This window comes from Tatumella terrea, assembly GCF_039523755.1.
In the GTDB taxonomy this organism is placed as follows: Bacteria; Pseudomonadota; Gammaproteobacteria; order Enterobacterales; family Enterobacteriaceae; genus Tatumella; species Tatumella terrea.
On sequence record NZ_BAAAFX010000018.1, the window covers coordinates 230,687 to 286,654 of the forward strand.

Below are 55,968 nucleotides of genomic sequence, written 5' to 3' on the forward strand. Positions count from 1 at the left end.
CTGATTACCCAAACCCCGTTCCTTAGCCGAAGAAATTTTCTCTACAACATACGTCTTCGTGCTTAGAGGACACCACTAATAAAAATTGCAGAGCAATATCGCTCTGCACATTAAGCACAGACGCTTTGTCAACAACCGGATGAAACAGGGGCGACCGGGCGATTTATCGCCTGAAATGCCGGTAATATCCACGGGTAAACGCCACCACGCAAAATTAGCGTTGACACCCGCTCGTGTCTCACTGTTATGCATCCAGGCAACGTATTGTGCTGTCGTTCAGTCAGCAGAAAAACGGACGGTTACTCCGTGTGTCACAGGTTCAGAAGCACTCATTACATGCTCCGATCATGCGGGCAAAGAAGTCATTCCCCGGCAGGAAGACCTGTCATGGTGGCAGAACTGTTACCCTTAACTCCGGTTATTCGCCTGATGAGCAGGGAGCAGATGCCCGCCATTGACTGTGCAATCTGCGGGGTTTTAACCTCTCCGGGCACTGAGTCGTAGGGCCGGGGTTTCAGGTATCCCCGGTGCCGGGACTACTTTTTCTTATTCAGCATCGACTTTAAATCGGCAAACGGGTTAAAGGTCGCCACACCCATATCTTTCTGTGCATCTTCGCCCGCAACAACGCGGGTGCCATAGATATCGGCTTCGGTATATTTCGAATGTTCATGGTCGTGACAATACAGACATAGCAATTCCCAGTTGCTGCCGTCTTCCGGGTTATTGGTGTGATCGTGATCGATATGGTGAACCGTTAATTCCCGCAGATTGGAATAAACAAACTCCCGGGAACAACGCCCGCAGACCCACGGATAAATTTTAAGTGCTTTTTCACGATAGCCACTTTCCAGCCGCGCGTAGTTTTTTGGAATAAAAGCCATTGCCATTGTTACCTGTTATCAAAAAAGACGATGTGGGATTTTGCTGAAGCCAGCCGGTGCTCTTTTCAGCTGAGAAGCAGCCCCCTCTCTGAATGTGGCTATTCTACACGGGTAAACGATAACCTGACCACAGAGCCGTTAACAAACTCAGGATTGTCTTCTCTTTTTATCACCGCAACCGTGCTGATCCCGCCGACCTGCCGGTGACCATAGGAATCCGACCTACCGCCGAACCTTATACACCGGCAGTCATGCCCCCTGCGCCGGGAGAGGTTAAATCACCGGGCCTCCGGGCTCTGATCGCGGGAATTCCATTCATCACGGGTGATTTCCCATAATTCAGACATCAGCCAGCCGCTGACATAGTGCTTCTCTTCCGTCCGGATAAGCCGCATGCCACTGTTTTCTGAGATTACCCGGGAACGGTGGTTATCCGCGGCTTTCGGTGCCCGTAAAACGTCCCGTTTCAGGGTGTTGAACCAGTAATCGGTTACCGCAATACTGGCTTCACGCATATAGCCCTGCCCCTGATATTCAGGCACCAGCCAGAAACCGCGGTTATTATCGGGTATATCATATAAACAGATATGCCCGATAAGTTCTTCCGGGGTGCTCTTTCGGCGTACCGTCCAGCACCATGCCTGTCCCTTTTCCATCTGCGGCAGCGCAATAGAATTCACATAAAACTCTGCACCGTCCTCCGGATAGGGCCAGGGGACAGTCCCTGTCAGATAACGGACGATCTCCCAGCGCGGAAAGCATTGCTGGATCTGCGGCGCATCTTCACTGACCAGAGGGGTTAACCATAATCGGGATGTTTCCAGTACGGGTATCGGCATAGCAGGCTCCTGTCTCAGGTGATGATTCTGTATCGGGTATAACCTTTTCTACGGCAGCGCTTCCGAAAGCAATCCTGCCCGGGGTGCTGTATAAAATTCCCGCCGGGTCGTTATGCACTTTGGCCAACAGCCCCCCCGGCAACACAACAGGAGACGCCCGGCGGTCCGGTTTATATCGCGACAACGGGCGGAAGTGTTCCCGTCATCTTATCCGCCACGCCGGAGATCACCTGCGATGACGGCAGCCGGAAAGCCGCCTCAGGGATTGTCATCGCGGTTCCCTGAACCGTACCAGGAAATCAGCCGGCAGCAAAGTCACGGAACCACTCAGAGTCACCTGCGAGGGGCTGCCGAATATAAATTAATAACATCATGTTTTAAAAAAGGAAAATATTGTGAGTGATTCTTCGGTCGGGCTGAGTACGAAGTTCCCCCATCGCCGCTATCCTAAAACCGGTTGCAATTCACCGATTCGCAGGTTAAATCAATAGTAATTCCCCTTCAGATATCAGATTACTCACGTAAATGAAGAAAAAAACACTCAACCAGGTGACCGATTTTGACCTCAGGCTGTTAAGAATTTTTAAAGCGGTCGCTGAATGTGGCAGTTTTTCTGCAGCAGAAGGATTATTAGGGATCACCCGTTCCGCGATCAGCTTACATATGGGTGACCTTGAACAGCGATTAGGGATGCGTCTGTGTCAGCGCGGACGGGCTGGATTCTCTCTGACCGATGAAGGAAGAGAGATACTGCGTCTCAGTGAAACCATGATGACCTCAGTAGAGTTTTTTCGCCAGCAGGTCAATCAGATGCATGAGCAGATCCGTGGTGAATTCAAGCTCGGCATTATAAATAATCTGGTGACACAGCCGATGATGCGGATAACCGAAGCGTTACAGGAACTGCGTACCCGTGGCCCGGAAATCCGCATCAATCTGAGTATGTGTACACCGGCGGAGATCGAAAGAGGCCTGATGGACGGTCGCCTTCATGCCGGCGCACTGCCGATGATCACCCCGCTCTCGACACTCAACTACTATCCGCTCTATGAAGAGAAATCCAGCCTCTACTGCAGTCACGACCACCCGCTGTTCGGGACGGCCGGGAATGTTGACAGCGCCCGTCTCAGCAGCGTGGATGCCGTCGCTCCCGGTTACCGGATGACCGCAGAAACTATCGGTTTGCACCAGCGACTCAACTGCAATGCCACCGCGACTGACCGGGAAGGGATAGCTTTCCTGATCCTCACCGGTAAGTTTGTCGGGTTCCTGCCCGATCATTATGCGAATGCCTGGCTGGAGAAGGATATGATGCGGGCTATCCATCCGGAGGAGATGTTTTTTACCACCACCATCGCGGCTGCTACCCGTAAAGGCCACCGTGCCAACGCCATCCTCGACCTTTTTTTACGTTCCCTCGGGCTCTGATATCAGGCCGGTATGATCCACTCTAACGCCACCGGCCGAATTCCCGCCGGTACGGCTTCCCTTCAGGGATACGGTTTGCGGCCCGAAATCCCTCTGCCGCCCTGCCGATCGTCAAATCGTTCGTCACCCGCACACCCGTTTCCGCGAGCTGACCGGCTGGCCGCCCGTATCCTTGTCAGTTCAGGGGAAGCTGCAGGCCAGATTCAGGCCTGACCCAAAGGAGAGAATATCTTGTCGGGGATCTGCTAACGTCTTTCGGCCCGGAGACCCGCCGCAGAATATGATGCCTGATGACCGTTTCCCCCTCCATGGCGGTCCGTCGCCGGTTCTCTGCCAAAGCAAGTGAGCCTGCCCTCCTCAACCAGATCTCAGGTGTCAGATCCGGAAAGAGCTCAGGAAACCGATAAAAGTCTTCACCGCCCGTGACTGCGTTTTTGTATCGCGATACACAAGTCCGATATCCCGGCCGGTCAGTGGTTCGGTTTCACGTGTCGTTATCCGATAGGGGATATTCTGCAGCGTCAGTTGCGGTAACAGACTGATCCCCAGATTTTTTTCAACCATCGCCATCACAGCATAGTCATCCCACAGGGTATATCTGACCTGCAGATCCAGCTGATGCTGAGCAAAGATCCCTGATATCTCATTATTGTTGCCCTTCTCCAGCAGCAGGAAGGGATAATCGCATAATGCCGGTAGCGGAACGGTCTGCAATCCTGCGAGCGGATGGTCGTCCGGCATCACGACCCGATAGGGGTCATGATGCAGAAACAGGCTTTCCAGCGAGGAATGGACAGGCAGGCGGGTAAATCCACAGTCCACCTGGCCCTCCAGTACTCTGCGCTCCGTTTCCCGATAGTCTCCCGGCACTAATTCGAAGATGATATCCGGGTAGTGCTGACGGAACTCACTCAGGAGGGCAGGAAGCCAGTGAACGGCAACACTGGAAAACGTCCCTACCCTGATCGTCCCTGACTGCAACCCGTTCAGCGCATCCACTTCGCTTTGCAGACGACCATAACTTTCATAAACACCACGGGCAAAGGGTAACAGGCGACGGCCTTCCGGGGTGAGTCTGGCTCCCTGCCTGCTGCGTTCGAATAACGACACTCCCCATTCGGTTTCCAGGTCATTGATCATCCTGCTGATCCCCGACTGGGAGTAAAAGATACGTTCGGCGGCGCGGGTAAAACTTCCGCACTCGACCACGCTGATAAATGCCTTGTATTTCTGAATATTGAGGTCCATGGCCGGCACCATCCGGTTTTGTGATGATATCCATGCTAAACACTCGCTTTTGTAATCACAAGCCCTGTGCAAGAATGCCTTATCCCCGCAGAAGTGCCGCAATGATGGCACAGACAGCGGAGATAATCTCCGCGATATCATCGACTGATGCTGATCGTCAAAGCACTTCAGCCCGTCGCGGATGCCCGGCATTTACACTCAAGGGATCAGGCGGGTTCGCCGGGGTTCTCCGGCCTGCCTCGCAGGAGAGTGCAGCATCGGAGGCTTAGAGGAACAGGCCCGCGGGTGAACAGCACCTGCCGGCCGGCAGCGAGTACTTTATTCTCATACAGAGGAGCGTTTCCAGTGAGTGTCTTACCCATGACTGACGGCTTAGCCGCGCCGGAATTTCCGGGCATTTACGGATGTCCCGGTTCCGGCACGGAAGATCAGCAGCCTGCCCCTCCCGCCGGAACATCTCTATCGGGTATCAGCTTGCTGGCAGACTCTGCTAAGGCGGAACGATGACCACGCATCAGCACAGCCTTTCGTTCAGCCGCGGGGTGAAAGATGCTATTCCGTTACTGCTGGCGGTGGCTCCGTATGGCGTGATCCTCGGTATTCAGGCCGCCAGTCAGGGGATCCCTCCCTGGCAACTGGGGTTGATGACATCGATGAACTTTGCCGGAGGTTCTGAATTTGCCGCCATCAGTCTGTGGCACGCGCCGCTACCAGTGCTGACGATTGTGATGCTGACGTTTCTGATCAACAGCCGGCACATCATTATGGGGGCTGCGATTGCCCCCTACCTGAAACATTTGCCACTGAGAAAAATACTACCGGCACTGTTCCTGATGGGCGACGAAGGCTGGGCTGTCAGCTATGCCAGTGCGGTGAGAAACGCATCCGGAATGCCCGACGCAAAAGCACTGCCGCTGGCCTATTATCTCGGGGTCTGTTTTCCGTTCTATCCGGTCTGGGTGCTGTTTTCGCTGGCGGGCTATCTTTTACCCTCGGTGCAGGACCATATTCAGTCACTGGGTCTGGCGATGGCCTTCCCGGCAATATTTATCGTACTGCTGAAAGGAATGTGGCGGGGAAATCAGACGATACTGCCCTGGTGTACCAGTCTGCTGGTGTCCGCGGCTACCTTTATCCTGGTGCCGGGTCACAGCTATGTGCTGGCCGGCGCCTTTAGCGGCATGCTGGTGGCCTGGCTGCAGGCACGGAGGGGAGTATGACCTGGCAGGCAATACTCACCATTACCGGCATGGCACTGGCCACCTATCTGACCCGGGTGCTGGGATTTCTGTTACTGCGTAAACGCCACCTTAGTGCCGGTGCAAAGCATGTACTGGAAATCGCCCCCGGGTGTGTGATGGTGTCGGCGATTGCGCCCGGATTTTTTTCAAACGGCCCGGCCCGGACCATTGCGATGCTGATAGCCATTGCCTGCGCCCAACGCTTTCCGATGCTGGTGACGCTGGTAATTTCGATGGCCAGCCTGGCGCTGCTGCAGTACCTGCTGCCGTGACGCGGGGGCAGGTGTCCTGCCCCGTGGCTGAGCGCAGGCACCGCCAGGCCAGCACGCAGCCCGCGAAATGAGTTCACAGAGCCACCCGGGGTAAACACCGGCAGCGCTTAGCGACAATCCCTAAAACCCTGAGACGACAGACTGGCCGGGTGAAGATAAACATCCCGGCAGGGGACGCCACACAGTATAAAAAAGGACGACATTAAGATACCACTCTGCATACTATCATCGGTGTGCAGGGCACTGCGGATAAATAGCAATGTAGTAGTCACCGGGTTTTTACAGTGATTCGCTACAGTATTATACGCATTTTTTGCCTGACTCTTCCGTTTCATTTTTATCTAACAAACTGATTTATAGATTAATTATATATTGTCCGTGTAAATATCGTTATATCACCTCTTTACCGGCCTGTGACATGATAACCCTATATTTTTCTTGACTACTACATAGCAGCCACGCAAAATTGCAGGGAGAATGATACTTATTACTATTTGCGTTCCGATGACCGGCGTTATGTTCCGGGTCTGACGCAGGAGTTAACATGCCACAGCAGGCTCCCTACCATGGATAAACGAGGTTTACAGGTCGAGAACCTGCGTGCCGGTTACCAGAAAAAGATAATTATTGATGATATCAGCCTGAGCCTTCCGCCAGGCAAGATGACCATACTGGCCGGTGCTAATGGGTCAGGAAAATCCACATTACTCAACAGCATCGCGCGGATGATCACACCGCATGCCGGACAGGTCATCCTGGATGGCAAGGCGATTCATCAGCAACCTGCCCGTCAGGTGGCACGTCAGTTGGGAATTCTGCCACAAACCCCGCTGCTGCCAGAGGGACTGACCGTCGCAGAACTGATCTCCCGGGGCCGGTTCCCGTGGCAGGGATTCCTGCGCCAATGGTCAGAAGCCGATGAGCAGGCGGTGACCGAAGCGATGCGTCTGACCGGGACGGAGTCTCTGGCAGATCAGCAGGTAGAGAACCTTTCCGGCGGCCAGCGCCAGCGATGCTGGATAGCCATGACCCTCGCCCAGCAGACCCCGACAATTTTGCTGGATGAGCCGACGACCTTTCTCGATCTGCGTTATCAGGTTGAGATCCTTGAATTGCTGCGTGACCTGACCCTGTATCATCACCGGACGGTGATCATGGTGCTGCACGATCTGAATTTTGCCGTTAACTATGCAGATACTCTGGTATTTATGAAACAGGGCAGATTGTGTGCCGTCACCGACGACCCAGCCGCCTGTACCCCGGCGCTGATCCAATCCGTGTTTGATCTGGATGTCCAGATGTCGGTCAACCCACACACCGGCAAACCCTTCTTTATGCCCTTTCCTGCGATGAAGAGTTCACAAGAATGACCGGGACCGTCCCTTTGTTCCGCCCTCGTCAGTCCCGTTACCTGCTAAGTCTGCTGCTGACGGGCTTGCTGGTGGCCGTCTGTTCAGTCATTGCTCTGGCGATCGGCGCCCGGTATATCGCACCGGAAACGGTCGTCCGGGCGCTGTTCGCGTATGATCCCCGCAATTTCAATCATCATGTGGTGGTTGAACTCCGGCTGTTACGTCTGGTTGCCGCACTACTGATTGGCAGTGCATTAGGCGTTGCCGGATTGCTGTTACAGTCAGTGATCCGCAATCCCTTAGGGGAGCCTCATATTCTGGGCTTAAATGCCGGGGCGGCACTGGCCGTGGTGATGAGTATGGCTTGTGGCGCGAGCTGGCTCACCTTGCCGGGTATCCGGCCACTGGTCGCGGCGGCCGGTGCTGCCTTGCTGTTCGGCCTGGTGATCCTCTTCTCTTCCGCCGGACGCAGCGGGCTGACGGTGATGAAGGTCACACTTTGCGGGGTGGCATTGTCCGCTTTCGCGTCTTCACTGACCGCCACGGTACTGTTACTGGATGAGCAGACCATGATGGATATGCGCACCTGGCTGGCCGGTGATCTGGCCGGACTTAGCTGGCCGGGAATACAGGCAGCGGCTATTCCGATAGCCCTGGCGGTCCTGCTGGCGGGATGGCTGGCCCCTTCGCTGAACGCCCTGGCGCTGGGGGATCACCTGGCCCGCGGGTTAGGGGTCAATCTGCGGCGTACCCGGATGTTGTCCATTTTCGCGATTGCCTTACTGAGTGGTGCGGCTGTCTCTCTGGCCGGGCCGATAGGCTTCGTCGGGCTGATTGTCCCGAATGTGGTACGACGGCTGATAACTGAAGATGTACGTAAGGCCATCCCGTGCTGTGCTTTGTGCGGCGCGCTGGTTCTGCTGGTTGCCGATATTGCCGCGCGCACGCTGATAGCTCCTCAGGAGCTGGCGACCGGCGTAATGACCGCCCTCGCCGGAGCTCCGGTGTTTATCTTTATTGCCTCGAGGTTTTTTAAATGAGCCACCTGTTGCGCGCCGTCGGCTGGAGAGTACTCCGTCAGGGCCGGTGGTCTGTTCTGCTGCGGCCCGCCCTCCTTGCCCGGCTGGCATTTTTTCTGCTGCTGATTTTTCTGTTACTGATCGTTGGTATTACTCATGGCAGCCTGCGGATACCGGTATCCGGTGTCGCCAGAGCGCTGTTTTACCCGCAGGAGGTGCATGACCCTTCTCTGTTTATCGTCACAGGCGTCCGGCTTCCCCGGTTATTGATGGCTGTGGCGGTCGGCGCAATGCTGGGAATGGCCGGGGCGGCGATGCAGTCCATTACCCGTAACGGACTGGCGGACCCGGGACTGCTGGGGGTAAAGGAAGGCGCCAGTATTGTGGTTCTGACGCAGATCCTGTTCTTCCCGGCCGCAGGTATGCTCTGGCAACCGGTCACCGGGATGACCGGTGGCTTGCTGGTCTCGGCGCTGGTGGTTGTGCTGGGCAGAGATTTTTCCCGGCCCCGTTTTATTCTGATAGGCATCGGAATTTCGTGGATATTTGCGGCCGCCATCGGTGTTTTTATGACTACCGCCGATGTCCGTCAGGTTCAGACCGTCATGTTATGGATGGCGGGCAGCCTGAATGCGGTCAGCTGGCCACTGTTAGTCATCTCCCTCTGCTGGGGGATACCGGCCATATTACTGTTGTTTCTCACCGCCCGTGCTTCAGATATTGCCTTACTGGGAAATACCGCCGCGACCGGGTTGGGTGTCAGGTTATCTCAGTTAACCCTGCTGAGGTTTATCGCGCCGGTCATTCTGACCGCCACCTGTATTTCCTGTGTCGGCAGTATCGGTTTTGTCGGTCTGATGGCCCCGCACCTGTCACGTATGTTGTTCCGGGGCGGACAATCCGCACTGCTCAGTGGCAGTGCCGTCTGTGGTGGCGTGCTGGTCTTACTGGCCGATAATGTGGGAAGACTGGCTTTTGCCCCATTACAGTTACCTGCCGGTATCGTCATTTCGTTACTCGGCGGTCCGTTTTTCCTGCTACTGCTCTGGCAACGCCGGGATAAATTCTGATTTGTAAGGATGATTATGCGTATTCTTTCTGTTTTGCTGTTATTTATCAGCACGTTTGTCATTGCTGCGCCGCAAACTCAGCAGTTCACCGACGATAGCGGACGTACGGTAACGGTACCGCTGCATCCGAAGCGGATCATCTCACTGCATGATCTGGACATTACTATTCCGCTCATTGAGCTGGGGGTTTTCCCGGTCGGCAGTCACGGACGAACATTACCGGACGGCACTCATACACTGCGATCAGCGCGACTATTAACCGGTGTTGATTACACTGACTCCGGTATCCGCTTTATCGGTACCTCGGACATTAATATCGAGGCAATTGCTGCACTGAAACCGGACCTGATCATTACCGAACCAGGCCGTAATACCCCGGTCGATCAGCTTGAAAAGATTGCCCCGACCGTCAGTATTGATCATCTGAAAGGCGGCGCACCACGGATTTACAGTAAGCTGGCACAGCTGACCGGCACACAGGTTCAACTGTCACGACTGGAAGCACGGTATCAGGATGAAATCAGTCAACTGAAACAGACCATCGGCGGTCGTAAAATTACCGTCTCCGTCCTGCAGGCCAATAACGGTAAAATTACCGTAATGCACAGCTACCATTCGCTGGGGAAAGTACTGCGTGATGCCGGCCTGACCTTCCCTGCCCTGATCAATAATATTCCTGAAGATGGCCGCATGAATGTCAGTGCCGAGCGACTGCCGGACCTGGATGCGGATCTGGTGTTCGATACCTGGCGGGGTGATACCGGCGGTTCGCCGGCCGATGAAATCGCGGCGATGAATGCCGTGATGCCGGGCTGGTGTAACTTCCTGACAGCCTGCCAGAAGGGCCACTATGTGATGGTCTCCCGCGAAGAAGCCATTTCGAATTCGTTTGCCGCGCTCAGCCTGATGGCTGCCGTGGTTCAGTCTCAGATCGCAGGGCTGGCTGTCTCTGGCGCGAAATAAGCGGAATGAACGATGAAAGAACAGAAGAAGAATAAACACAGGGTGGATGTCTACGGGGAACGTTTACGTCACCGGGCCCCCCAACTGTCTGCCGGCCTGCAGAGTGTTCTTTATTATATTAATGAAAACCGTGCCACGGTACTGGAAGCGACTGCACTGGAAATTGCGGCAGCCACCGGCACCTCCGATGCCACGGTGGTCCGTGCGGTGCAGGCGCTGGGGTTCGCCGGTTTACGTGATCTGAAAAAAACCCTGGAGTTATGGTTTGAACCGGTGATGAATTCCACCGATAAAATGAGCTCTACCGTGAGTGAGTTCACCTGTGATATTCAGTCGGGTATTGATTTCGTTCTTGAAGGCCATAAACATACCTGCGAAGTGCTTGGTTCTCCGGAAAACCGCATTGCACTGTCGCGTGCGGTTTCACTGTTACTGGACGCCCGGCAGGCCGCCATTTTCGGTATTAATGCCTCGGGGATCCTCGCCGAATATGCCGCCCGCTTATTTAACCGCATCGGTCTGCCCTGTGTGGCGCTTAACCGTTCGGGAATAGGCCTTGCTGAACAGCTACTGACTCTGCAACGGGGCGATGTGCTGATCATGATGGCCCAGAAGTCAGCGCACCGGGAAGGTATGACTACACTGCGGGAAGCGCGGCGGCTGGCGAATCCGGTGATCCTGCTGACTAACGCGATGGACTCACGGTTTGCACAGGAAGCAGATGTAGTGATCCAGGTTCCGCGTGGCGGGGAAAACGGTAAAATCCCGTTACACGGTACGGTGCTGGTCTGCCTGGAGATGCTGGTATTATCCGTCGCATCCTCAGCCTCTCAGCGCACGATAAAATCGATGAAACGTATGCAGGAATTACATCGCGGCCTGAAACCCGGCAGCCATAAACGCTGACCCCGGGAGGGGTTAACCCGGGCCGTTCCGGCCGGCATAACGTCAGTGAGTGAACGACAGCCAGTGATGGCAAAAAGCTTATCGGGGACGGAGCAAAATTGACGGATACGGGCAAAAGAGGAAAGCCTGAAATAGCGGTTAAAGAACAGACAAGCTGCCCTCAAAGGCACCCGGCCGGTGCGCTGTAGTGCGCTTTGTCACCCCCGGGCTAACAACAGACGCAAACTGAAAACGGGGACGGAGTCAGCGGCTCAACGTTCCGGCGAGCCTTTTGTCAGTGTGTCAGCCAGTGATAAACCGGCCGAAAGAGATGAGTATTTTAACGGATCAGGGGTCGGCGGTTTCTGCAGAGCCACGGTTGTGAGGAGTCGGAATATTGACTGCACCTACCCCCCTGAGTGATATACCGTCAGGAACCACGAAAATGCCGGAACAGTCAGTCAGTCAGTTAGTCAGTTAGTCAGTTAGTCAGTTAGTCAGTTAGTCAGTTAGTCAGTTAGTCAGTTAGTCAGTCAGTTAGTCAGTTAGTTAGTTAGTCAGTTAGTCAGTCAGTCAGTCAGTCAGTCAGTCAGTCACTTAGTCAGTCAGTCAGTCACTTAGTCACTTAGTCACTTAGTCACTTAGTCACTTAGTCACTTAGTCACTTAGTCTGGATAAGCGAAAACAGGCTGAGGCAAAAAATATCCGCCGCCCGGTTCAGGGTCAGCGGATACAGGTCATAGGAGTTTCAGAAAATATCTTCCACCTTCCTGGCCACCAGAGAAGTCCCCGGCGACGGAGTGCAGAAATCAGCCTTTCATCCGGTGCGCAATCGTATTAGCAGTCACCATCGCGCTATAGACATCATCGACCGTCAGTTCCATCGGCATATTGTTCATCGTATCGCCAGGCGCACAGGCAATACGCGCCACTTCACGCCATTGTGATTCGACAAAGGTTTTCAGGCCCATATCTTCCAGTGTCAACGGAAGTTTTGCCGCTTTCACAATACGTACTACATTCTCCCATTCTTCCCGCGGGGCATTTTCCAGCACCAGCTGGGTCAGCAGGCCAAAAACGACTTTCTCACCGTGCTGCGCTTTATGCAGATCCGGGATCACTGACATACCGTTATTGACCGCATGAGCCGCGGCCAGGCCACCAGCCTCTGCACCGACACCACTCAGATAAATCGTCGCCTCGATGGTCTGCTCCAGTGCCGGGGTGGTCAGGTGGTTCACCACAGCATCCATAGCCGCATCAATGTTTTCGCTCAGCAAACGGTAGCAGAGTTCTGCCAGCCCCAGTCCGGTCCTCGACGGTTTGTGCAGCACCAGATTGATACCATCGGCAGCATAGCAGGCACGTGCCTCAAAATAGGTCGCTAACGCATCGCCGACCCCGGCGGAGAAGAAACGCAGCGGTGCGGCCGCGATAATCGAGGTATCGGCCACCACCACATCCGGGTTCTGCGGTAAATACAGATACTCGTCAAACTCTCCGCTTTCGGTATAGATGACCGCCAGCGCAGTACAGGGAGCATCGGTGGAAGCGATTGTCGGGAACAGCACCACCGGCAGCTTCAGATAAAAGGCAACCGCTTTCGCGGTGTCCAGCGTTTTGCCCCCGCCGACCCCGGCAATAACATTGGCTCCGCTGGCACGGACACATTCCTGAAGACGGTCGATCTCTTTCCGGCAGCATTCATAGCGGAATTTTTCAGCACATCCTTTCAGTCCGGCGGCCTGCAGGGCAGGTAATGCCTGTTCTTCCACTTTTGGAAGAATAAATTCATCGGTAATGATCAGGATGTTATCGCCAAAATCTTTCACGAAGTCATCGATTTTCGACAACATATCGGTGCCAATAAAGAATTTTTTCGGTGATGTTACCGTTCTTGGTAATTTAGTTTCTTTAATCATTTTAGTTTCCCGTCAGGTGAACTTTGATAAATTTATGATGGTGAAATTCTCTCCACCTCACATTGATCATGATCATAAGCGGGTCTGTTTATTTGTCTTAATTACCGGTTATCCTGGCGGATAACTGTCCAAGGAACAGCTAAAGAAAGCGTTACCCTGCCTGATACAAAGTGAAAGAAACCTACTTAATAGGTTGATTATTATATCTATTTTTCAAATGATCTTTTCTGTGCGCGGTGATGGCGAAGAATGTTATGCCGGTTGTCACCCCCCGGAAGAAAAAGAATTCTCCCGGGGTTCTTACCGCCCGATTTGCCGGCGCCTCTGCTTAGCCTTATAAAAATAACCCAGGTAATAAATTAACCACCTTAATCTGACCCCACCTCAGTGGTGGGCTTGCCGGGAAATCGGGTTCGCAAAAGCGCCGGAAATGCGCCCGATAGGATCATCAGGCGCTCTTCTGGTGCAGAAATCGCATCCCTCTGCGAAAGACTTTCACCTGATCTTTATAAAAATCAGGCAGTAAAAAGAATGGCATCGATATTGCGTGGCATTCAGTCATGCCATAATAAGGAGCACCGCGATGAAACCGACTTCTGCCCGCTATACCATCTTCCTGCTCATGTTCCTCATTGCTCTGATTAACTATATTGACCGGGGGGCGTTATCCTTTTCCGCCAATGCCATTGCCACGGAATACCATCTGAATAAAACCCAGCTGGGTGCCGTTCTCGGTTATTTTGGTATAGGGTACCTGCTGGGGTCGTTATGTGGCGGTTTTCTGGCCGACCGTTTCGGTACTCGTAAAGTCTGGTTATGGGCAGGTCTCTGCTGGTCTGTGCTGGAAATTGCAACTGCCTGGGCGGGGGAGGCGGGGATGGCGCTGTTTGGCGGTTCCGCGCTGATGGGGTTCGCCACCCTACGTATATTATTTGGTTTTTCCGAAGGTCCGGCGTACGCGCTGATGAACAAAACCATCTCGGCGTGGGCACCGGATAACGAACGCGGCTTTGCGCTCAGTATCGGCCTGGTCAGTACCCAGGCCGGTGCAATGCTGACCGCGCCGATAGCCGTCGGGCTGATCCTGCTGACCGGTGACTGGCGGATCATGTTTATTATTCTGGGCGTATTTTCACTGCTGGCGATGCTGCTGTTTTCCCGCCTGTATACCGACAGCCCCGCGCAGCATCCAAAGGTGAATACCGCCGAGCATGCCCTGATCACGCGGGGGCAGAGCGCATCCGTCGCCGAAGGTACCGCCCTGCCCTGGTGGAAATTCTTCACCAGCCGGACGCTGGTCTGTAATGCACTGGGCTATTTTACCTTTTTATATATCACCTTTACGCTGGCAACCTGGCTGCCAAAATATCTGCAGGATAATTTCCATTATGATCTGCACACGCTTTGGTATGTGGCGATGATCCCCTGGAGTGGCGCCTGTTTTACCGTCTTACTGGGTGGCAGAATTTCTGACGCGCTGATGAAACGATTCAATAATCTGCGGATTGCCCGCAATGCCTTCGCGGTCGTCGCCCTGTTACTGACCGCGCTCTGTTTTATGGCGATCCCGCTGGCGGGCTCCGCTGCGGCGGTGATTGGACTGATGGCCGCCGGCAATGCGATTAATGCGATGGTTAATAACGTGTACTGGTCGGTGGTCATTGATGTGACGCCGAAGGCGTCGGTGGGGACATTTAGCGGGATAACACTGGCCATTGCGAATATTTCGTCGGTCCTGTCCCCGATGCTCTCCGGCTGGCTGGCCCAGCACTCTGGCTATAACGCCATGTTTATCGTGACCGGCTGTATTGCCCTGGGCAGTATGCTGGCGATGATGGCGCTGCAACCTGAAAAAAAGCATGGTCTGTCGGTACGGCCACAGGCCGGTTATCCCCATGCGCTTCCGCGTTCTATGACCGAATGATCACCAGGCGGGCCGCCAGGTCCGCCCTTCTCATTCGCCCTGCCGCAACCGGGTGGCGGTCTCCAGTGCCCCGATCATCTGGCCTGCCAGCGCACCGATAACGTTCATGCAGACAGAATTACCAAACTGTTTATACATCTGACCATGGGAAACGGCATCCACAATAAAATCATCGGGGAATCCCTGTAAACGGGCACACTCTTTCGGCGTCAGTTTTCGCGGATTTTTCCCTTCACCGTGCTGTTCGATCAGTATCTCTGAACCGTCTTTATAGTATCTGGCGCTGAGGGTATTGGTGTATTCACTGCTGGCGTTAAACAGACTGTAACCGAAGCCGTTTCCGCGCTGCTTATGTGACGCGCGTCGTTTTTGATGACCGAGCCACAGTTTATCGGACAGGGTATAGACATCTTTGCCTTTTCTGGCAATCAGTGCCGCCAGCTGGTGTGGTTGCAACAAAATGTCCCCTACCCGGGTCGGTGTACAGGGAGGGGCCGGCCACTGATACACCTGGTCGAAATCCACACCGCTGAAATAGTCTTTATCAAAACCGACAATATAGACCCGCTCACGGTTCTGCGGTGCCCCGAAATCCCTGGCCCGCAACACCCGGAAGTCGACCCAGTAGTTCAGCTTTTCAGACAATGCCCGCCGGGCATCTTCACTCATCGGGACATCATCAGGGATCGCCTGTGCATGCTTACCCTGCAGAATATCGATAATGGTCTTCAGGGTACGGCCTTTGTCATGGCCCTGCAGCTGTTTGACGTTCTCCAGCAGGAACGCTTTGGGCTTTTTAGCGGCCAGGATGCGCTGGATCTCAAAAAACATGGTTCCGCGGGTATCACTGAAGCCCTGCTTACGCCCTGCCAGAGAAAAGGCCTGGCAGGGAAACCCGCCCAGCAGCACATCGTGGTCGGCAATATCCGTGGACCTGACCCGGGTGATATCACCGACCGGCATTTCTCCGTAATTTGCGAGATAGGTTTTCTGGGCGTATTTATCCCATTCCGAGGTGAACACACAATGGCCGCCCAGACGCTGAAAAGGCAAGCGGATCCCACCGACACCGGCAAACAGATCGATAAACGTGAACCGGCTTTCTGACTGCGGTTGCTGACGGAACGGGGCTTCCTGCGCATGTTTCCGGAGTTTTTTATCCATATTCAGGATGGCCTTACGCTTGGCCACGGAAGGCATCATCCTGCCGGCTTCCCATTCACTGACGGTCTGTTCGCCGTGAGCTGGCATCCCGAGGACACTGGCAAACTCGGCACGCCCCAGGCCGAGCCCTTCCCTGATACTCTTTATTTCTTCTGGTGTTGGATGTGCTAAGTGGGACATTGTTCGGTTACTTATGCGGTTTTAGTCCCGGAAGACTAACATTGCCCTTAAAAGCCCGCAATCAGTTATTCCGGCGTGCACAGCAGGACATTCTTCACTCATTCAGACCGGCCGCTTTTATGATAATTACAACCGGATTAACGGCGCTTCACTGAACGACAAAGAGAAGACCCTGTTAACATTCTATTATTTAATGTTTATCGATATCCCATCTGATGACTAATGCCGGTACTAATCCTTGAAATGATGATCAGGGTGAATGGGGACACACTTTCGGACTTAACGACCGACTACCGGAATCACTCGTCCGCGACAGGACTGTCAGCCGGAGAAATATGGCTCACCGTAACCCTGTTAGTGGTAAGCACCGTCAGGGCCAGAATATTCTGTGACTGAGCTGGCACTCTTCGCTACTGTCATCAAAGGACAGCGTTCCGGGAGGAAGGAAACCCTCGCCCCCCGGGATGTTTTTACTGTGTGCTGATTAACATTAGCGCGGGGATTTAATCACCAGCTGGTGACGGTCATTATAAAACCGGCGATAGGCCAGATAACCGGCAATAATGGTCGACAGACTGGCCGTAGACAACAGCATAAAGGTCACCATGATCTGATATTTAATCGCCTTAACCGGGTCAATTCCGGCAAAGATTAATCCGGACATCATCCCGGGAAGGCTCACCAGTCCGACGGTCTTAGCGGAGTCAACGGTCGGGATCATCGCGGCGCGGATGCTTTCCCGCAACAGACCGGCAGAGGACTGTTTCGGGGTCGCCCCCAGACTGAGCATCTCCTGGATTTGCTGCTGCCCGCTGGCAAACCGTTGCCCCAGATTATTGTAACAAAGCCCGACCGCCACCATCCCGTTACCGGCAATCATTCCTGCTATCGGGATCACCTGCATCGGCAGAAACTCAATCGAGCCGGTCAGTACCAGTACCAGTAACGTCAGTACGGCCCCGGTAGTGATGGCAATAAATGACATCAGGAAAGCATTATCAATATATTTGCTGCGCTTTTTGGCATTCCAGGCCGCATTGAAACAGATAAATAACACCATCAATACCGTCAGAAAGACATTATTCAGATCAAACAGATATTTTAATACATACCCGACAATCACCAGTTGTACGACGGCACGGCAGATACTCCACACAATATCTTTTTCCAGTGCCAGTTTTTCACGGTAACTAATCACAATCGCCACCAGCACTAAGGCCAGCGACATAATTAGCGATCCATTGGTGATATTATGCTGGTTCACTCGCGTCTTCCTTTGTTTTTTCTGAGGGGGTTCCTTCCTGCATCGCGGAGGGTGAGGTTAACCGGATGACATTATCCGCATGGCGTATTTCATCCACGTCGTGTGTCACCCACAGGACAGCCAGATTCTTTTCACGTACATACTGATGAATAATATCGTTGACCTGGCGTTTGTTTTGCTCGTCCAGGGCGCTGGTGATTTCATCAAGCAGCAACACCTGCGGCAGAAACTGCAGATGACGGATCAGTGAAATACGCTGTTTTTCACCGCCGGAGAGCGCCGTCACCGGCTGGTCCAGCATTGTTTCCGGTAATGAAAACCGGCGCAGTTCTTTAATCAGTTGCTGCTTATCGGCCGTTTTACGGCGCAGAGCCCAGGGAAACTGCAGGTTATCGGCAACGGTATCGCCAAACAGTGACGGGGTTTGTGCACAGTAAGAGACCTGCTGACGGTACTGTTCGGGAGCATACTGCAAAATATTTTTACCGGCGAAGGTGATCCCGCCGCTCTGCGGACTGATCAGCGAAGAGAGGATCTTCAGCAAGGTACTCTTTCCGCATCCGGACGGCCCGGTGATCAGGGTGAATTCACCGGCATTCAGTGTCAGCGATAAGTCACTGAGGATCGGCGATCCGCCTGCCTGGTAGTTAATCTTGTCCACTGCCAGCAGTGGTGTTTTCTGATCCTTCATGGCTTATTATCCCGTACTTAACTGTTTTACATAGTTTAACGGTGATCCCCACACAGAAGAAATGGGTTTTTCGCCCGTCAGCGCGGGTTCTCTGCGTACCTCCCCGGGATACCCCGCATTCAGTGATCCTTCGCGCTGCGCAGAATTGTAATAATTTCTAACCTTGCTGACTGGTGTTTCCGCTGCCCGCCTTTTAAGGTAGAAAGTAAGACTGGAACATTTAAGAGGATGGAATATGCGAATACTGGTTGTGGGTGCCGGCTCTACCGGTGGCTATTTCGGCGCCTGTCTGGCTCGTCACGGGCGGGATGTGACTTTTCTGGTCCGTGAAAGGCGTGCAGCAGCCCTCAGAGATCACGGGTTAGTGGTTCATGCCGATGCGGGAGATTTTAAGATACAGCCTCAGCTATTGCAGGCCGGGGAGATCCGTGGCCCGTACGACCTTATCCTGCTCACGGTGAAAAGTTTCGGTCTCGAACAGGCTATCCGCGATATTACCCCCGCGGTCGGAGAGCAGACGCTCATATTACCGGTGCTGAACGGTATGCGGCATATCAGTACGCTGGGGGAGGTGTTCGGTAAAGAAAAAGTATTAGGCGGATTATGTAAGATCCATTCCACGCTGAATAAAGACGGCGAAATACTGCAAATGTCTGCGCTGCATCAGCTGTCTTATGGTGAACAGGATGGCCATAACTCCGCACGTGTCCGGCAACTGGATGCCGTACTGAGTGACTGCGGGTTTGATAACCGGCTATCGATGACTATTCAGAATGATATGTGGGAAAAATGGTTGCTGCTGAGTACGCTGGGTGCTGTCACCTGCCTGTCGCGGGGCAACACCCAACAGGTCGTACGTTCGGCCGGCGGCGAGGCACTGTTACAGGCAATATACAGTGAAGTGCTGGCCGTGATCACCGCCTGTGGCTATCAGCCACGCCCGGCAGTCATTGCCGCTACGCTTCAGATGCTGAGTAACCCCGAAACCCCGCTGACCTCCTCCATGTACCGCGATTTAGATCAGGGGTTCTCTGTGGAGGCGGATCAGATCATCGGGGACCTGGTCGACAGAGCCAATGCACACGCACTTCCCGTACCGCTGCTGAATGCAGTGTATGTCAACCTGCAGGTCTATCAGCAAACGCGGCAGGCGGGCTGAGAATCTGTTGATCGTGGCCCCCGGCTGAGTGGTTCGCTGGTAACGGGGGCGTTAATCAGGCCAAACCATGATCCCGGTCCCGGCAGAGCACGGGCCGGGGCATCACTTTCGTGGCCGGACCTCAGGATCCGTGCTTCCCGGCCTGCCACTCGCCAGCGGTGGTGATAACAGCGCGAGTACCATCATCGGTGAGGCCTGCTAAATAAGCCCTGTACGCTTTCTCCGTGCCTGACCACGACGCAGCCTGTGGATATTGCCTTCCGGGAGGCCTCTGCCGTTCTGTTGATAACGATCAGCCACCTTCCCGCCGCCACACGTTGCCTCTGCTGTCACAGAGACTCCCTGTATTACCTGCCTGTAGCGGTTCAGGGAAGTGCATTCTGGTAGAGATCCCAACGGTTACCATAGAGGTCCTCAAATACCACCACCCAACCGTATTCTTCCTCGCGGGGCTGCTGACAGAAATGTACCCCTTTTTCCTTCATTGCAGTGTAGTCACGCCAGAAGTCATCGGTTTGCAGGAACAGAAAGACGCGACCTCCGCACTGATCACCGATAAATCCCTGCTGCCGTTCGCCGGAAGCCTGCGCCAGAAGCAGGTTACAGTCACTTTCCGGATGCGGCGTCACCACGACCCAGCGCTTCCCGGGCTGCGGGGTATCTTCCACCAGCGTGAACCCCAGTTTATCGGTGTAATACTCAATAGCACGATCATAGTCATCAACGACTATCGCAACATATCCCAGACATCTCTTTTGTGTTCTCATCGTTACTCCGACAGGCTTCAGAAAAAACCGGCAACTGATATCAGGGCACTTTCTGCATTATGGCCCACAGACCGGGTGAACAGGCGGGCACAGTCCGGATAAAGACCTCCTGAATAGCGTCCATTCCGTCAGTGCGTTCTGATAATGCCCCGCCCGGCCCGGGAAATGAATACCATAAGAGGCCAGCCGGTATGCCATCACTGAATAGAAGGCATCCACAGCTCCCGAAGTCTCTCCACGGAAGAACTCCCCCCGGGCCGCAGCAAAAATAATTCCGATACGTTCGATGTCTGCTTCCGCTTCAGCGGATAACGCTCCCGGTACCGTTTTACCGGAGGCCACAAACGGCATTTGCCGGCGGATTTCAGCAAAGCCTGAGTGTAATTCGGCACATAAGCTTCTTTCCTCAGCCCGTAATGCCGCCTCTGCGGAATAAAGTAACCCGGGTTTAATTTCGTTAACGTACTCGGTGATCGACAGTGAATCATAAATAATAAGATCGCCGTCGCTGAGAACCGGCACCCGCCCGGTCGGTGATAAGCGTTTGAGTTCGCGTCTGCTCTGCGGATGGCTGAGGTCAAAAATATGCAGGTCCGGGGGTATTCCGGCAATCTCCATACAGAGCAACACTCTCAGTGACCAGCTGGATTCTGTCCCGGCAAATAATTTCATCTTACACTCCTTATAAACAAGGCTATCATCTATAGCATGACAGCCCGCAGCGACACGTTAAATTTCTTTTGTTTATGATCAGCCTGTTAGCGCGATATCCCCCTGTTCTCCCGAAGCAATAACCGTTATCACGGCTCAAGAAATGCCTGCCACCATCAGGTAAATCATGGCGTTACGGGCCACACAACGTTAACGCTATACAATACACCTCTGATGAATTTAGTGAGGTCAGACAAGCGCCTGATAATCCCTCTGAACCTGTCTGACGTACTGGTTCAGAGGGATTATCAGGCGCCGCTCACCGGCGAGCGCTTAATGTGCTGAATTTCTGCTCTATCCCTGAATGATCTGTTTAGCAGAGTGAATGAGAAAGCGAAAAGTGTGTGCTGTCCGTATTACCTGCCTGAGGAAATTCCGGTGACGGTTTATTTAAGAAGAACGGGGCGTTTCCCGGATGAAGGATATCGTCAGGCTATAAATGCGGGGCAAAGACATTCTGGAAATCTGAGCAGTAAAAATACGGACGTATTATTGACCATGACCTGTGAGCTGCAGACTTATGGCAGGTATTCGGCATAATAATCATCATACAACCGGCACGCCAGTGACGAACAATCCGTTTCCAGACAGAGCGCGACATCCTCACCGAAACCACGTTCATGTAATTCGCATGCCGACGAACACTCTGCGAGAAGCCCCGGATTTTGCTGGCGGTAATGTTGCCATGCCGCTAATGCCGCCAGGGATTCAGGCGAACAACTCTCCCGTCCCATCGCTTCAATGATACTGCCCGCGGCAATATAATCTTCAACCGAAGGCCGCAGGCCCCCGTCAGGCCATTGTTCTCCGCAAGGCACCAGTAAGACTCGCTGAAAGTGACGACAGGCTTCTGCTGTCGCTGTTCTGTTTCTGAAGCATCCACTGAAAATGGCTGCGCCTGTTTCTCTGGCCCGGCACGAAATCGCAGAGCCATTTGGCGAGGGTAATACCAGTCTCTCACCCTGGCCTATTTTGCGAAGTGAAACCGGCGAAAGGGTGTAGCCCGCACTCCCCTGTCGTCTGTCAAAATGTGCAGTGACAGCCCCTCTTTTCTCCCCATATTCCCTGGCTGAGGCATCTTTGCGGAGATAGGGATAGATACGGGCACCGTGATCGATAGCCACACTCACACAGGTTGAAAAAGACATCACATCAATAATGACGATACAATCGACGTCGTCTGCCAGATGAGCAATGGCCGGCATTCCCCATTCAAGGCGAAGATCAAAAGCTGCCTGGCTAAAGTAGTGCATGATGATTGCTCCGTGTGACGGTTGCAGAACGGTGCCACGCGCCTGTCAAACCGGAATCTCCCGTTATGCCGGAAATTCTGCCTGCGGGTGACGGGATCAACAAAAATAGTGTTCCGGTTGTACCACAGGTCGCAACCCGGTACTCAGAAACTGAACATAACAGGCAGACCACGGGAATATCCGTCACCCGTCGATGGGGAGAATATCAATTCAGGCCTCAGAAGGCGTATCAGCCGCAGGCAGGGCACGGTTTTCCGCCGGTATAAGCGGAGAGAAAACATTCCAGGCAGAACGCCCGGCGCACCGTCCGGGCATCGATGGCGGATGAGGATTATTTTTTCTCTTCGCCGTGAAGAGTTTTCTGCTCGCCCATCACTTTCAGTTTTTTCGAAATATCGCGGCGTTCTTTGGATAAATCCGCATTTCTGATGATGTATTCATCGACCCGGTCTTCATAATCACTACGCATACTGGCAATGATCTCCTGAATCGCTTCAATACTCATCCCGGGCTTAATATATTCACTCAGGTTATCCAGCAGCAGAACACGCTTCTGATTATCGCGGACTTTCTTCTCATTATCCGCTATTTCGCGTTGCAGCTTGTTTTTACGGCGAAACATACGGACAAATTCGAGTACGTCCTGGAAGGATTGTTTGGCATTTTCCATGATAACACCTTTGTTTGACGCCTGATCGGACAGACGTGAGTTTCAGAATCAGTTGGGTTCAATGAAGTCCCGGCATCACTACTGTGACTTCTAAAACTTTTCAATACCTTATCTTAGCGCAAAGGAACGGCATTTCACACGACACTGATTGATTACTTTCTCAACACCATTCGAATAAGTTCATGTAACCGCACCAGCTGACCATGTAATTCCAGACTGAGCCAGACATAGCCATAGACCGGTGTCGCCTCTGCTTTGGCATGTTCGGCCTTCGATAACAGCCCGCTCAGTTCCCGTTTCATCTCATCCAGTTCAGCAATGGTGGCAGAGACCTGATCGGTTTTGCCGGTTTTCAGCATCCCGGAAAGCGTGCGAAACAGATTTTCGGTCATGGCCTGGGTACGGCGCAACGTAGGGGCATTCAGCAGCAGCAGATGGCTTTCACGGGAATCCCACCATGCATTGATCTGCATCTCCAGCGTGTAAACCATATTGCGCTGGAGGGTCTGGATGGCTTCAAACACCGATTTGGGAATCCGTGTCTCTTTACTGGACGGTTCCAGCAGGGCACGTATTTTGACACTGCCGGAGATCAGTTGCTGAATGGACTTATTCAGGCGCGGTTTTTCGAGCAAATTAGGTGATAATCCGGTCTGGTAGATCTTCAGCGAAGCGAGTAATGCATCTGACATCCTGATGCGCCAGAAAGTATAGGCCCGTTGCGCCCAGATACCGGTAAAGATGACCGCCAGGATTGACCCAAAGATGACATCGCCCCCCCGCCATAAGGCGGTCAGGAAATCCCCCGGCGGCGCGCCGACCACCACACCGAGGGTAATACCAATCAGTAACGCCATATAGGGACGTTTACCTAAGGTCAGATAACCACAGACAAACATCACGATGCCACACCAGCCCAGCATCAGCGGCAGCGAATACAGCTCTATCTTCAGGGCAATCAGTCCCGATACCGAGCCGGCGATGGTACCGATAATACGTTGTACCGCCCGCGGAAACACATTTCCCCAGGACGAGATAGGCCCCATAACCACCACCAGCGTGATCAGCGGCCAGCTGCCTTCCGGGATGTGCAACAAACGCACCAGTAAAAAAGAGAGCACAAACGCTATGGCGATACGGACACCATGAACGGTCTGGTAGTGGCGGTAAAGCCAGAATTCAGGTCGGGATATGGGCTTGTCAGGGCGCAAAATCATGTTCCGTTAGACTTTTCGGACTGCCATTTTTGCATATTACAAAAAAAAGATCCGGTGCAATTCGTCACCGCTACCGTCCGGGAGCATTAAAAAAGCCCCGGTAAAAACCGGGGCCGGGCAGACTGACAAAGCAGAAAGATTACAGTTTCTGTTTAATGTAGTCAGTGATGCGGGTAATAATGCCGCCTTTCGCGACACTCTGTAAGGCGACTAACGGATAGCTGGCGATTTGTTTGTCTTTATCCATCACCTGAATTTCACCGACCGTTTCGTCCTGTGCCAACGGCGCTTCCAGCTCTTTATTCGTCAGGACATATTTCGCTTTCACATTATTGATTTCACCGCGCGGTAATGAAAGATAGAGATCTTTCGCAGAACCCACATTGACGGTATGCGGATTACCATACCAGACATTCTCTGTTCCCAGAGGTTTACCGGCATGGAATAACTGGACGGTATCGAAGTTATTCTGTCCCCAGACCAGCAGTTTTCTGGCCTGATCTTCACGGCCTTTCGGACTGTCGGCCCCCATGACAACGGCAATCAGACGGTGGTTACCGATAACATTGCTGGCAATAATGTTAAAGCCGGCGGTTTCTGTATGACCGGTTTTCATGCCGTCCACATGCAGGCTGTTATCCCACAGCAATCCGACACGGTTGTTCTGAGTAATACCATTCCATGTCATCGTCTTCTGACTGTACATGTGATAGAACTCCGGCTCACCATGAATAATGGCTCTGGCCACAATCGCCAGATCACGTGCCGTACTGTACTGTCCCGGGGCATCCAGACCGTGAACGGTTTCGAAATGGGTGTTTTTCAGGTCGAGGTTGGCAACGACCTGGTTCATCATCGCGACAAAATTCTGCTGTCCCCCGGCCACATAATCGGCCAGCGCGACACAGGCATCGTTACCTGAATCGACAATCACACCGCGGCTCAGATCACGCACACTGATTTTATCGCCAGGCTTCAGGAACATCAGAGAAGAACCTTTAAATACCGGGTTACCGGCGCCCCAGGCATCGGTACCCACGGTGACGATATCATCAGGTGAGATACGTTTCGCATTAATGGCCCGGTCAACCACATAGCCGGTCACCAGTTTGGTCAGACTGGCGGGATTGCGTCGCTCATCGGGATTACCGGCTGTCAGCACCTGGCCGGTCGTTGCATCCATCAGGACCCAGGAGGCCGCGTTGATGGGCGGTGGCGTCATTGAAAGAGGGAAGGCATTGTCATCGGCATGCGCCGCTGAGGCCAGTAAAATCATACCCGATACAGTAATAAGCAGACGCCTTTTCAAGCTAAATTCCTCAATAATTTGGGTGGGTTGACAGGTTTTAGACGCCTTTTTACGGCATTTTACCCCCGCTGGCATCTCTCAATTGTGAGAAAGTGTAAATCGGCAACCGGGGATATCTGCTGTCAAACGGGTTAACAGAAAAGATCGTGCTGTTCTGCTCCTTGCCTGCAGCGACTATACGGTAGTTATCTCCGTTATTCCAGGCAGGTTAAGCCCGGAAAAAGGTTTCAGACGTGTCATCTTATCCCTTGAAATGAATCATTTTCTCACACCCGGCCTGCACTGTCGGTACCCTGCTAACGCCCGGCGGAGCATGAATTCAACCAGCCTGTGAGGTTTCCCCGGATTATACGCGTTTATCGATGATCGCTGTCAGTGATACGGGCCTGACTCAGGCAGCAGTACAGGAGGTCAGGAGGTCAGGAGGTCAGGAAGTCAGGAAGTCAGGAAGTCAGGAAGTCAGGAAGTCAGGAAGTCAGGAAGTCAGGAAGTCAGGAAGTCAGAAAGTCAGAAAGTCAGAAAGTCAGAAAGTCAGAAAGTCAGAAAGTCAGAAAGTCAGAAAGTCAGAAAGTCAGAAAGTCAGAAAATCAGAAAATCAGAAAATCAGAAAATCAGAAAATCAGAAAATCAGAAAATCAGAAAATCAGAAAATCAGAAAATCAGAAAATCAGAAAATCAGAAAATCAGAAAATCAGAAAATCAGAAAATCAGAAAATCAGGAAATCAGGAAATCAGGAAATCAGGAAATCAGGATTATGCTAAGACTGATAGTCGCCGGTGAAATGTAAATTACTGTCAGAAACATAGCCTGTACGGCCGAAAATGCTTAGCCTCAGAACAGCCTTTTCTGCTCAGGAGAGCGTATGACGAAGATAAATAACATTACCGGGGTTCCGGATGGCCAGCTTTATGACCCGAATTATGATGCAGAAATCATCACTCGCCGGGAAGCGGCAAAGGCCCTCTGTATGCGCTATAACCAGGCGGCTCCGGCGCAGCGCCCGGCCCTTCTGCAGGAAATCACCGGCAGTGTCGGTCAAAGCCCCTGTATTGAACCGCCTTTCTTCTGCGACTATGGCAGCAATATACACCTCGGCGACCACTTCTATGCGAATCACAATCTGGTGATCCTGGACGGTGCAGAAGTGAGGTGCGGCGACCATGTGTTTATTGCCCCGAATGTCGGCCTGTATACCGCCGGACACCCGCTGGACAGTGCACGAAGAAATGCCGGACTGGAATATGCCAAACCAATCACCCTCGGAAATAATGTCTGGATTGGTGCCGGGAGCTCGGTTCTGCCCGGAGTCACTATCGGAGACGGTGCAATCATCGGTGCCGGGAGTGTGGTCTCCCGCGATATTCCCCCCAATGTGGTTGCCGTTGGTAACCCTTGTAAAGTGATCCGGGAAATCAACGAGGCGGATGCTGAACGAACCGATTTCTGAGCACGCCTATCGCAAAACTACGGGAGCCGGCGGGATCGTCGTGCCTGCGGGTTGGGTAAAGGAGAAAACTATGCTGCTTTCCGGAGCCGGTACGTTCACCCCTGAACCCATACCGGCCAGTGCTCATGGGCTGAAATTTTCTCTGCCTTTTGAAACGGAAACAGAAAATGATAACCCCTTTTGGTGATAGCGATCTTAATCGCAAATGAGAAAGAATGGAAAATCTGATGGAGCTGCTTTTGAAGGGGAAACAAATTGACGCGGATACCATCAGAAAAGCAAGATCAGATTACGACGCTGGTAAGTAACAAAATCAGCAACCCGGAAAGCAAAAAGCCCCCCTGAGTTGTCTTAACGTAGATTTAGTAAAATCAGGCAGCTGCTTTAGCCGCGAATTTTATCTTAAGCTCTTGTTTTATTTGTATCTCGAAATCAGTGAAAAGCGCCACCGGTTTTACGCTTTTACCCTGCTTCTCAAGGCGAACGAAGCCTCTTGAGCTAAGAGTTTTTAAGGTAACCGATAAGTTACTTTTCTGTCGTCCGCTCATTTCGGCAAGCTCAGTGATGGTTTCTGGCTGCCGGGCATCCATAAGCTGTAGTAACTCAATGTTATCATTACTTAACACCTGAGCCAGTGCATTTACAGAGGTAAACCATAGCAGGGGCTCTCCCGGCTCAGGCTTGTACTCGCCTTTAACTATAGCAAGCATCCTTTGACGGATGTGCTCTTCCGGCATAACACCAATAAGAGCTTTCATATTTTTTAACCTCGATTTTCTCGTAGTGCGACGACTTCTTCTGTCTCCCTGAAGAAGTCCTCAAGAAGCTGCGCTGCTGACAAAAACTCGTACGGGAATCCTTTATCGTGTGGAGTACGATGCCTATGGTCGTAAACTACTCTTCCTGAATAGTGACCTTTTTTAGGAGTTTTTATACCATGAGCATTGTCTATACCGTAGACGCGGGTATTGTATTGGTCGTGCAGTGTTAAGCTATACCTGATCCCATGCGGAATAAATGATGTTGGCTTAACTTCCCGGGCTTCAATTTTCCACCAATAACCATCATCCCGGTACACTGTGGAGCCATGTAGTGAAAGTAAGTAGTCTAACCCTTCATCTCTTTCCATATCGGCTTTCATTATGTTATGACCTGATCATAACTACAATTACAACGATGTCAAACACAGCGAAGTACTTTGGCACAAAATGAGACATGCTCCACTGCCCCTTCAACCGCGTCTCTTTCATAGTAAAATCATCATCAACGACCTTGTCGTATTTTGGCATTCAGCAACAGGTAATTTCCCTGCCCTTTGACACGGAAACTGAAATTGATCACCCCTTTTGGTGATATCCTTGCGCTGACCACGCAGGTATCTGTACCCTCTTCATATCTGCTGACAGAGGGTCAGCCTGCCTGCACGGATTAGCCGGTGACGTCGTCACTTCCGGGTAAATCACGAGCAGACAGATTAGCCGGTCGCCAGTTCCGAGGCCCCGGGGATGTACAGGAATGAACAAGGCAGAAAAATTGAACGTATGTAAATACCCCCAGTTGAATCAACTGAAATTATGTGTAAAAGACAGGACGGTAAAGCATGAAGAATAAAGATGTACAGCCTACCTTCCTTTTTCATGATTATGAGAAATTAACTTCAAGTTGATGATTTAAATCATATTTCAAATCTACGATTATCAGGTTGGTACAAAATTTGGTACAACCTTAGATTTTCAGACCCGAATTACAAACTCTTCACGAAGTACGTCACCACTCCGATCACCCTGGCATCCTCCAGTGCGTCACCTTCGAGAATTCCACCGTCAGTAATAAACCGGCCGGCACCCACTGTGGCGAATATCTTCTGGCCGGACACTTCCAGTAAGACGACCTTCCCCATCTTCACCCGCAGGCCCGGTTCGGCCACGGCATATCCTTCATCTGTCGGGATGATGACAGATGATGCGGTGATCCCCATCACTGACTCAGGGGTTAACCGTGTTTCAACGTAATCTGTTGCGGGGGATGGGAAGGCCATGTGAGTTCTCCGATGTTTTATCAGAGGTTAGGTCATAATCAGGCGGCCAGATAGCTTTTAAGTGCTGACTCAGCGACATCAAGAGGGTTTCCGGTGCCCGGGTAATCAAATTTAAAAGGGTACAAACTGGCCCCCGGCGTATCTCCCACGGAGGTCTTGAACTGAGCTATCCCCGTCTTACCGTCAAAATAAGACAGACTGACGGCTTCGTATGTCACGTCTACTTTGTCTGACCCAGAGGAAACGCTGATACCAAGCTGGTTATAGAGAGAGGTTTTATCTAACGTGGTCGATGCGGTGAATGACATATGCTTTCCTTTGTATTTAATTGATTTAAATATAAAAATCTCATTGATTGGCCTGAAATCAAAACTAGCTAATTATTTATGATGTTAAACCAAGATTAATATATCCTTACATGGGATATTGAGAGGTGGCTATGAAAAGTGAAGATAAAGGAACAGTAATCGTTACCCTGCAGTGGCTAAGAGCGTTATCTGCAGTTATGGTAATCATTAATCACATTACCCTGAAAGAAAAAAAGTTAGGCATAGTGAGTTCTGCCTTTGATATCGGCGCAATTGGTGTTGATATATTCTTTGTAATCTCTGGGTTTATGATGGCTAATATTTTTTACACTAAAAAACCAACTGCGAAAAAATTCATTTTAGATCGCATAAAAAGAATACTCCCACTATACTACTTATTCACAATCGCATCTTTGATATTACTATTGATATCCCCAAAAATCATTAACACAGATACAAAAACAGCGATATGGCAATCCTTTTTATTTATACCATTAAAAAAAGGTGAACTTACATATTTAGTAATGGTTGGGTGGACTTTGTGTTATGAAGTGATGTTTTATTTGATATTCACTATCAGCTTATTAATAAAAAAGGAAGCCGCACTGTACACGGCATCTTTTATCACGCTAGTCATTTCAATGTACGGTATCTTCCTCGGTGGTAACTCAAGTAATATTTACATATCCGGAGCATCCAACCCGATAATGATAGAGTTTGTTTTTGGCATGGCTGCATATGAAATTTCAAGACTAAGATCCTCACTATTGGTAACAATAATAATATCTACATTATCTATATTTACATTCACTCCATCAGAGGCAGATGACAGGTATGTGAGTTGGGGGGTTCCATCGTTAGCCTTGGTTTTGATAGCCAATTACTCAGAGAAATTCATTACTAAAAAAAACTGGCTTTCATATATAGGGGATTGCTCATATGAAATATACTTAAGCCATATATATGCAATAGGGTTAATTTATTACTCAATGAAAATCTTTCACCTCCCTGTGGACAATCAGCCCTTCCTCATCATATGCTTTATTTTTTCTATCGCAACAGGCGTTATTTGCAAAAATCAAATATCAGAAAGAATAAAAAGAATGAATCTACCTTCAGCAAGAAAAAAATATAGCTTTAAGTTGCACAGTGAGTAAGGCGTAAATAAAAATATTAATCTACTACGTAGACTTATTGATCTGCGTCGCAGTTATGGAATAAGGTACGCCATCAATGTATAGAACAAGGTTTCGGGTCACGCCGGATGATGACTCCCCGGACATAAGATCAAGTGTTGCAGCCCCAGCGATTAAACGTCCGTCACTTGCAATACCAAGGCCGCCTTGCCTAACATTCCCTGAGGTATCCTGTTGCCAACCGGCCCGGTTTATCCACGAGGTCATCGGCGTTCTTGCATCAGATGGGGGGTCTTCCTTGGTCACATCACCGAACCACAATGTTGCACTTAAGTTTGTGTTGTTGTACTGAGCCACCACATCCCCGGGTGAACTGACATCTGCCCGCAGTGAACACATTGCATTGATTCCGACCTTTATCCAGAGCTCAAGGTTATCCCCCCCTCCACCAGTGAATCGAACATCAGTAACCGGGCCACCATGGTTTGACCAGTTAATATGCTGAGCTGAGCTATCAGATTTTCTCTGAATATTTATCAGTGAGTGACCACCGTGCTGAGTTGACCAGGGATTAACCGCAGTAGTGTCCCACACGGCCCCTGCATCACCGGTAACCTTAATCTGTAGTGAACTGCCTATATCCTGGAACCAGAATTTACCAACGTAATACCATGTTTCGACTGTATTGGAATAAGTATTAATCAGAAGTGGCCCGGCAGCCATACGAGATGCAACAGTACCATGAGAAGTAAAAATTCCGTGAGGCTCCAGCAAAGACTGCCCGGGAAGATATGACGTGTTCCATGCGGTATCAACGTTATACCCAGTCTTCATATACTGAGGCTGTATATCTGAAGATATCAATGTGAAATTTGAATTAAACAGATCAAGATAGCATCTTTCTGTTCCGCCGCTTAAATAAGTGTCTTCAATGCAAACGGAAGACATTATCACCTGTGAATCGGTTAGATCCCCCGGATTACATCTTTCAGCCCAAAAGTTAGTCATTACAGACTGGCGCAACCTGGGAGCGTAAATAAGAGGCTCTGGGTAACAAGCCTGATAGTTTGTATTTGACCATTCAACTGCAGTGGGGTGGTCCCAACTTCCTGATGATTGGTTATCATAGCCAATATTGAACAGTCCTCCATATACACTGTTACAATATGTCTCATGAAATTTAGTATCAAGTGTGTCAATTAGTTTAAATCCAAGCCCACCGACATTATATAAAAACCAGTAGCAAATATGAACATTTTGCGGTCCAGACTGAATGTTCTCAAAGAAAGGCTGGATGTTACTCGGAGTTCCTCCTTGTATACTATCTTGTCCCGTCGTTGCTGTCCCCCCGGTTAAAGTGGCCTGACCGTCAAAATTAAAATAAGCGATATCTACGTCATAAGCCTCAATTTTTATTGCCGGGGAAGTTGATTTGTCACTACTAAGTGTAAGCAGGCAATCCCTTCCGTGTGAAACCTTTGGACCATGGAGTTTAAAGGCGTGGTTATTTGTACCTAATGCTTCAGTTGTGAAATCCAGAGGTGATGAGTAAAAATTACCCGCAGGGAATATAATTCCAGGACACGTTGTACCACCTATACCCTGTGACCACAGATGCATGCTGATAATGGCATCGTGGTTATCAAAAGTCCCTCCCGGTACGCCGCCAAAATGCAGCACCGTAGCTTCATCTTTGTTACGGCACCGCTGCCACGCCCAGGAGTCAGAAACCTTTGCAGTAAAACCACCGTCATCAGCGTAACTACCGGACACGGCAACGAACTCATCACCGCCAAATGAGGACTGACCATAAGGTGTAATATCCTTATTCCAGGAAGCTAAAAGCACCCTCTGCCCGGCATATGCTGGTACCAGCAGGCGAAGATCAGCGAAAGATGCTACCTGACCAATAAGGGAGTAACCTAACTGAGCAGCAAGCTCTTTACGTATCACCGCGTCACCCAATGCAACAAAGTTGGCTTCATCTGCCGCCCAGGTTGTCGCTGTATTGCCCGTGGTGGTGTATGGGAGGGTGACGGAGGCTTTTGGCCGATAAAACTCGCCGTTATATGCTGTTATCTGGTTCCGGCGCTCAAAAGTGATTGGTCCATCAACATAATCAGCAAGTGGCTCGTAGCCAGAGTTCAGCAGGAATTGCTGGAACTGGTTATTTATCCCTTCCGCCGTAAGGTGCTGCTTACCAAATCGATCAACGTAGGTTCCATCAGTGGATGTAGCCCACTCGTCTACCTTCGCTCCAGCAAACACCACATCACGGATATCAGCGCTTGGAACCGGTTTATTTGTCGGAGTCGGAATTTTGTAATCTGCCATTTTGTCGCCTTTTAAAAACGGCAAATCCTCAGAAATTAATCTGATTGAAGGCCGTTAGTGGGTTATTTAATTTGAGTAGAGGTCTGGGGAGTATTCAGTCAGGGTAAGGGTTTGAGTGTTATCACCATTGGGTTTAGCACTATCAACCCGCCACATTGTCGCATTCAGATCTGAGTCTGTTGCGATGAAATAACGTGATGGGGACTGAATGTAATTACCGTCATAAATATTCAGGTCAAATGTGTCTGCAGCAGCACTGAATGACCTGGGATTACCGTCAACCGGTGAGCATTCCCAGCGACCACGGTAACCACCTTCACTGTCAGTCATTACTACATATAACTGCTCGGCACCGAATATGATCCGCTCTGATGTATAGAAAACATCTCCGTCCCTGCCCTTTAGGTATCCGGTTTGCTGTGCGTTGTCGTACATATCCGGACACTGAACAACCGAGCCTCTCACCACTTGCGTCTGCTCAAGCACCTTAGCGGTCATGGTGAGGCGGGAATAAAGAATTTTCCTTGCTTCCAGGTATGCGCGGTCATAGGCCTGTGAACTATTGCTGCAGCCTGATAAGCTGATTTGATTGGCATTACTTGTCGCATCCCCGACCTCAGTAATGCCATTCTCATCAATTTGCAGATAGACATATGCTTTTTTATTGCTGGTCGGGTCGGTGTAATCCAGAGTCACCCCGTCATATCCGCCAGGCAGAGACATTGCATAGGCGACCTTATAATCATCCCAGAACATGTTTGACCTGGAGAATACAGTTTCAGGATAGGCCACCGCCTCATCGCGCCAAAATGTCAGGGTGTCGCCAATCCAGTTCATTGATACCCTGGCCACATCACATATGGCCTGTAAACGCTCACCCAATGGCTGTGCGGCATCTGAGAATGTGTAATCGAAATATCCAAGCTGTGGATCGGGAAGCCCACCGGCAATTCCGTAGAGAGTCACTACATCCAGCCGGCTAATATCCTGCTTTCCTGTGATAACCCACTCATGAAGAACCGCATCGGCAAATGAACGAGATGGCCTTAGCGTGTAGTCAATCTGACCGGTTGATGAGTCATATGAAATTACGTTCCTCTCCGCGAGCATGTTGTACTTCTGATCGCGATTACTGTTGCTGTCATCATCCCCCTTAATGGTGACCCTGACCATTGTGTCATCGGGGTACACAACGCCACTTCTCACATTAACCGCGTGGATTGCAGCCAGCGTGACGACATTAGCGTCATTACTGTTATCAAGCCTCTCTACCGATACCGCGTACCGGCCAGAACCTGCCGATGGGGTAAATTTATGCGTGGTGCGATAATTTTTCGTAGTGACTTGAAGATTGTTATCAAAATAATAATCGGATGTCTCAGTCGTCCCGGATATAGCGTTGTTAGAGCTATCAACCTGCCAGACTGAAATTCGATACCTGGTCGTGCCGGCCGTGGGACCTAACTGCACTAAAACATGGACCCATACCTGGGTAGAATCAACTGGAGATATCGCGGGGCCGATAACCAATGGCGAATTATCATTAAGAGTGAATAATGTATTATTTATTGCTGCATCAGAAGGCAATGAAGCAAACTCTCCGGATATGTCCCCGATAACAAAAGTTGTTCGCGACACACTATCATCACCTACAACCCCCTCTGAGTACGTAATAGTTCCGCTCCCAGTGACATTGCTGGTTACCTTTTCACCGTTCACATTCCAGGTTGCACTTACGACGAAGGTTATCGGGTGCGGGAGAGATAATGATTCAAAATAAGAGAAATTATCATCGTTAGAAAGCACAACGGCTATAACCTGATTACCCGCTACAGACACTGATCCAGGGGAGGCAGTTGTGGCTGTTTGAGACGGATAATCAGCAGACTCATTTAGCCCGGGAACTTCCTCATTATCAACATCATCAAAAGTATAACCGACTTCGATATCTCCCAGCTGATCACCAGGCTGGTATATTGAATAGCTTGCTCCTGCCAGATTTCCCAAATTCGATTCAGAATACCGCACCGATGAGATGGTGTATTTTCCGTAACCAACCTCAAACCATTCAGTGATATATTTTTCATTATCCTTGTATTCGAAAAGAGCCTCCTGGATAAGGTCAGGGTAAGCCCTCACCTGACCGTAAATATTCGGTCGGCCTTTATACAGCCTTGCCCGGTTGGTTTGACCAGTCAGGTCATTATTTGCGGATTCCCCGGTAGATACTGAGGGGGCTGAAGACTTCTGAGAAGCCCCCAACAGTTTCATCACTCCGGAAAGAACCTTAGTTACTGGCCGGAGAACACTGGTGATGACTTTGCCTACCCCACCCTCCGGCTGGTCAAAGACGCTCACCACATCATCGGGCTTTGGCTCGTAATTCAGGTCAAAGTCATCTTCAAGTGTTCGCCCATTTATCCGAACGACAACATTGCTATGGAGATTTTGCTTGTTTAGCCAGTCTAACAACTGAGTCTCGTTGCTAATATTTCCGCGCTCAAAAGGCGATCCCGGCAGGCGTTGTATTTCATATTTCGCCATATTTAAGATACTCCACCCTTTGATAAATTTTCATCAGCGCCAGTGGGCTATCAACCCTAACGAATCCGTGCTCGCCGCGGGAGTGCAGACATTTCCCCGGGGAAACGATTACTCCGACATGTGAAGGACTATCCCCACGATAAAATACAGCCAGACAACCAACCCCGGCACTGTTTGCCTCCTGCCATTTCATTCGCTGCTGGGTATAGCAGGTAATAAAATCCGCGTCAGACTCATAACCGGGAATATGATGAAGCTCTTTCCCCAGGACGTGCCTGTAGTAGAGCACCACAAGTCCCCAGCAATCCATTTGATTAAAATCACAGGCACGGTTAGCCCACGGCTTGCCGATGACACGCCGTATAAATTCATCATTCGTCATAAATTCAGAAGTCCGGGATAGTCTTTTGTGGTGTAGATGATTGGGTTTGCCAATGACAGAGGGTTGGTCAGACTGGCGGTAATGGTCACGTTGTTCGCATCCAGCGAGACATCTTTAACATAAAGCGAATAGGCGTTAAGCGCTGCAGAATCACCGATGTTATCCCACACGCTGTAGGTGCATGATATGGCGCTCATACGCTGTGCACCACGCCATAATTTAAGCGTATTCCTGACGTTTTCAGCACCGGCAACAAAGGTGATCGTCATTGATATGGTCGCAGTTCCATCCTGAGCAGGCTCCGTCACGCTGAATCTGGCCGGCTGATAGCTGTCACCTCCGAATGTTGCTGCTGAAAACAGGTTGTTGACCGTTCTGTAATATCCGAATGCCGGATGGTAAAAGGTCACTGTTTCTTTGAGATCAGATGCCGGCCGCCGTTCCTTCCACTCTTTTAGTGTTGTCATTACGCCTCCGGTAAAATCACTGTCACCAGCGGGTCGAGCCAGTCCTCATAGCCTGTAGGTGCCTCAACAATCCAGTCGTCATAGTCTGCTGTGCCATCATTGATACCATTGCAGATAACCGTAGCTGTCCAGGTAACCATAATTCCGTCCTTACTGGTCTGAACCGGCATTGCCGTAAAATGAAGTGTCTGAACCTGCGGCCCCTGATTGTCACCAAGGTCTATCGCCATCTCAAACCAGTTGCGGCCACTATCGCAATATGTCGGAGACCTCAACCATGACTTGAACACCTGAGCCTGCTGAAGCGTGAATAACCATGTCAGAGACCAGGTGGCTTTCAGGTCAGTAGTAACCGGGGTGAAAATCGCAGGGCCGACCGCTGGCTGAGTCGCTAAAAAGCCGGTGTCCTGCGTCATATTCTGGCTGGCGCGTTGTGGTAACGGCAGCCTGTCAGGGTATTGAACGGTTGCCACTAATAATCTCCTGTTGCTTTACGGGACAAGCCGAATGTGGACTGAACTGATGATGACATTGGCCCGCCTGATTCCATATCCGTCAGGAAGGTCTCAATCAGGACCTGGCTTCCATTCTGGGTTGTCTGGTTTTGAACATTCACGCCACTGGCGTAATTATTGACAACATGAGTTACGGATACGCCCGAAGAATTCCCGCCGGTGATATCCTTGTTGCTCAGAACGCTGCCGTTATCTCCGGGGATCATGTATTGACTGCCGTTGCTCGCCTTGTAAATCTCAGGCAGTCCGGATTCTCCAACCTGATATAGCCCTCCGGGGGATACCGGACCGCCATTCTTTCTCATGCCGGTAAGGGCAAGCCCCTGATAAAGCCCAACAGTGGAACTAATACCCGCCATTGCAGGAGCCGCGTTTCCACCAAGGGTTGCAAGTGAGGCCATAGCCGCCGCCGGTGCCCAGGCAGTTGATACCATAGCTGCTTCCCCCATGGTGGCCGCTGAAACGGCGCTCCCCATTGTCTGCTGAATAATCATCTGCCTTACCCATTCGGCACCGGCTTGAACAAATGAGTTAATCACAGCATTAAGAACCGTATTGCCAAGCGACTTCATCGCATCAGATACACTCATCGTTCCGGTGAGTATTCCAGTCAGTGCATTCGAGGCGTTATCAGCAAAAGCATCAAACCCTGCTGTCATTGCTGAATAGCCTGTACCTTGCTGACTTAGCAGGGTCCACTGCGCCGCTGTACGTTGCTGCTCATATTGAGTATTTGCCGCATTCATCAGCGCGAGGCCCTGCTGTTCTGTGAGAACTTTTTGCTGAGTGAACTGCTGAATAAGGGCTAACTTCTGAGCATTTTCATTCGCGAGTTGCTGAACGGGATCAACCTGTCCGGCCAATGACTGCTGAGGCGTGACTACACTCTGGCTGTTAATTTTATCCAGGTTAGAAATATGTTCTGCGGCCAGTTTTTCAGACGCCTGCTGATATTGTTGCTGGCTGATAATCAGATTTCCCTGGGCGTCTTTCTGCCCTTTCAGCAACTCAAGTTGAGCGGATTTATTCGTGTAATCATCGTTTTCAGCCACTTCAGGGATTAGGTTTCTGGCCTTGAGGGCTGCCGATTGCTGCCAGATAGCTTCAGCATATTTGGCTGCCTCCTCCCGTTGTGCGGCTGTAGCATTTTTACCGAGCGACATTTCGGCACGGAGTTTAGCCTGCTCCAAAGTTAGGTTTTGCGACGATACTGCATTGAGATCTGACTGCTGGCGCATCTGCTCCAGCTTCTGAGCGATACTTGCTTCGCTGGCGGCCAGACGCTTAGCTTCTGACGCGGCATTTTTTTTTGCTTTCTGGTTGTCCTTAACAGCCTGAGTATTTTTGTAGGTCTGCTCAGCTTCATTCTGCATCTGAAGTGCCTGAGGGCTATCAGCAGAAAACCCTGCATCTTCAGATTTATAAAGCGCCTGTAACCTTGCCCGGGCGGTACCCTGTAGTTTTGACAGGGCAAGATCACGCTGAGATTGCTGTATCAGGTTTTTCTGTCCGGCTGTCAGGTTGTCCATTTCGCCTTTTAGCGCTGACACGTTAGCTTTTGCATTGGCGGATGTGGTAACCAGATCAACCAACTTCCCAATAAATGTCGTTAGCGCCGCCTGACCGTCAGTCGTGGATGACTTAATAGACTGGAGCTGCAATACAAGCGCCTGGAGTGCTTCCGGTGATTTTGTCTGAGAGACGTTTTCAAGTTGTTTGGCGAGATCAAATGCCTGCTGCTCTGAAATGCCAAAGTTAGAAGACAATGCCCCAATAGTGGCCGAGAAGGTGGCAATTGATCCCCTGCTTATGCCGGCATTTGAAGAAAGCTCTCTGAATGCTTCGCTCACACTACTGGTCTGAATATTAGCCGCCTGCAGGATGTCATTGAATGCACTGATGCCAACCATTCCCCCGGAAAACGCTGCCTTAGCAGAATCCCCAAGACCAAAAAGAGAGGTCGATGCATCCGTGATAGCATCCGGCAATTTTGATATTGCCTGGTTGTACTCAATGAGGGCCTGATTTCTCAGTATCGTCGCTGCTTCGGCGTTAGTTTTCGCCAGCAATGCATACTTATCTGACAGGGCTGCCACCCCGCCTTGAGATACGGTCACTACCTGATCCAATGCATTGGTTGCAGTGGCCAGGTCTTTCATAGTGTCTTCAGCGTTACCCATGCTTTTAACAAGGGTGCCTACTATCACAGACCCAAGAGCGATAATTGCGCCTACAACCGCACCACCCGGACCGAAAGCCCCAGCCAACTGTGATCCCTGCTCACTGAAAGCCAATATAGCTGACTGACCACCCTGGACCTGAACAATAAAGTCCTGAACCTGGTAGCCTGCCTGCTGCATACTGTGCTTCCAGTTAACATGACTTTTAGCGCCTGCATCGGTGCCATTTTTCATGTCATACAACTGGCCGGTCAGATCACCAATTTTGTCCTTTTCGGCATCAGTGGCACCTGATCCGGCACGCAACTGAGCTGCCAGGATTGCAGCGCTCCTTGCACCATTCTCCTGAGCTTCATCGAGAATAGCTAACTGGTTACCTAACCCTTCGATTATTGATTCTGCTCGGCTGAATTCGCTGCTGGCTGTGCCTGTGCTTGTCCCGGCACCGCGCATGGCTTCAGCTATTGAGTTGGCAGCACCAATCAGGGAGTTCATAGCGCCCTGCATTTGCGCCAGTGTCATACTGGCCGCAGCTGAGGATGCATTAGCTTGCTGAATAGCTATAGCCATTGCGCTGACAGTTGTATTCAGCGTTTGCATCGAACCATCCACTGATTTTGTAGATGAAGCGATTTGCGTCAGAGATGAAGCGGCAGACTTGCTGTCCTTACTCATGCTATCCAGACTCTTGCCGGTCGATTGCGCCGCTGAAGCCATATTATCCAGCGTTGAATCGACCTGTTTAGCACTGGTCAGAAGCTTTGCTGTGTCGATATCAACATCAAAATAGATTGAGCCTGCGTTCTGACTGTCTGCCATTTCCTATTCTCCGGGCATAAAAAAACCCCGTCGAAGCGAGGTCTAGAATTTAGCGTTAATTATTTGCAGTATTGATCATGCTCTATTCGGTATTGGTTGGTCTGTATGACCACTGCTGTTTTGTAAAACTTATCATGACCAGAATAAAGCAACGGATACTTCGAATATTTGAAGGTGATAGCCTTGTCGCTAGCAGAATAAATAAACCTTGCCCCTATCCTGCTTAGTTCTGTCTTACCTGAGACGACACCACATACATAATTGTTCCCATCATGCTTAAATGTTTTCATATCAGAAAAAGACAAGCCATCAGGTACTGAGAAATCATTGTCACAGGAAGCAATAGCGAATGGCCGTTTCGATATATCACTCTCAGCCATGGACGCCATCAATGAACATGAGCTTTTCAACTGAGCGGCAGTTAACTCCTCCCTGATAGCGCCCTGAGCCTCAGACTGATACTGGTCTTCGCCTGCAATAGCAACATGGCTGCACACTGCTAGCATAAACAGTAATATTACCTTCCTCACATCCCTATCCTCATTGGTAAAGTCAAGACCAATCCTAAAGGTAAAGTTATGCAATAGGAAGCAAGAACCCGAACACTTATCCCTTCATTCGCTTATCTTTCATCACAAAGTAGTCATCAACTACCTTGTCGTACTCTTCACGGGTAAAGCCTTTCTGCTCGGGGTATTTGGCGTTTAACAACAGGATAAACTCTGTCATGGTGAGATTTTCGGCTTCAGTGCGCGCCATGCCAAAGTGATTTCTGGCAGCATTGATGTACTCAACCGCCCGGAACTCTTTAACCGTTGCTTTCGACTCATGCCGCTGCAGCAGCCTGACCTTCGCCCTGCCGATAATACCGTGGATTATCAGCTCTGATGCAATCACTATCAGGTCGTTGGCATCGATCCGGCCTTTTCGCCAGATAAATGCGCGCTTACCGGTGCGTGACGGGGCAATCTCACCAGTCAGTGGTGTGGCGTCAGTTTCACAGCAGGCATCCATGACAGTCACCGCGGCTACAAATGCGGCTTTACCTTCTGCGGAGTTATTGAGGTAACGCAAAAACCATTCAGGCAGTCTGCCGAACACCGACAACGCCCCGACTATCAGCTGACTCAGGTTGTCATTGTGCAGTGCATAGAACGTCGAAACTATTTCCTCCGGAGTGCCGATCTTGGTCATATTCGCGAATGATGGCCGGAAAAAGTAATCCGTATCACCCACAGAGATAACGCATTCCCCGATTTCCTTAATTGGTGTCATTTTTCAGCCTCATAATCAATATCAAGGGCAGTCGAAACCACCCTTTGGATTGGTTACGCTGCTGTAACCGTGATTGCACTGGTGGCAGTGAAGCTACCATCAGAGGTTGTAGCGGTAATAGTTACGGTACCGGCTTTCACGCCGGTCACCAGACCGCTGGAGCTAACAGTTGCGACCGTTGCATCAGATGTTGACCAGGTCACCACCTGATTAGTGGAATCGGTAGGCGAGACGGATGCCGTTAACTGGCGAGTTGCTGCGACTGCGATACTTGCAGCGGTTGGCGCAACAGTAACTCCGGTGACGGCAACAGTGTCGTTGATATCGTCAATGGCGACAGTGGAGCCATCAGCGACCTTGAACTCTGTAGAGAGCGTCACAATGTCGTCAGTGCCGCCGTCATTGCTCAGAGCGGTGATTACCATGTACGCCTGAATCATGATCTGTCCGAAGTACATACGAACCCACAGCGTAGGCTGACGCGATGCGTTTACCTCATTGACGTAATACTTGATAAATTTGTATATGCCGTACTGGTCAGATTTATCGTTAACCCGGACTTCACCTTCAAACTTCAGAGTCAAATCATTCGAGGTGACTATGTTTTCAACCCACCCCTTAGTGTCGTCGGCAGAAGAGCTTTTGGAGTTTGGGTTCATGTCGAAGGTTTTTGATGTGCCGGCCGCCAGGAGCATAAACTCCGACTCGGAAGGAACTGTATCGGCGCAACCGTCAGCCACTTCAAGAATGACGGCGCGACCAAACAGTTTTGTATTATCGGTGTTACATTTAGCCATTTTCAGCCTCTTTTGAGCGTAAAAAAGGCCGCTAAATAGCGACCTGTTCGGTTTGGTTCGGGTTACTCCCCATAGGTGCAGACAAACTGCATTCGCCAGACCAGACGACCTTCTGCTGTCTGAACCGGTGAGGGAATCCCACCCATATTTGTTATCTGCCCCACACAGGAGTCAGACAGAGGGTTTTGCTGCACATAGTCGATGATGGCCTGAACATCAGTTTCTGATTTGGCATAATCACCGGCGTTCTTTCCAGTGATCACGTCAACCATTACGTAATACTCAGCACCTAAATCACGGTCGATGTTGCTGCCGCCATTTGGCCGGATCACAATGAACCGGTCAGTTAATTTTCCGGTATCAGTCCAGACAAGCGCCTGAATGGTATAGCCAGTCGTCAGGCCTGCATCAACAAGAAGATTGCGGACCCGCTTATGCATTGGTGGATTCATCTGGACATCTCCTTATGCACCACGGAAATCACGGCATCTTTCGCATTTTCAGCGCCTTTCGTCAGAAAGTGCGGCTCTGCGTGAGGGTCCCAAAAGTTACCTTTGTCAGAAGCAAACCCCACCTTGCCGGAGCTGGTTTTAAACGACTTCACGCTGGATCTCGGCTTGCCTTTAAGTTTGCCAGGCGCATTGTGAACATACACGGCATAGTCAGCAGAGTAGCCGACGCGGCCGGTAACCATCGTTCCGTTAACCATCAATTCCCTGTACTGAGAGTTGATGAGCGTTGATGTATCAATAGGGGTAAGAGTTGCAGCTTCAGACCCTATTACGATTGAGGCTGCCTGTACCGCCCTCGGCGCTCTCCTGCCCTCAATGTCACTCACAAGCGCGTCCAGACCTTGCTTTGATGCCTGTATACCACGTACTTTAATCCCCATATCAGACTCCCGTCAGAATGGCGTAGTCATCAGCGAGGCGGTCAAAGGTATCTGCATACCGGATAACCTGCATCACTTCATCTGCACCGGCAGCAACCGGGTCGGATTCAGCAGACTCGCCAATAAGGATGTAATCCCCCTTCTCGGCACTTGCGTATTCGGACCAGAACGTGTTTTTAACAACCTGCTCTGTGCCAATGTCGCCAATCTTTGCAGACAGGCCGCCCTGATATTCGGCCATAATGGTTTTCGGTGCAGAGAACCCTAAATGGTCGCCGTACTCGTTAACTCCGAGGCTACTCCAGATCGTGCATGGTGCAGTATATGACCACCTGGATATATCACTCATCTGCACCACCTCACGACCTTAGCGCCTGTGTCGGCAATCTTCCGGCAGAACAGGAACCACTCACCATCCGATTTCAGATACGCCGTGGTTTTCCTGCCAGTGTCAGTTTCCACCCATACCCGTTCGAGCATTTTCGGTAACCGGTCAGCGATATCAATCCACTCCATCAGCAGCCCCCCACGACTTCAAAGAGACCGACCTGATTACTGCTCAGCGGCAGGTCAGACAAGCACCCATTGGTGTCCCATGCCCGGATTTGCTTCAGAAGGTTATCAGTACCGGCAGCATCATAAGCAAATGACCTGGAAGCGCCGGACGGTGCTGACTGTGATGATATCTTTCTGGCACCAGACAGGGCCGCAAGACGCAGTGTCGCGTAGATAAGCAGGAGCTTTTGTGTGCCGTCTGAATATCCGGCCCCGTCCATACAAGCAGAGGATGCGCTGACCTGACCCAGAAGCAGCGTGAGCAGTGCGTCAGGAATCGTGAAGCCCAGCTCAGCCATCATCGGTTTTACGTCATCAAGCGTGATTTGGGCTGTCATGGTTATTTACCTTTGGTTGCTTCGGCCAGCGCAGCCTCTGCGGTGTCAGCACGGTTCTTTTCGGCTTCCAATGCAGTAGCATGTTCCGCTTCTTTTGCGGTTGCGGCATCGGTTAATTCACTAACCTGCGCCAGCGCAGCATCGAGCTTAGCCTGAATGGCTGAAGTGTCGGTGTCAGTTGAACTTACCGGTGATGCAGTCACCAGTTTCTCGCCTTTCTTTTCAGTCGATTTCTCGGCCTTACCTGCAGCGACCCACTTGTCGGCCAGTGAGTCATCAACGTCATAGGTTTTACCAGACTCCAGTTTCTGGAGGCTGGCACCGGCAAAGAGGTTTGAAGCCAGAATCTTTACGAGTGCCATAACTTATCCTTAGCTGTGAGCGTAAACGACTGAGAAGTGACCCTGAATGTCAGTTTTCACCATTAGTCCGGCAGCACCCCAGGTGCGCCATACGTAATCGCTGTTATAGAACGGACGCGGATCAGCAACAGTACCGAATGCCTGGCCGACAATCGGCGCGATAACGCCGGACTGCAGCGGAACAATCAGCACCTGATTACCGGTGAGCTGCGCATCAACCTTGATGGCAGAAATACCGGACAGTTTAAGCAGTTCTTCGTACACCGTTGGCGCTGCATAGCTGTCGCTGAAATACTGCTCCAGATTGGACATGACATCCTGAGATACGTACCAGGTCTGATTGCCGTACTGCAGGTTGGTAACGCGAACTACATCACGTAGCGAGATTGCCTGGGCGCGAATAGCTTTCGGGTCGGTGGACGTTGCGAGGTTAGTGGCCAAAGTGACCTGAGCAACTCGATCGTCAGCTTTCAGGCCCTTCCACGTTTTACCGTCGAACTGAACGTAATTACCTTCGCTATCACGGAAGCCATTGAAGATGTAATCCACAAAGGTCCGGCGAATCTGAGCGGTAGATTCTGCCTGAGCGTCAGAAATCACGTCGAATGCGTCAGGGTTGTTCAGGCGGCCATCACGCCAGTTGAACTTAAAGCCGGTATCATGCACCGGCACCATGGTGCCATCGTAATCGTATGCAGTGGCATCCAGTGCAGCACCGATCTGGCCGGACATTGAGGTATGGCCCCACATTTTACCGCCTGACTTCGCGTATTCGTACACAGTTGCATTGATACGTACGGAGCGGGACAGCGGCGTCAGGTCATTCAGCAGAGTGAATTCATCCTGATTGGTGAACTGTGCCAGCACGGTCTGATCGAACGTTTTGTACAGGTCGGCCGGAGAGCGCACTGCGTTGATACCATTGAGTGTTGAGGCGATATTCACGCGACTGGCAATTTCTTCCATCACGTTCATTCCCTGATGGTTCATTGCCGCCTGACGCTCCTGATTCAGTTGCGCGAACTGATAGCTGTTAACAGCCAGGTTATTGGTCTTTTCGCCAATAGACTTCGAGAATACAAACATTCAGTTATCCTTATTTGAATACTACGCGAACCAGATCACCGGCCACTGCAGTCAGTGCGGTATCTTCTTCGACATAAGCGAACACAGTGTCAGCAGCCACTGCCGGAGTGTCACCGCTTGCAGGAGTTCCTGCAGAAGCGACCTTAATCTGACCATTAGCAATAGCCACTGGCTGCCCTTTGGTGTACGTGCCTGCCGCTGCAGGAATATTCAGGAACATGCCAGACTGTGGCTGGATAGCGACAACCAGGTCGCCCGCCGCAATGGTGTCATCTACCGTTTTGCAGCGCAGATAATCGAAGTTGGCCACGTACAAGATCGCCGACTCATCACCTGCCACTGATGCAGTGAATTTACCGGCATTGAAATAGCCGACAGTGCCGGGCTGGGTTGCCGCCGCTGCCGCACCTTCACGGTTAAGCAGAGGATTGGCGAAGATGCCGCCAGCGTGAATTACGTGTTTACCGTCTTTAGCCATTTGTCATTACTCCGGCATTACTGAGATTGATTTGGTTTCGGTCGAGTGGTTGAAAGCACCACTCAGGCCGTGCGAGGTGGCGCACTGCGCATACAGTTCTTTCAGAGGCTCACCGTCCAGCGTGTTGACCGCAATGTCAGTCATGCCGAATTTGGCCTTAACTGCGGTGCGCATGGTGGCCTTTTCCTGATCAGCGTTAGCGGTCAATCCGGACTTAACGGCAGCCAGATCATCAGCGAACGGTTTAAACCACGCTGGCGCTTCCTGATGGTTGCTGGCACTTGCTGTAGCCGCGGCATCAGCAGCCGCTTTGTCGTCTGCCTCTTTCTTCAGGCGGGCAGATTTTTCTTCCGGTGTTTCGTCCTTTTTTGCTTCTTCTTTCATGGCTTTGTTGTACGCATCCATCAGCTCAGCATCGGACTTACCTTCAGTTTCGATACCTTTAGCTTTCAGCGCGTTGGTGATGAGTTCTTTCATCGGGTCTGCTTCCTCGTTGGGTTGTTTGCTGTTGGCGCTGAAGAACGCCTTTAGCTGTTGGAAAAATGTGTGTGCTTCAGGTGTTGGCTCGTCAGGTAACTGGGATTCAGCAAGGTTCACCACCTCGATTTCCTGCTCAGTGCCGTCTGAGTTAACGAAAATCCCGACACCATCCGCAGGAGTGCCGGCACCAGGTTCATCGAGAAGCACGGCCACATGGTCAAAGTCCATGTTTGTCGCAATCTCGTTGTACTTTTTACCTCTGGACTCTCCATTTGCGACAATGCCGGAGTACATCAGGCCGGTTGAGATATGAACCGGGTCGGTGTTTTTACCCGCGGCCATTTCATCCAGTCGGTTAATAAGGCGCTTGCCATGCTCAGAACCTTCGGCATAGCGACGGTCAACGTACATATCACCGGTTACCTTTCCGCCGGAGTGCTTCACGTTTTGCAGCCAGGCCCCGACATGGAACTGATTAACAGCCTGCACATCCCGGGCTGAGATATGCTTGCCGTCGATTTTCGGGTGGCCGAGCGGCATCGGGTTTCGTTCGAGCGTTTTATAGCCCTTGCTGATTTCTGCTGCCGGGTACAACTTCCTGTTCATCACAATGTCATCAACAACAGGCGTGATGCCGCGCACGATGATGTGATCGCGTCCGTTGATGGTTTCAGTTGAGATGTTTGAAGCGGAGTTGATGACCGACAGCACGTTTACGCAGTTGCGTGACATGCTGTGTCCTCACTGGTGGTTTCCAGGCAATAAAAAACCCGCCGTAGCGGGTCATAACTTCTTCACAGATTACTTAAACCTTAACTCTTTCCTTGCATCATCAACGATTAGGTTGATCAGTTTTTCTACCTCGGTTGACATCTCGGAATATGCAATATGTTCAGGGTAGTTTTCCTCATAAACCGCTCTATTAGTCTCTATCTCTTCTTTTAAAAATTTATCAATATGACTTTTTGTATTCTTACCGAGAGAAATAGGAGCAAGTACATACAGGCGCCTCAACTTTGAACTCACCCTGTTAAATTCTTCCCAATCAAAACTATAATCGATGTCAGTTTCGAGTTTTTGCTCGGCTTCATGAATACGCTCATAATGCATGGAGGCTTTAGTAAATAAAACACGTATTTCTATGAGCAAATCCAGCAAATCGCCATAAGAATTATGTTTCTTTTCCCACCACTTCTCTTGGTAGAACTTCGATAAAGCAAATCTGGCTGTTAAGACGGAGGCACAGATACCTGTAATTACTCCTGACGAGTACTTTAATAAAACATCAATAATATCAATTGCATTTGATGTCATACATCCCCCTGTAGATTTTAATTAATATATCCTATCACGCTCCCACTGTTCACGCTCTTTAGCTAGGCGCTCGACCATGCCGGGATTAACTATCTCCCCGTCATCATCCAGAATCACCGGTATCTGGCTGCAGTAGCAGTTATAACGATTGCCGTTCTGCGAATACCACTCTTCGATTTCCTCCGGCGTATACGTGTGACCATGCCGGGCAACATGCCATGCGCGGGACGTCGGTTTGAGTGCCGACAGGTGCAGCATTTTGGTGTTCAGCCCGAGAGTATCGCGGGGCCAGACTGTTTCTGTTCGCTGAGCATTGCGAAGTGCCCCGACCAGCTCAGTCTGAGCGATGTTCTTTGCGCTGCTCATTGACACATCAAGCCGCTTACTGACTATCTGCGCCGTTTCACGCGGATTGATACCACGCGCAACCGCATCAGTAATGACACTGGATAAATCAGCCCGGGCTTTATCGCTGATACCTTTCCAGTCGCTGTATGTGGCTACCTGCGCACTGGCTATCTGGTTCAGCACACCGGGTGATGACAACCGGTCGGCCAGCGTGACTTGCTGCTCGTAAAGCGCGGACTGTACCGAAAGATTACTGACGGCCATTTGCGTGCCACGTTCATATTCATCCTGCACGTAACCCATCGCCCATACATTTTGCTCACCACCCTGCAACAGCCATTTATCCAGAATCGCCTGAGCGCTCTGTAACAGACTGGCCAGCTTCGCGGCGGTCATGTCGTAGAGGTACTTTCCGATATTCACCTGGAACAGCGTGGCGGGGCCTGATTCATTGTTACAGGCCAGATATCCCTGCCGGGCGTTGGTTTGCACTTCTGAGCCTGTTAGTTGCAGGTCAAATAGTGTTTTGAGGTCCGTTTTAATACCGAGGTAGCGCGTTTCGATGTCGCTAAACATCCGGCTTACCTGCCGTGATGATTGTGTCGGGTCAGCTTTGTTGCGTGGTATTACCGGCGTCCTGAGAACCATTTTCGTCATCATTCAGCGGGTCCTTACCTGTTTGTTTAGTGTTCGGGTCCGGCGGTGGCACTTCCGGCACCGGCTCAAGGCCGCCAGCTGCACGGATTTCATTTTCAGTGATGGATGAACGCCCTAATGCCGCCTGTGATTTCTGAGCCACATCAGCGATGGTAGACATGTTCGCCAGCTTTTCCGTATCACCAGGAGCCAGCAAGTCAGACCAAGTGATAGTGACTTCATCATTTGCGGGCGCATCTATAGCCCCGATGGTCCACAGCCGGGTAATTACCGCCGTCACAACGTCTGTCTGGAATCCATTCCGCCGGGAATTGCACCGGCCAGCCCACGCTGATTTGTCTTCAGTAGATGCCAGATTACCGGTTTGCTTCCCGAACAGGATATTGAACGGGCACTGAATCGTTGACGTGTAGCTGTTTGCTGACACAGTCCATGACGGAGTTGGATCGGCAGCAGCTACTGACAGAACCGATGTGGTGCCGGACTGAGTAACCAGCGCCGAATCAGTGCCGCGATTCAGCTTCATCATCTTATCGTTCATGGCCTCGCCGAGGTCTTTATACCCAGCGTCTTTTGCCATCTGACTGATAGTGGAAAGGTCTGTTTGCGCGTCGAACGCAATCCCCAACTGACGACTGGCGTTCTTCAGGAACCCCTCAGCACTGCCGCCTTTGGTTTTCTCAATGTCCAGCAAGTCGTTATAACCGGCCTCATTCAGCGGGATGCCGGACAGGATATTTTCGTCTTCCGCACCTTCCGCGAGGATGATTACCCGATCCGGATGCACCGTAACGCTGCGTGTCGGACCATATGAGCCGTTATCGTCAATCGGCTGTTCGTTAAACTGGTATTCAGTCGGCTGGCCGTAGGTATCAGACAGCGTGTCGATATCGTAGCTGGCCGGCTTAATTTGCGACTCCCATGCGGGGATCATCCGGACAATCGCTTTCTCACCCAGACGCCTGACTGTGGCCACGTCAACAGGCTTGTCCCACGTATTGCCATCTTTAATTTGCAGCAGTAATGCTGAGTACCGACCAACGAGATTACGCCGGTCAGCGTCCTTAATTTTCGACCAGAAGCGCTTCATCACCCGGGTAATCATGACTTCCCATTCAGTGTTTTGTGCCGCCTCGTCAGACTCCGGACCTTCGATGATGGTTGGCAAATCTATCCAGCACGAATCAAGCGTTTTATGAACACCGGAGTATGCCGCAGAGTTGCGCCGGTAAGCGCGATACAGAAGGTCAAACGGGACGCTATCGGGATAGCCGAATTCATCCCATAGCTTTGTGCGTTTCGTGTTGCCGTTAAACTGGCTGGCGTACAGCATTCGTTGCCGCCCTACCGACTCAGCAAGGGCATTGACGAGGAATTGTTCGCCATTGGTTAATTCACTCACTGAGTGGCTCCTTAGAAGAAGATTGCACCGATTTGCTTACGGTTACGTTTAGTCACTGCGAAATAGCGAAAGGCGTCAGAGCCGTGTGATGTCCAATCGTGATACGGCTTGTCTTTCCAGCACCCGCGCTTGTCATCCCATTCCTTACGGTAGGACTCCAGTGCCAGGATGCCGTCAGCGCATTTCACATCGTCGAATACGCAATGCTTCAGGATTTCACGGGCCGACTCTATGCCGGTTGCTACGGACTCTTTTGGTACAACCTGGAAGCGTATTGAATATCTCTGCCCGTCGATTACATACCCTTCCCGTGCAATCTCTTTACGGGATTTGGCATCGCTACCAAATTCACGGTTGTCGATGTCGTGCGGCCCCCAGTGTTCACCGTATTCATAGCCGCGGTCTTTCAGCACTTTCATGTAGTGCCGCAGACCTTCACCGCTGTTTTCGTAGTAGTCGACGATGTGATATTCCTCACCGACAAACCGGACGAACCAGATAGACGTTGAGTCACCGACACCAATATCCCAGTAAGTGTGAACCGGCAGATGTGAGTTATCAGGCAGTGTTCCAATGCGCTTCTGCTCGTACAGCCAGCGGAACTGCTTGGCGTAATACGCACCCTCAACAGACTGCTGGAATGCTTCGGCGGGAATGGTTGGATATTCCCGCTTCATGTCATCACCGAGCGTTTTCTCTTTGGCGTAATACCAGGCTTTCTGCCGGTCGTTCAGCGCAATGTCATGCTTAGCCTCAATCTCAGCGAAATATTCGCTCAGACGCTGCGGTATTGGCTCCACCGGGTCGATTGCATACAGGGGGTTCTTCCACCATGAGAAAAAGAAGAACTTCCAGTCGAGATTCGACAGCGGCTTGCCCTGCATCTGTGCCTTTTCGGCAGTCTGGCAGTAATCGAAGAAGTAACCGGCGCGACCTTCGGCTGTGCTCTCAATTGTGGTGAAGCAGTCAGTCGATACGGCCTCAAAGGCACCAGTCACAATCTCCCGGGCTTTGTCAGGAAACTTGGCGCATATCTTCCCGAATTCGGAAACGTGCAGATAACGCAGCGTTCCACCACGGAATGACGTGCTGATGTAGAGTGAGCCGCCTTTGCTGAATACCAGTTCGCCGGCAGCGTCATTACTGGCCGGGTTTGCCGCTTTGATACCATCAGGCAAGCGGTCGTAGGCGTATTTAATTTTCTCCCTGAACAGGCGCTTTGCATCATTCAGGGTGTGAGCTATCAGGGCGCATCTGGCTGCCTCAAACAGTGCTGCATCCAGCTGGATAATGCAGACCTCAGTCGTGAAACCTAACTGGCGGGCTTTCAGGATGATGTTGCGGGTGTGTATCCCTTCAAAATATTCAAGCTGCTCCGGCGTCATCGTGAACCGGACGGGCTTACCTTCTTTGTCGGTAATCCAGTAAAGGTGATTTAGACGCCAGAGCTTATCCCTCAGTAATGCGAGGTGTTCCGGCTTCATGGTCACCCCTTAGATAATGAGTCCATCAGATCGGACAATGTGTCTGTCTCGCTGCTCTTCTCGCCGCTGTCGATGTTGTAGGCTTCACGTTCTGCCTTGATGACTTTAATCTGAGCGTCCACGCCGGCAGTGATTGAGCGGGACATGGCAGCATGGTTGTCCTCTGTGATTTCCGCATCTTCGAGGAAAGTGCGGAGCTTATTGGTGATGCCGCGCCAGGCGGCCAAACCTTCACGGTGAGCAATAACAACTGCTGCAGCTTCGTCAGATGCTTCTTCGATGATTTCGTCATCAGTTCGCACTTTCGACTGCGAACCAGAGGCGCGAACCTCTGCGCGAACTAACTTATCCTGCGTGGCCGTTTTGACCTTGTTGGTAAGGTCTCTTTGCCAGTTCTGCTGTGATGCTTTCTTCCTGATGGCGGTATCACTTACACCATGCTTTTCCGCTATTGCGCGGATGGACAACGAACCAGCCCGGTAAGCCGACTCGATGGCCTCCCAATCTGGTTTTGCCATTTCTATTCCTTGTTGATTGCATTAAACAGCACCCGATAGGATGCTCTATGATGCATACGGAAAAACCGCCCAGAGGCGGTTTCATTGTTACTGTTGCTTTAATTCTTTTTTCTCCGCAGCCGCAGCAACTATCCTTTCAGATCTGATTCGCCGGTTTTCTCTCTCAACATACCAATCACTAAGTAAAGTCTCGATGAGTCTAATGAGTAATTCAGATTCCTCCTTGTCGACTTCAATAATCAAATCAATGTCTTTTTCCATATGCGCGCCAATGTTGCCAATGCTTCTTATTGCATCAATCGCCTGCCATGTATCTGTGTCAACTTTTTCTTCAATTGCCCTAACCTCCTCAAAGAGGTTCTTTTCTTTGACACCCCAAAAGTCTCTGATCATCCCCTGTAGACATCGACGTGCTAAAGTTGCTGAGGCTTTAGGAGAGAGCTCCGCAATCATTGCTGACTCTCTATAATCATTGAGAATAGCTTTTGGAATATAATCTGGAAACTGCTTAACTACTCCTTGAGGGATATGCGTCCATCGTTGAATGGGTTCTGCTATCTCATACTTTCCCGGTACAATCTTTGCTGAGCCCACTTCAGATATATATGTAAACTCCTTGCATTCATGGTTTGGACAAACATAAACCCACGACTGCACTAAAAGCTCCCCCTGTTTTGTATCAGCTTTAACAATGTAATAATTATACTGTTGTTGTATTTTATCCTTAACGGACAATCGACCACAAAACGGGCATTCCCAAGTAGACATATCACCCCTCACATGCTTATGTTGAGTTTATATATTCCTACTTTTTATCAAATAAATTCAATTAAAATAATCTAAGCTGTAGGCATTTCCGTCGCACCAATTAGAAAGGCCAACTTATGACGTGGGTCGGGAGTAAATTACTCTTCTGGTAATCACAATCGAGGCCACCGTAATGGCCTCTGTTCTGATTACAGGAACTTATCTTTCAGAGCGACCAGATCGGCTTCGGCTTCTTCGCCGAGGACTTCCAGGCCGTGCTCAACAAATTCAACGAAAGCGTCAAACTTAGCTTTAGCCTGCTCCAATGGAGAACTGGTTGAGGTGGTATCTGCAACCTGCGCGCCACTACCGCTATTTAGACTTCCGGTATCTGCTGGCTGTGCTGCTTCGTTAGCTACAGGCTGAGCGGCGGCTGGTTGTGCTGCAACTGGTTGTACTACTGATTGATCTGACATTTTCTCTTTCTCTCGGTTAAAAAGGCTTTTCAGCCACTGGATGAATTTCATTTTTCTTGCGCCTCAATGTTCCTGATCGTCCGCCGGTCGATATTGGCCTGGTTTAGCAAGCCGAATAACTCAGCATTCAGCATCACGCTGTCGCCATAGGTGAAGGTGTCAGGGATTGCGGGTTTAGTGATTGGTGCTGTCAGCTCTGCCGGGATCGGCAGACACGGTACTGTGACTGTCCGGTACTCCGTTTGCTTCTGCTGCCTGGCGCAGCCGGTCAACAGCATCGCGATTAACGGCAGACTTAGCGCACTGGTCCGAAAGTAGGTAGGTTTTAATCTCACTCTGTAGCGCCTTATTGTACTGGTCTGCATCTGCCCGCTGCTGGAGCACATCAGACATGATTACGTTTTGCTTCTGGATGGCAGCAGTTAACTTCTGCACACCATCGGCCAGGTCATCGTTTTTATCCTGCAGCTCGTTAATCTGGGCGTCTTTGCTGTCGCTCAGTCTTTCCAGTCGCTCGTTTGTCGCGGTTAACTGGTGGTTGCTGGTATTCAGCCCCCATAGAGCAACGCAGACGAGAAGGATGAATAAGCATGGGATGATGACGTGGGCGTTATTGCGGAGTTTGGTATAGAACGCTTTGGATTTTACGAGCAGTGTCAGCCAGAGCATAAAACCCCCTTAGCTTTCAATAGTCGCGCTGTTCTGTCGTCCAGGCCGTTAGTGCCGCCGTTGATGATTCGGGTAATCGCGATTAAATCATCTTTGTCAGCCAGGGCATTCAGACCGTGATTACTCCACCATGCGGCAGCCGACTCAGCAGCCAGTGCGTATGTGGTTAACTGGTCAGGGTCTGCGATGATATCGACACCCAGTTGATTAACGAGGGCCTGATAATTACTGCGACCGGTAATCTGAATTAACCCGCGACCACGAAACCGGTAACCGTCACCCGAGGCAATATCACCATTCCCGTTCCGGTTGGCGTAGATGATGTTGGCTATCATCGGCTGGTCAGCCGGGTGAGCATTGGTGCCGGCATCAACTCTGCCGTATTTCAGTGCATCAGCCTGACTTATTCGGTTGCCAAACATTGCCAGCAGAGCACCGTAGCGATAATTCAGACCTTCTTCGATCTTCGCAAACCCTCCTGATTCGTGCCCGGCCTGTGCGAGAAAGTGCGCCTGGCGGTACGGGTTGGTTATGCCGAACTTATTCATCGCCGCGTTGATATTCGGAAACCAGACATCGCGGAGATAATCACCGATACCGGTGGCGGACTGGAAATTAGTTGCCGTCAGCATCTGCTTCCTCCTTGCTGTCGTTAAGGCCGAATTTCTGGCGGGCAAATGCAAACAGGGAATCGACGCCGATGTACCCAACTGCAGCAGATACCGGCCAGCAAAGTTCAGGCGGAAAATTCCAGTGAAATATCGCGCAGATGGCGGTTAATGTCGGGTTGGCGAAGAAACAGAGAATGCCGCACATCAGTGCGCCGGCGATTCTGTCTGTCCATCGTGCTTTTCTGTTCCGTGACGTTGCGAGGATCGACATGACAAAGGCCAGGACAGAGTAACCTGCCTCATTTCTGTGCGTGGCCAGCCATGAGAGCATCGCAGCCCAGGTGTCCGGCCTTTCGCTCATAGTCTGTTTCTTCATAGTCACCCCCGAACGGGGATTGAGGTGTAGGGGATTCACCCGCTGCCGTTAACGCTTCAGTTCAGAGAGGATGTTTTAACGTGTTATGAATCGGCAGAGGGTGAAATTGAAGGGCCTGATATGACTCTGACTACTCTTTCAATTGCCTTGAATGTGCAGGAGCAGAAAATATTCTGGCACTGGTAGTAAGTTTCTTTCGTATCGTCAGAGAGGTAACGACTGCTTCTGGTGTGGGAACTGTGCTTACAATGTGGACATCTCATCATTTTGGATAATTGTTTTCATGCATAAAAAAAAGCCCGCACCAGGCGCGGGCAAAAACACACAAGAAGGGAACAAAGTATGAGTCATACACTACATAACGTAGAACAGCTTGAAAACCATGCAAGTTTCTGGATACCTCAGATAAAAGGAGTTTGACCAGCATCACAAAATCGTCGAAGCGTATCCCATTCAGGATAAAAGAAACCCCGCAAAACGCGGGGTTAAGAGAGAGTACTGCATTTCAGGGTAATAACATGATGGAGAGGTAATGAGTGATTCAAAAAAAGTATAGCCCTGATTTCAGAACATGAAAGTAATACATAAAAAAAACCTCGCCGAGGCGAGGTAGCTGATAAAAATTCGTTAAGCAAAGATCTTCCATCATGGGAGTCAAATTTACCCAAAAAGGTGTAATTGGTCAAGTGCAATCGTTTGGGGTTATCGAATTTACTCGAAAGAGGTAGTAACGAGCCGCAACATGCTGTTGGCATGATTCTCTGACTTATCCAGTTCTGAGATTAACGAGTCGTAAAACTGACTTACACCCCGCTTCCACTGATCGGCGGATAAAGCATAGGCCACGCCGCGATAAACCGACTTCCCCGATAGCTTTGAATAACCTACCCCGGAACACCGGTTACACTCCTTTTCAGTGAATACCCCGCTCTCCTCTGTCTTCTCCCGATCACATGCGCGACCGGTCCCGTGACAGTCTTTGCATCGGGCCCCGGGCGTTGCCGCAGAACGTGACCATGAAGCAAAGGCGAAAGTTGCGAGTGTTTGCACCACTTTTCCCTTAACCTTGGTTTCAAGCTTGCGTAAGGCGGCCACCTTGTCGCAATGCTTTAATCCGTGTTGTGTAAGTAACTGAATAGCCTTTCGTTTGTCGTTCTCACTCAGATCCATTTTGCCGCTGAAAGCTGTGAATCCGAGTGCAGAGCGACTCTGTACCATTCCGAACGCTCCCATAACATCAGTGCCGGTTAATGCCTCTGATGCGGTTGCCCGTGGGGAGTCGGTGAATTGCGGGGATTTGGGGCTGTGAAATTTAACGGCGTTTTCGAGGTTCATTGCTGCTCCCGCTGTTTAATCAGCTCTCTGGTTTTCTTCCTGTAACGCGCAGCCAGTTCTTCCAGCTCTTCCCGGATCCATTTCTTCACCGGATGCGGCCCCATCAAAACATCGAACGCTTCCTGCCCTATTCTTTCGATAAGGTTCGGCGTGTAGTTCTCGATG

General features: G+C 50.9%; 62 protein-coding genes (2 of these 62 only partly in view). 12 read left to right on the forward strand and 50 right to left on the reverse strand.

Annotation, left to right across the window (positions count from 1 at the left end; all coding sequences use genetic code 11):
- From ABD035_RS14300 to ABD035_RS14310, 3 genes are all read right to left on the reverse strand, one after another.
- Positions 1-12 carry the start of an NtaA/DmoA family FMN-dependent monooxygenase gene (locus ABD035_RS14300; RefSeq protein ID WP_343870864.1) on the reverse strand. The gene continues 1,293 nt to the left of window position 1, outside the view, so only the first 12 of its 1,305 coding nucleotides appear in the window; its start codon is at positions 10-12; its stop codon lies beyond the left edge, outside the window.
- A gap of 524 nt (positions 13-536) precedes the next feature.
- Positions 537-884 (reverse strand): HNH nuclease YajD, encoded by a 348-nt coding sequence (gene yajD, locus ABD035_RS14305; RefSeq protein ID WP_343870865.1) that lies wholly within the window; start codon positions 882-884, stop codon positions 537-539.
- A gap of 278 nt (positions 885-1,162) precedes the next feature.
- Entirely contained in the window at positions 1,163-1,723 is a 561-nt protein-coding gene (locus ABD035_RS14310; RefSeq protein ID WP_343870866.1) for a GNAT family N-acetyltransferase, read from the reverse strand.
- A gap of 525 nt (positions 1,724-2,248) precedes the next feature.
- Here ABD035_RS14310 and ABD035_RS14315 point away from each other — a divergent pair.
- Positions 2,249-3,151, forward strand: coding sequence for a LysR family transcriptional regulator (locus ABD035_RS14315; protein WP_212712671.1), 903 nt, complete (start codon positions 2,249-2,251; stop codon positions 3,149-3,151).
- 375 nt (positions 3,152-3,526) lie between these two features.
- Here the strand turns inward: ABD035_RS14315 and ABD035_RS14320 are convergent, their stop codons facing one another.
- Positions 3,527-4,399 carry a LysR family transcriptional regulator gene (locus tag ABD035_RS14320; RefSeq protein WP_343870867.1) on the reverse strand — a complete coding sequence of 291 codons (873 nt, stop codon included), beginning with the start codon at positions 4,397-4,399 and terminating at the stop codon, positions 3,527-3,529.
- A gap of 503 nt (positions 4,400-4,902) precedes the next feature.
- On the opposite strand from ABD035_RS14320, the gene ABD035_RS14325 reads away from it, so the two are divergent.
- From ABD035_RS14325 to ABD035_RS14355, 7 genes are all read left to right on the forward strand, one after another.
- On the forward strand, positions 4,903-5,619 hold the full coding sequence (locus ABD035_RS14325; RefSeq protein WP_343870868.1) for an AzlC family ABC transporter permease: 717 nt from the start codon (positions 4,903-4,905) through the stop codon (positions 5,617-5,619).
- Positions 5,616-5,912, forward strand: a complete 297-nt coding sequence (locus tag ABD035_RS14330) for an AzlD family protein (protein ID WP_343870869.1) — start codon at positions 5,616-5,618, stop codon at positions 5,910-5,912. Before ABD035_RS14325 ends, ABD035_RS14330 begins: the two co-directional genes overlap by 4 nt.
- Positions 5,913-6,478: 566 nt before the next feature.
- Complete coding sequence (locus tag ABD035_RS14335; protein ID WP_343870870.1) at positions 6,479-7,282, forward strand: ABC transporter ATP-binding protein; 804 nt, start codon at positions 6,479-6,481, stop codon at positions 7,280-7,282.
- A complete protein-coding gene (locus ABD035_RS14340) occupies positions 7,279-8,304 on the forward strand; it encodes a FecCD family ABC transporter permease (RefSeq protein ID WP_343870871.1) in 1,026 nt (341 codons plus the stop codon). Before ABD035_RS14335 ends, ABD035_RS14340 begins: the two co-directional genes overlap by 4 nt.
- Complete coding sequence (locus tag ABD035_RS14345; RefSeq protein ID WP_343870872.1) at positions 8,301-9,353, forward strand: FecCD family ABC transporter permease; 1,053 nt, start codon at positions 8,301-8,303, stop codon at positions 9,351-9,353. The genes ABD035_RS14340 and ABD035_RS14345 overlap by 4 nt, the downstream gene beginning before the upstream one ends.
- 15 nt (positions 9,354-9,368) lie before the next feature.
- Positions 9,369-10,316 carry an iron-siderophore ABC transporter substrate-binding protein gene (locus tag ABD035_RS14350; RefSeq protein WP_212712664.1) on the forward strand — a complete coding sequence of 316 codons (948 nt, stop codon included), beginning with the start codon at positions 9,369-9,371 and terminating at the stop codon, positions 10,314-10,316.
- A 12-nt stretch (positions 10,317-10,328) separates the two neighbouring features.
- On the forward strand, positions 10,329-11,222 hold the full coding sequence (locus tag ABD035_RS14355) for a MurR/RpiR family transcriptional regulator (protein ID WP_343870874.1): 894 nt from the start codon (positions 10,329-10,331) through the stop codon (positions 11,220-11,222).
- Positions 11,223-12,010: 788 nt separating this feature from the next.
- Here the strand turns inward: ABD035_RS14355 and ABD035_RS14360 are convergent.
- Entirely contained in the window at positions 12,011-13,123 is a 1,113-nt protein-coding gene (locus tag ABD035_RS14360; RefSeq protein WP_343870875.1) for a glycerol dehydrogenase, read from the reverse strand.
- 583 nt (positions 13,124-13,706) lie between these two features.
- Between ABD035_RS14360 and ABD035_RS14365 the strand changes: the two genes are divergently transcribed.
- Complete coding sequence (locus ABD035_RS14365) at positions 13,707-15,047, forward strand: MFS transporter (protein WP_343870877.1); 1,341 nt, start codon at positions 13,707-13,709, stop codon at positions 15,045-15,047.
- Between the two features lie 30 nt (positions 15,048-15,077).
- Here the strand turns inward: ABD035_RS14365 and ABD035_RS14370 are convergent, their stop codons facing one another.
- The 3 genes from ABD035_RS14370 to fetA form a co-directional block, all read right to left on the reverse strand.
- Positions 15,078-16,391, reverse strand: coding sequence for a DNA cytosine methyltransferase (locus ABD035_RS14370; protein WP_343870879.1), 1,314 nt, complete (start codon positions 16,389-16,391; stop codon positions 15,078-15,080).
- Between the two features lie 490 nt (positions 16,392-16,881).
- Positions 16,882-17,655 carry an iron efflux ABC transporter permease subunit FetB gene (gene fetB / locus ABD035_RS14375; protein ID WP_343870880.1) on the reverse strand — a complete coding sequence of 258 codons (774 nt, stop codon included), beginning with the start codon at positions 17,653-17,655 and terminating at the stop codon, positions 16,882-16,884.
- Positions 17,642-18,346 (reverse strand): iron efflux ABC transporter ATP-binding subunit FetA, encoded by a 705-nt coding sequence (gene fetA, locus ABD035_RS14380; protein WP_343870882.1) that lies wholly within the window; start codon positions 18,344-18,346, stop codon positions 17,642-17,644. The genes fetB and fetA overlap by 14 nt, the downstream gene beginning before the upstream one ends.
- A gap of 235 nt (positions 18,347-18,581) precedes the next feature.
- Here fetA and panE point away from each other — a divergent pair, with 235 nt between their 5' ends.
- On the forward strand, positions 18,582-19,505 hold the full coding sequence (panE, locus tag ABD035_RS14385) for a 2-dehydropantoate 2-reductase (RefSeq protein ID WP_343870884.1): 924 nt from the start codon (positions 18,582-18,584) through the stop codon (positions 19,503-19,505).
- Positions 19,506-19,870: 365 nt separating this feature from the next.
- Here the strand turns inward: panE and ABD035_RS14390 are convergent, their stop codons facing one another.
- The 6 genes from ABD035_RS14390 to dacD form a co-directional block, all read right to left on the reverse strand.
- Positions 19,871-20,272, reverse strand: coding sequence for a VOC family protein (locus tag ABD035_RS14390; RefSeq protein WP_343870886.1), 402 nt, complete (start codon positions 20,270-20,272; stop codon positions 19,871-19,873).
- A 57-nt stretch (positions 20,273-20,329) separates the two neighbouring features.
- Positions 20,330-20,944 carry a glutathione S-transferase family protein gene (locus ABD035_RS14395; protein ID WP_343870887.1) on the reverse strand — a complete coding sequence of 205 codons (615 nt, stop codon included), beginning with the start codon at positions 20,942-20,944 and terminating at the stop codon, positions 20,330-20,332.
- 557 nt (positions 20,945-21,501) lie between these two features.
- Positions 21,502-22,236, reverse strand: a complete 735-nt coding sequence (locus ABD035_RS14400) for a 2-phosphosulfolactate phosphatase (RefSeq protein ID WP_343870888.1) — start codon at positions 22,234-22,236, stop codon at positions 21,502-21,504.
- 331 nt (positions 22,237-22,567) lie between these two features.
- Positions 22,568-22,906 carry a DUF496 family protein gene (locus tag ABD035_RS14405; RefSeq protein WP_212712651.1) on the reverse strand — a complete coding sequence of 113 codons (339 nt, stop codon included), beginning with the start codon at positions 22,904-22,906 and terminating at the stop codon, positions 22,568-22,570.
- Between the two features lie 152 nt (positions 22,907-23,058).
- The gene (locus ABD035_RS14410) at positions 23,059-24,117 is read right to left on the reverse strand and encodes an FUSC family protein (protein WP_212712953.1); all 1,059 of its coding nucleotides are present in this window, start codon (positions 24,115-24,117) and stop codon (positions 23,059-23,061) included.
- Positions 24,118-24,262: 145 nt separating this feature from the next.
- Positions 24,263-25,432, reverse strand: coding sequence for a serine-type D-Ala-D-Ala carboxypeptidase DacD (gene dacD / locus ABD035_RS14415; RefSeq protein ID WP_212712650.1), 1,170 nt, complete (start codon positions 25,430-25,432; stop codon positions 24,263-24,265).
- 863 nt (positions 25,433-26,295) lie between these two features.
- On the opposite strand from dacD, the gene ABD035_RS14420 reads away from it, so the two are divergent.
- Positions 26,296-26,880 carry a sugar O-acetyltransferase gene (locus ABD035_RS14420; RefSeq protein ID WP_212714747.1) on the forward strand — a complete coding sequence of 195 codons (585 nt, stop codon included), beginning with the start codon at positions 26,296-26,298 and terminating at the stop codon, positions 26,878-26,880.
- Between the two features lie 371 nt (positions 26,881-27,251).
- On the opposite strand, the gene ABD035_RS14425 is transcribed toward ABD035_RS14420, so the two are convergent.
- The 4 genes from ABD035_RS14425 to ABD035_RS14440 form a co-directional block, all read right to left on the reverse strand.
- Positions 27,252-27,638, reverse strand: a complete 387-nt coding sequence (locus tag ABD035_RS14425) for an HVO_A0114 family putative DNA-binding protein (RefSeq protein WP_343870889.1) — start codon at positions 27,636-27,638, stop codon at positions 27,252-27,254.
- Between the two features lie 5 nt (positions 27,639-27,643).
- Positions 27,644-28,021: a toxin-antitoxin system TumE family protein gene (locus tag ABD035_RS14430; protein WP_343870890.1), complete on the reverse strand. Its 378-nt coding sequence runs from the start codon at positions 28,019-28,021 to the stop codon at positions 27,644-27,646.
- A 603-nt stretch (positions 28,022-28,624) separates the two neighbouring features.
- Positions 28,625-28,918: a hypothetical protein gene (locus ABD035_RS14435; protein ID WP_343870891.1), complete on the reverse strand. Its 294-nt coding sequence runs from the start codon at positions 28,916-28,918 to the stop codon at positions 28,625-28,627.
- A 38-nt stretch (positions 28,919-28,956) separates the two neighbouring features.
- Positions 28,957-29,226, reverse strand: a complete 270-nt coding sequence (locus ABD035_RS14440; RefSeq protein ID WP_343870892.1) for a hypothetical protein — start codon at positions 29,224-29,226, stop codon at positions 28,957-28,959.
- 131 nt (positions 29,227-29,357) lie between these two features.
- On the opposite strand from ABD035_RS14440, the gene ABD035_RS14445 reads away from it, so the two are divergent.
- On the forward strand, positions 29,358-30,383 hold the full coding sequence (locus ABD035_RS14445; protein WP_343870893.1) for an acyltransferase family protein: 1,026 nt from the start codon (positions 29,358-29,360) through the stop codon (positions 30,381-30,383).
- A 24-nt stretch (positions 30,384-30,407) separates the two neighbouring features.
- On the opposite strand, the gene ABD035_RS14450 is transcribed toward ABD035_RS14445, so the two are convergent.
- From ABD035_RS14450 to ABD035_RS14600, 32 genes are all read right to left on the reverse strand, one after another.
- Positions 30,408-32,696, reverse strand: coding sequence for a hypothetical protein (locus tag ABD035_RS14450; protein WP_343870894.1), 2,289 nt, complete (start codon positions 32,694-32,696; stop codon positions 30,408-30,410).
- 66 nt (positions 32,697-32,762) lie between these two features.
- Positions 32,763-35,240 (reverse strand): host specificity factor TipJ family phage tail protein, encoded by a 2,478-nt coding sequence (locus tag ABD035_RS14455; protein ID WP_343870895.1) that lies wholly within the window; start codon positions 35,238-35,240, stop codon positions 32,763-32,765.
- Entirely contained in the window at positions 35,227-35,622 is a 396-nt protein-coding gene (locus ABD035_RS14460; RefSeq protein WP_343870896.1) for an NlpC/P60 family protein, read from the reverse strand. The genes ABD035_RS14455 and ABD035_RS14460 overlap by 14 nt, the downstream gene beginning before the upstream one ends.
- Positions 35,619-36,089, reverse strand: a complete 471-nt coding sequence (locus tag ABD035_RS14465; RefSeq protein ID WP_343870897.1) for a hypothetical protein — start codon at positions 36,087-36,089, stop codon at positions 35,619-35,621. Before ABD035_RS14465 ends, ABD035_RS14460 begins: the two co-directional genes overlap by 4 nt.
- Positions 36,089-36,562, reverse strand: a complete 474-nt coding sequence (locus ABD035_RS14470) for a hypothetical protein (protein ID WP_343870898.1) — start codon at positions 36,560-36,562, stop codon at positions 36,089-36,091. Before ABD035_RS14470 ends, ABD035_RS14465 begins: the two co-directional genes overlap by 1 nt.
- Positions 36,562-39,603: a tail protein (tape measure) gene (locus tag ABD035_RS14475; protein WP_343870900.1), complete on the reverse strand. Its 3,042-nt coding sequence runs from the start codon at positions 39,601-39,603 to the stop codon at positions 36,562-36,564. The genes ABD035_RS14470 and ABD035_RS14475 overlap by 1 nt, the downstream gene beginning before the upstream one ends.
- 59 nt (positions 39,604-39,662) lie before the next feature.
- Positions 39,663-40,109, reverse strand: a complete 447-nt coding sequence (locus ABD035_RS14480) for a hypothetical protein (protein WP_343870901.1) — start codon at positions 40,107-40,109, stop codon at positions 39,663-39,665.
- A gap of 100 nt (positions 40,110-40,209) precedes the next feature.
- Positions 40,210-40,878, reverse strand: coding sequence for a DUF6246 family protein (locus ABD035_RS14485; protein WP_343870902.1), 669 nt, complete (start codon positions 40,876-40,878; stop codon positions 40,210-40,212).
- Positions 40,879-40,931: 53 nt separating this feature from the next.
- Positions 40,932-41,675 carry an Ig-like domain-containing protein gene (locus tag ABD035_RS14490; RefSeq protein ID WP_343870903.1) on the reverse strand — a complete coding sequence of 248 codons (744 nt, stop codon included), beginning with the start codon at positions 41,673-41,675 and terminating at the stop codon, positions 40,932-40,934.
- A 62-nt stretch (positions 41,676-41,737) separates the two neighbouring features.
- Entirely contained in the window at positions 41,738-42,127 is a 390-nt protein-coding gene (locus ABD035_RS14495; RefSeq protein WP_025903270.1) for a phage tail termination protein, read from the reverse strand.
- The gene (locus tag ABD035_RS14500) at positions 42,124-42,567 is read right to left on the reverse strand and encodes an HK97 gp10 family phage protein (RefSeq protein ID WP_343870904.1); all 444 of its coding nucleotides are present in this window, start codon (positions 42,565-42,567) and stop codon (positions 42,124-42,126) included. Before ABD035_RS14500 ends, ABD035_RS14495 begins: the two co-directional genes overlap by 4 nt.
- Position 42,568: 1 nt before the next feature.
- Positions 42,569-42,916, reverse strand: coding sequence for a hypothetical protein (locus tag ABD035_RS14505; RefSeq protein ID WP_343870905.1), 348 nt, complete (start codon positions 42,914-42,916; stop codon positions 42,569-42,571).
- Positions 42,913-43,083, reverse strand: coding sequence for a hypothetical protein (locus ABD035_RS14510; protein WP_343870906.1), 171 nt, complete (start codon positions 43,081-43,083; stop codon positions 42,913-42,915). The genes ABD035_RS14505 and ABD035_RS14510 overlap by 4 nt, the downstream gene beginning before the upstream one ends.
- Complete coding sequence (locus tag ABD035_RS14515; RefSeq protein ID WP_343870907.1) at positions 43,083-43,460, reverse strand: DUF7370 family protein; 378 nt, start codon at positions 43,458-43,460, stop codon at positions 43,083-43,085. Before ABD035_RS14515 ends, ABD035_RS14510 begins: the two co-directional genes overlap by 1 nt.
- Before the next feature lie 2 nt (positions 43,461-43,462).
- Positions 43,463-43,822, reverse strand: coding sequence for a hypothetical protein (locus ABD035_RS14520; RefSeq protein ID WP_343870908.1), 360 nt, complete (start codon positions 43,820-43,822; stop codon positions 43,463-43,465).
- Positions 43,823-43,831: 9 nt separating this feature from the next.
- On the reverse strand, positions 43,832-44,908 hold the full coding sequence (locus ABD035_RS14525) for a major capsid protein (protein WP_343870910.1): 1,077 nt from the start codon (positions 44,906-44,908) through the stop codon (positions 43,832-43,834).
- A 10-nt stretch (positions 44,909-44,918) separates the two neighbouring features.
- A complete protein-coding gene (locus ABD035_RS14530) occupies positions 44,919-45,386 on the reverse strand; it encodes a hypothetical protein (RefSeq protein ID WP_025903265.1) in 468 nt (155 codons plus the stop codon).
- 6 nt (positions 45,387-45,392) lie between these two features.
- The gene (locus tag ABD035_RS14535; RefSeq protein WP_343870911.1) at positions 45,393-46,598 is read right to left on the reverse strand and encodes a DUF2213 domain-containing protein; all 1,206 of its coding nucleotides are present in this window, start codon (positions 46,596-46,598) and stop codon (positions 45,393-45,395) included.
- A gap of 69 nt (positions 46,599-46,667) precedes the next feature.
- Positions 46,668-47,180, reverse strand: a complete 513-nt coding sequence (locus ABD035_RS14540) for a hypothetical protein (protein ID WP_343870913.1) — start codon at positions 47,178-47,180, stop codon at positions 46,668-46,670.
- A gap of 21 nt (positions 47,181-47,201) precedes the next feature.
- A complete protein-coding gene (locus ABD035_RS14545; protein WP_343870914.1) occupies positions 47,202-48,188 on the reverse strand; it encodes a phage minor head protein in 987 nt (328 codons plus the stop codon).
- Positions 48,136-49,587: a DUF1073 domain-containing protein gene (locus ABD035_RS14550; protein WP_343870915.1), complete on the reverse strand. Its 1,452-nt coding sequence runs from the start codon at positions 49,585-49,587 to the stop codon at positions 48,136-48,138. The genes ABD035_RS14545 and ABD035_RS14550 overlap by 53 nt, the downstream gene beginning before the upstream one ends.
- A gap of 11 nt (positions 49,588-49,598) precedes the next feature.
- Positions 49,599-51,071 (reverse strand): terminase, encoded by a 1,473-nt coding sequence (locus tag ABD035_RS14555; RefSeq protein ID WP_343870916.1) that lies wholly within the window; start codon positions 51,069-51,071, stop codon positions 49,599-49,601.
- A 2-nt stretch (positions 51,072-51,073) separates the two neighbouring features.
- Positions 51,074-51,589, reverse strand: coding sequence for a hypothetical protein (locus ABD035_RS14560; protein WP_343870917.1), 516 nt, complete (start codon positions 51,587-51,589; stop codon positions 51,074-51,076).
- Positions 51,590-51,676: 87 nt separating this feature from the next.
- Complete coding sequence (locus ABD035_RS14565) at positions 51,677-52,357, reverse strand: DUF4145 domain-containing protein (RefSeq protein ID WP_343870918.1); 681 nt, start codon at positions 52,355-52,357, stop codon at positions 51,677-51,679.
- A gap of 188 nt (positions 52,358-52,545) precedes the next feature.
- Positions 52,546-52,863, reverse strand: coding sequence for a hypothetical protein (locus ABD035_RS14570; RefSeq protein ID WP_343870919.1), 318 nt, complete (start codon positions 52,861-52,863; stop codon positions 52,546-52,548).
- Entirely contained in the window at positions 52,860-53,090 is a 231-nt protein-coding gene (gene lysC, locus ABD035_RS17685) for an Rz1-like lysis system protein LysC (RefSeq protein ID WP_425579729.1), read from the reverse strand. Before lysC ends, ABD035_RS14570 begins: the two co-directional genes overlap by 4 nt.
- A complete protein-coding gene (locus ABD035_RS14575; protein WP_343870920.1) occupies positions 52,987-53,481 on the reverse strand; it encodes an Rz lytic protein in 495 nt (164 codons plus the stop codon). Before ABD035_RS14575 ends, lysC begins: the two co-directional genes overlap by 104 nt.
- Positions 53,469-54,113 (reverse strand): glycoside hydrolase family 19 protein, encoded by a 645-nt coding sequence (locus tag ABD035_RS14580; RefSeq protein WP_343870921.1) that lies wholly within the window; start codon positions 54,111-54,113, stop codon positions 53,469-53,471. Before ABD035_RS14580 ends, ABD035_RS14575 begins: the two co-directional genes overlap by 13 nt.
- On the reverse strand, positions 54,097-54,468 hold the full coding sequence (locus ABD035_RS14585) for a phage holin, lambda family (RefSeq protein WP_029687102.1): 372 nt from the start codon (positions 54,466-54,468) through the stop codon (positions 54,097-54,099). The genes ABD035_RS14580 and ABD035_RS14585 overlap by 17 nt, the downstream gene beginning before the upstream one ends.
- Before the next feature lie 83 nt (positions 54,469-54,551).
- Positions 54,552-54,734 carry an ogr/Delta-like zinc finger family protein gene (locus ABD035_RS14590; RefSeq protein WP_212713404.1) on the reverse strand — a complete coding sequence of 61 codons (183 nt, stop codon included), beginning with the start codon at positions 54,732-54,734 and terminating at the stop codon, positions 54,552-54,554.
- Positions 54,735-55,179: 445 nt separating this feature from the next.
- Positions 55,180-55,803 carry an antitermination protein Q gene (locus tag ABD035_RS14595; RefSeq protein WP_343870922.1) on the reverse strand — a complete coding sequence of 208 codons (624 nt, stop codon included), beginning with the start codon at positions 55,801-55,803 and terminating at the stop codon, positions 55,180-55,182.
- Positions 55,800-55,968 carry the end of a recombination protein NinG gene (locus ABD035_RS14600; protein ID WP_343870923.1) on the reverse strand. The gene runs 440 nt beyond the window's last position, so the window shows 169 of its 609 coding nt (coding positions 441-609); the start codon falls outside the window, past its right edge; the stop codon is at positions 55,800-55,802. The genes ABD035_RS14595 and ABD035_RS14600 overlap by 4 nt, the downstream gene beginning before the upstream one ends.

What these genes read in the sequence shown, in the direction of transcription:
- yajD (WP_343870865.1), bottom strand. Translation starts at nt 884, where the DNA reads ATGGCTTTTATTCCAAAAAACTACGCGCGGCTGGAAAGTGGCTATCGT.
- ABD035_RS14310 (WP_343870866.1), bottom strand. Translation starts at nt 1,723, where the DNA reads ATGCCGATACCCGTACTGGAAACATCCCGATTATGGTTAACCCCTCTG.
- ABD035_RS14315 (WP_212712671.1), top strand. Translation starts at nt 2,249, where the DNA reads ATGAAGAAAAAAACACTCAACCAGGTGACCGATTTTGACCTCAGGCTG.
- ABD035_RS14320 (WP_343870867.1), bottom strand. Translation starts at nt 4,399, where the DNA reads ATGGACCTCAATATTCAGAAATACAAGGCATTTATCAGCGTGGTCGAG.
- ABD035_RS14325 (WP_343870868.1), top strand. Translation starts at nt 4,903, where the DNA reads ATGACCACGCATCAGCACAGCCTTTCGTTCAGCCGCGGGGTGAAAGAT.
- ABD035_RS14330 (WP_343870869.1), top strand. Translation starts at nt 5,616, where the DNA reads ATGACCTGGCAGGCAATACTCACCATTACCGGCATGGCACTGGCCACC.
- ABD035_RS14335 (WP_343870870.1), top strand. Translation starts at nt 6,479, where the DNA reads ATGGATAAACGAGGTTTACAGGTCGAGAACCTGCGTGCCGGTTACCAG.
- ABD035_RS14340 (WP_343870871.1), top strand. Translation starts at nt 7,279, where the DNA reads ATGACCGGGACCGTCCCTTTGTTCCGCCCTCGTCAGTCCCGTTACCTG.
- ABD035_RS14345 (WP_343870872.1), top strand. Translation starts at nt 8,301, where the DNA reads ATGAGCCACCTGTTGCGCGCCGTCGGCTGGAGAGTACTCCGTCAGGGC.
- ABD035_RS14350 (WP_212712664.1), top strand. Translation starts at nt 9,369, where the DNA reads ATGCGTATTCTTTCTGTTTTGCTGTTATTTATCAGCACGTTTGTCATT.
- ABD035_RS14355 (WP_343870874.1), top strand. Translation starts at nt 10,329, where the DNA reads ATGAAAGAACAGAAGAAGAATAAACACAGGGTGGATGTCTACGGGGAA.
- ABD035_RS14360 (WP_343870875.1), bottom strand. Translation starts at nt 13,123, where the DNA reads ATGATTAAAGAAACTAAATTACCAAGAACGGTAACATCACCGAAAAAA.
- ABD035_RS14365 (WP_343870877.1), top strand. Translation starts at nt 13,707, where the DNA reads ATGAAACCGACTTCTGCCCGCTATACCATCTTCCTGCTCATGTTCCTC.
- ABD035_RS14370 (WP_343870879.1), bottom strand. Translation starts at nt 16,391, where the DNA reads ATGTCCCACTTAGCACATCCAACACCAGAAGAAATAAAGAGTATCAGG.
- fetA (WP_343870882.1), bottom strand. Translation starts at nt 18,346, where the DNA reads ATGAAGGATCAGAAAACACCACTGCTGGCAGTGGACAAGATTAACTAC.
- panE (WP_343870884.1), top strand. Translation starts at nt 18,582, where the DNA reads ATGCGAATACTGGTTGTGGGTGCCGGCTCTACCGGTGGCTATTTCGGC.
- ABD035_RS14390 (WP_343870886.1), bottom strand. Translation starts at nt 20,272, where the DNA reads ATGAGAACACAAAAGAGATGTCTGGGATATGTTGCGATAGTCGTTGAT.
- ABD035_RS14395 (WP_343870887.1), bottom strand. Translation starts at nt 20,944, where the DNA reads ATGAAATTATTTGCCGGGACAGAATCCAGCTGGTCACTGAGAGTGTTG.
- ABD035_RS14400 (WP_343870888.1), bottom strand. Translation starts at nt 22,236, where the DNA reads ATGCACTACTTTAGCCAGGCAGCTTTTGATCTTCGCCTTGAATGGGGA.
- ABD035_RS14405 (WP_212712651.1), bottom strand. Translation starts at nt 22,906, where the DNA reads ATGGAAAATGCCAAACAATCCTTCCAGGACGTACTCGAATTTGTCCGT.
- ABD035_RS14420 (WP_212714747.1), top strand. Translation starts at nt 26,296, where the DNA reads ATGACGAAGATAAATAACATTACCGGGGTTCCGGATGGCCAGCTTTAT.
- ABD035_RS14425 (WP_343870889.1), bottom strand. Translation starts at nt 27,638, where the DNA reads ATGAAAGCTCTTATTGGTGTTATGCCGGAAGAGCACATCCGTCAAAGG.
- ABD035_RS14430 (WP_343870890.1), bottom strand. Translation starts at nt 28,021, where the DNA reads ATGAAAGCCGATATGGAAAGAGATGAAGGGTTAGACTACTTACTTTCA.
- ABD035_RS14435 (WP_343870891.1), bottom strand. Translation starts at nt 28,918, where the DNA reads ATGGCCTTCCCATCCCCCGCAACAGATTACGTTGAAACACGGTTAACC.
- ABD035_RS14440 (WP_343870892.1), bottom strand. Translation starts at nt 29,226, where the DNA reads ATGTCATTCACCGCATCGACCACGTTAGATAAAACCTCTCTCTATAAC.
- ABD035_RS14445 (WP_343870893.1), top strand. Translation starts at nt 29,358, where the DNA reads ATGAAAAGTGAAGATAAAGGAACAGTAATCGTTACCCTGCAGTGGCTA.
- ABD035_RS14450 (WP_343870894.1), bottom strand. Translation starts at nt 32,696, where the DNA reads ATGGCAGATTACAAAATTCCGACTCCGACAAATAAACCGGTTCCAAGC.
- ABD035_RS14455 (WP_343870895.1), bottom strand. Translation starts at nt 35,240, where the DNA reads ATGGCGAAATATGAAATACAACGCCTGCCGGGATCGCCTTTTGAGCGC.
- ABD035_RS14460 (WP_343870896.1), bottom strand. Translation starts at nt 35,622, where the DNA reads ATGACGAATGATGAATTTATACGGCGTGTCATCGGCAAGCCGTGGGCT.
- ABD035_RS14465 (WP_343870897.1), bottom strand. Translation starts at nt 36,089, where the DNA reads ATGACAACACTAAAAGAGTGGAAGGAACGGCGGCCGGCATCTGATCTC.
- ABD035_RS14475 (WP_343870900.1), bottom strand. Translation starts at nt 39,603, where the DNA reads ATGGCAGACAGTCAGAACGCAGGCTCAATCTATTTTGATGTTGATATC.
- ABD035_RS14480 (WP_343870901.1), bottom strand. Translation starts at nt 40,109, where the DNA reads ATGCTAGCAGTGTGCAGCCATGTTGCTATTGCAGGCGAAGACCAGTAT.
- ABD035_RS14485 (WP_343870902.1), bottom strand. Translation starts at nt 40,878, where the DNA reads ATGACACCAATTAAGGAAATCGGGGAATGCGTTATCTCTGTGGGTGAT.
- ABD035_RS14490 (WP_343870903.1), bottom strand. Translation starts at nt 41,675, where the DNA reads ATGGCTAAATGTAACACCGATAATACAAAACTGTTTGGTCGCGCCGTC.
- ABD035_RS14495 (WP_025903270.1), bottom strand. Translation starts at nt 42,127, where the DNA reads ATGAATCCACCAATGCATAAGCGGGTCCGCAATCTTCTTGTTGATGCA.
- ABD035_RS14500 (WP_343870904.1), bottom strand. Translation starts at nt 42,567, where the DNA reads ATGGGGATTAAAGTACGTGGTATACAGGCATCAAAGCAAGGTCTGGAC.
- ABD035_RS14505 (WP_343870905.1), bottom strand. Translation starts at nt 42,916, where the DNA reads ATGAGTGATATATCCAGGTGGTCATATACTGCACCATGCACGATCTGG.
- ABD035_RS14510 (WP_343870906.1), bottom strand. Translation starts at nt 43,083, where the DNA reads ATGGAGTGGATTGATATCGCTGACCGGTTACCGAAAATGCTCGAACGG.
- ABD035_RS14515 (WP_343870907.1), bottom strand. Translation starts at nt 43,460, where the DNA reads ATGACAGCCCAAATCACGCTTGATGACGTAAAACCGATGATGGCTGAG.
- ABD035_RS14520 (WP_343870908.1), bottom strand. Translation starts at nt 43,822, where the DNA reads ATGGCACTCGTAAAGATTCTGGCTTCAAACCTCTTTGCCGGTGCCAGC.
- ABD035_RS14525 (WP_343870910.1), bottom strand. Translation starts at nt 44,908, where the DNA reads ATGTTTGTATTCTCGAAGTCTATTGGCGAAAAGACCAATAACCTGGCT.
- ABD035_RS14530 (WP_025903265.1), bottom strand. Translation starts at nt 45,386, where the DNA reads ATGGCTAAAGACGGTAAACACGTAATTCACGCTGGCGGCATCTTCGCC.
- ABD035_RS14535 (WP_343870911.1), bottom strand. Translation starts at nt 46,598, where the DNA reads ATGTCACGCAACTGCGTAAACGTGCTGTCGGTCATCAACTCCGCTTCA.
- ABD035_RS14540 (WP_343870913.1), bottom strand. Translation starts at nt 47,180, where the DNA reads ATGACATCAAATGCAATTGATATTATTGATGTTTTATTAAAGTACTCG.
- ABD035_RS14545 (WP_343870914.1), bottom strand. Translation starts at nt 48,188, where the DNA reads ATGATGACGAAAATGGTTCTCAGGACGCCGGTAATACCACGCAACAAA.
- ABD035_RS14555 (WP_343870916.1), bottom strand. Translation starts at nt 51,071, where the DNA reads ATGAAGCCGGAACACCTCGCATTACTGAGGGATAAGCTCTGGCGTCTA.
- ABD035_RS14560 (WP_343870917.1), bottom strand. Translation starts at nt 51,589, where the DNA reads ATGGCAAAACCAGATTGGGAGGCCATCGAGTCGGCTTACCGGGCTGGT.
- ABD035_RS14565 (WP_343870918.1), bottom strand. Translation starts at nt 52,357, where the DNA reads ATGTCTACTTGGGAATGCCCGTTTTGTGGTCGATTGTCCGTTAAGGAT.
- ABD035_RS14570 (WP_343870919.1), bottom strand. Translation starts at nt 52,863, where the DNA reads ATGAAATTCATCCAGTGGCTGAAAAGCCTTTTTAACCGAGAGAAAGAG.
- lysC (WP_425579729.1), bottom strand. Translation starts at nt 53,090, where the DNA reads ATGCTGTTGACCGGCTGCGCCAGGCAGCAGAAGCAAACGGAGTACCGG.
- ABD035_RS14575 (WP_343870920.1), bottom strand. Translation starts at nt 53,481, where the DNA reads ATGCTCTGGCTGACACTGCTCGTAAAATCCAAAGCGTTCTATACCAAA.
- ABD035_RS14580 (WP_343870921.1), bottom strand. Translation starts at nt 54,113, where the DNA reads ATGCTGACGGCAACTAATTTCCAGTCCGCCACCGGTATCGGTGATTAT.
- ABD035_RS14585 (WP_029687102.1), bottom strand. Translation starts at nt 54,468, where the DNA reads ATGAAGAAACAGACTATGAGCGAAAGGCCGGACACCTGGGCTGCGATG.
- ABD035_RS14590 (WP_212713404.1), bottom strand. Translation starts at nt 54,734, where the DNA reads ATGATGAGATGTCCACATTGTAAGCACAGTTCCCACACCAGAAGCAGT.
- ABD035_RS14595 (WP_343870922.1), bottom strand. Translation starts at nt 55,803, where the DNA reads ATGAACCTCGAAAACGCCGTTAAATTTCACAGCCCCAAATCCCCGCAA.